Origin of the sequence: Acinetobacter sp. IK40 (assembly GCF_035615075.1) — a bacterium.
Lineage (GTDB): Bacteria > Pseudomonadota > Gammaproteobacteria > Pseudomonadales > Moraxellaceae > Acinetobacter > Acinetobacter courvalinii.
Genome location: NZ_JANBOE010000001.1, coordinates 461,372 through 519,042 on the forward strand (window position 1 = coordinate 461,372; position 57,671 = coordinate 519,042).

Here is a 57,671-nt window from a genome sequence, read left to right on the forward strand (position 1 = left end):
TTGGCATGTGAACTTTACGAGCGTGGTAATTATGAGCTGATTTCAGTAGACTCGGCTTTAGTTTATAAAGATATGGACATTGGTACGGCCAAGCCGACCAAACAAGAGCAGGAGCAGTATCCGCATCATTTAATCGATATTATTACGCCATTAGAAGTATATTCGGCAGCACAATTTGTGGAAGATGTTTGTCCATTGATTGATGATATGCATGCGCGCGGCAAAACCCCGATTCTGGTGGGTGGAACCATGCTGTACTTTAAGTCTTTGCTGGAAGGGCTGGCTGATAATCTACCGAATGCAGATCAAAGTATACGCGATGCAATCAGTTCTAAAGCAGAGCAGGAAGGCTGGCAGGCGGTTTATGATGAGCTGGTTGCGGTTGATCCTGTGGCGGGACAAAAGTTTAAAGTATCAGATAAACAGCGGATTATTCGGGCACTGGAAGTGTATCGAATTACCGGTCAACCCATAACAAAATTACAAGCTGAACAACCTAAAAATCAACCATATCGTTACACATTTCATAACTACGCATTGATGCCAGATCGGTTAGAATTACATCAACGCATTGAGCAAAGATTGCGCAAGATGTGGGATATGGGTTTTTTGAATGAAGTAGAGGGGTTGATTGAAAAATACGATTTAGATGAGGATTTACCATCGATGCGGTCTGTCGGTTATCGTCAAGCTTTAGAATTTTTATTAAAAAGTGACTTGGGTCTCGAAAATAAAGTAGAAATGGAGAACAAAGCGCTATTTGCTACAAGGCAATTAGCAAAACGTCAATACACTTGGTTACGTTCTTTGCAAGAAATACACGATTTTAAAACTTACGTGACGATAAAGCAGGCGAAAGAAGACTTGCGAAACTTCTTTGGATAAAGCAAAATTCGCAAGCTGTCTTTTTAATAATTTTTAGTTGAAAAATAAAGATAGTTTTTTTGCGCTGATTTAAAAATTTTTTGGAGTTAAAAATGTCTAAAGGTCAAACTTTACAAGATCCGTTCTTAAATTCTCTCCGTAAAGAACGTATTCCAGTTTCTATTTTCCTTGTAAACGGTATCAAATTGCAGGGACACATTGAGTCATTTGACCAATATGTCGTTTTATTGAAGAATACTGTAAGCCAAATGGTTTATAAACACGCGATTTCTACAGTTGTTCCTGCGCGTAACCCACGTCCAGCTGGTGCTCAAGGCGCTGCAGGTGGCTTCCCGGCTCAAGGCGCTACTGGTGGTTTCGGTGGTCAAGGTTCTACTGGCGGCTTCGGCGGTCAAGGTGGCTTCGGTGGTCAAGGTGGCTTCGGTGGCGGTCAAAGCGGCTTCGGTGGTCAAGGTGGCTTCGGTGGTCAAGGCGGCTTCGGCGGCGGTCATCAAGGTGGCTTCGATGGCGAAACTAAATTTGAAGATGGTCAAGAAGACGAAAATAATCGTTAATTGATCGATGATCTTTAAGAAAATGCCAGTCTTTTAATTGACTGGCATTTTTTTGTGTTTTAAAAAGCTAGAATAAATATTATGGAAATGATTGTTGCTGCGGCATGTTGTAGTGTTCTCGTCTCGATTGTATTGAAATACCTGAAAGCCAAGGGATTCGATGTTTTTCAAATGATTGCATGGAATTATTTAACTGCAAGCATTTTATGTTATTACTGGTTTAAAACCGATCTCACCCATATTTCTTTCAATCACACACCCTGGTGGCTGATTTTAGTGCTTGCTGTGCTATTGCCGAGTATTTTTTTATGTCTGGCAAAATCATTGCAGTTCGCAGGGATTCTTAAAACAGAAATTGCGCAACGACTTGCGGTGATTTTGTCATTACTCGCCGCTTATTTTATTTTTGGGGAACAGTTTAGTCAGATCAAATTGATTGGTGTGGTTCTGGGAATCATTGCAATCTTAGCCATTATTATTGGTCAGGCTACGGAGCAGGCCAGTAAAGGCATCAATTTAAAATCTGCGTTGTTTTTATTCAGTGTCTGGGCGGGTTATGCTGCAATTGATGTGCTGCTTAAATACAGCAGTAGTCTGGGGCTTCAATCGGCTGTTACGCTGAATCTTGCCTTTATTGGTGCTTTTATCCTTTCAATTGCATATATCGCGATTACACAGCCAAATTGGCAGCCTAAAAATATTTTCACGGGTTTAGTGCTCGGTGTACTGAATTTTGCCAATATCGCTTTATATGTCAAGGCACATATGCTGTTCAAGGAAACACCTGCCATTGTTTTTGCAGGTATGAATATTCTTGTGGTGGTATTAGGTGTATTGAGTGGTGTGATCTTCTTTAAAGAACGTTTACAGGCCTATACCTGGATTGGTTTGGTCAGTGGTATTGTTGCGGTACTTTGTCTGGCAAAAGCCATGATGTAAAAAGGGAGTAATCAATACTCCCTTTTTTGCATGCTTATAAACGCGTGAAAATCACGTTGTCAGGGAGACGTGATTTAGGCAGTTTGGCATTAAAATCACTGTCACTGCGATAACCCAACGCCACGATGACCGAGGCTTTTAAGCCTTTTTCGCTTAATCCAAATTCCTGATTGATGGTATCACGATCAAAGCCTTCCATTGGGGTGGCGTCGATGCCTTCCAGACCTGCAGCAAAAAGTAATTGCCCCAGTGCCAGATAGGTCTGATTTTCCATCCAGGCAGGCAGATTTTTCAGTTCATTACGATAAAACTCGACATAGCCTTCGCGTGTCGTGCGTTGACCTTGTTTGGCTGTTTCATCTTTAAAACGGCCACTGAGATCATCCTGTTGTAATAACTGTTCTAAATACTCAGCCGAGATATCGGTACGTGTACAAAAGATTAAAGTATGTGAAGAATGAAGCACTTTGGCAGCGTTATATACATAGTTGCCCGTCAAGCCTGATGCGATACGTTGTTTAGCTTCATCTGTCTCAGCAACTAGAAAATGCCACGGCTGGATATTTACGGAAGAAGGGCTGAAACGTAAAATTTCAAGAAGCTTTTCAAACTGCTGTTTTGGAATTTTTTTCTCTGCATCATAAGCTTTGGTTGCATAACGTGTTTTTGCTGTAGCTAAGGTATCCATCCGTCATTCACTCAATTAAAAGTTTCATTTATTTTACTTGATCTCACTGCCGCTGAAAGTAGCTAAATGTGATTTTGATATCGATTTAAGTCGTATATGCGCTTGATTAGAATGACTAAAACACTGATCCAGCGTAAGAAGATTAAAGCCTAATATCACGATAGGAGTGAAATCAATTTAAACATTAAAAAATAAAGAAATAAGAAATAGATAGTTTAGTAACCAAGCTAGTTAAATACTTAATAATGCCATTGTTTAAAATCTAATTGATAATTTTCTTGTGGATTGAGCTCTAAGATCCATGCTGTATCTTCACGCCAGTCGCCTAATACAATACGCTGCTTATTTTGCAGTTGATGGATTTCAGGACGATGAGTATGACCATGAATTAAATAATCAACCTGTTCAAGCACGGTTTCTACGGCTTGAGCATTCACATCCATGATGTCGTAACTTTTGAGCTGTTTGGTTGCACTACTTTTTTTGCGGAAACCGTTAGCAAGTTTTTGCCTGAAACTGAGCGGCGTTCGTTTTATGAGTCCTAATAACACTGGATTACGAATTACTTTGCGGAAACGCTGGTAAGCCACATCATCGGTACATAAGGCATCGCCATGTTCAAGTCGGAATTTAGTGTGATGAATTTCCTGGGTATAAACATCGGGCAGTAAAATAGCGTTGAATTGGTCCAAGAATTTTTGGCCTAAGGCAAAATCACGATTACCGACTTGGAAGTAAATCTGATTACCAGCAGCAGAAAAGGATTGTAGGGCAGTGACAATTTCATCCAACCATGGAGCAGTGTAATCATCGCCAATCCAGGCATTAAACCAGTCACCTAAAATATAGAGCTGGGTATTTTTATTCTTGTATTCGTCCAGTAAAGCCAAAAACCCTCGAACGAGTCGAGGGTGATCAGGTGACAAGTGTAAATCTGAGATAAACAGATAGGTCACATTTTTATCCTTTTTAATCTCCCTAAATCCCTCTTTAACAAAGAGGGACCTGCGTAGCGATGCTACTTAGGAGAGATTATTATTCAGAAATAATTTTAGCAGATTCAATCACAACGTTTTCTAAAGGAACGTCAGCGTGGTAACCACGGTTACCTGTACGAACGCCTTTAATTGCTTCAACAACGTCCATGCCTTCAACGACTTTACCGAATACAGCGTAACCCCAGCCTTGAGCTGTTTTACCCGTGTGGTTCAAGAACGAGTTGTTTTTAACATTAATGAAGAATTGAGCAGAAGCAGAGTGCGGAGCTTGAGTACGCGCCATTGCAATTGTGCCTTCATCGTTGCTTAAGCCGTTGTCAGCTTCGTTTTCGATTGAATCACGCGTTGCTTTCTCTTTGAAGTTTTCGTCCATGCCACCGCCCTGGATCATAAAACCATCAATCACACGGTGGAAAATTACGCCGTCATAGAAACCGTCACGTACATATTCTAAGAAATTTGCAACCGTTTTTGGTGCTTTTTCAGCGTTAAGCTCAAGAACAATACGACCTTTGTTGGTGTTTAATTCGACTTGAGGAAAACTCATTACATTAATCTCCTAAACATGGGCAAATTGACCATGGGTTTTTGGTTGAGAGAAGCATAAGCAAACTGTAAACTACAAGGCAAGTAAAAAACGTTAAAATCTTTCATAAATAGTAAAGATTGCGTTTTTATTTCCCATTTTTAACTGTAAGAAGTGATTTACACCCTATGAAGCCAAATGATGTTGTTTCAGAACTGCCAAAGACCCCGACGCCGAATACTCAAGCCTCTGTCGATGCTGCGCAGCAAGAACAACAGGCAGGCTTAGATTTTGTTCGTCAAGTCATTACTGATGATTTAAAAGAAGGTCGTACCCAAAAAGTAGTAACACGTTTCCCGCCTGAGCCAAATGGTTACTTGCATATTGGTCATGTGAAAGCGATTTGTTTGAACTTTGGGATTGCCGAAGAATTCGATGGCTTATGTAATTTGCGTTTTGACGATACCAACCCAGATGCTGAAGAACAAGAATATGTTGATGGTATTGCCAACGACGTAAAATGGTTAGGCTTTAACTGGGATGGCGAGCCACGTTATGCATCTGGTTATTTTGATCAATTATATGCATGGGCGGTTCAGTTAATTGAACAAGGTGATGCCTATGTGGATTTGCAAACTCCAGAGGAAATCAAGCTAAACCGCGGTAATTTCGTTGAGCCAGGTAAAAACTCACCTTACCGTGATGCAACAGTTGCTGAGAACCTGGCACGTTTTGAACAAATGCGTAATGGTGAAATCCAAGAGGGCGGTGCTGTACTCCGTGCCAAAATTGATATGGCCAGCCCGAATGTGCATATGCGTGATCCGATTCTTTATCGTGTATTGCATTCAGAGCATCACCAAACCGGTGATAAATGGAAAATGTATCCAATGTATGACTATGCTCATCCATTGTCAGATGCAATTGAGGGCATTACCCATTCACTCTGTACCCTAGAGTTCCAGGATCACCGTCCATTCTATGACTGGATTGTCGAGAAAGTTCATTCGCAAGCAGTGCCACGTCAGTACGAGTCTTCTCGTTTAAATGTTGACTATACCATTACCTCGAAACGTAAATTGCGTAAACTGGTTGAAGGCAACTATGTACACGGCTGGGATGACCCACGTATGCCAACCGTAGTCGGTATGCGTCGCCGTGGTTTCACCCCTGAAGGCTTGCGTGACTTCTGTAAGCGTGTTGGCGTTTCAAAAACCGATGGTATCGTCGATGTGGCGATGCTTGAGTTCTGTATCCGTCAGTCATTGGAAAATGCTGCAGCACGCGGTATGGCAGTATTGAACCCACTTAAAGTCACGCTTACCAATTTACCTGAAGAATTGGATCTCACTCATGCACGTCATCCGAACGTGGACATGGGCGAACGCATTATTCCGTTAACGCGTGAACTTTATATTGATCGTAAAGATTTTGAAGAAGTACCGCCTAAAGGCTTTAAACGTCTGATTCCTGAGGGTGAGGTGCGTTTACGCCATGCTTACGTGATCAAATGTGATGAAGTGATTAAAGATGCCAATGGTGAAGTGGTTGAGCTTAAATGTTCAATTGATCCGGAGACTTTAGGTAAAAATCCTGAAGGTCGTAAGGTGAAAGGTGTGGTTCATTGGGTTTCTGCGACCAAAGGTGTCCCAGCTGAAGTCCGCATTTATGATCGTTTGTTTAACGAAGCCGCACCAGATGCAGATGATGACTTTTTGGCTCATCTGAATCCAGAATCATTAAAAGTGGTTCAGGCCGTGATTGAACCTGCTTTGGCACAAGCAAAACCTGAAGATCGTTTTCAGTTTGAACGTGAAGGTTACTTTGTAGCGGATCAGCATGAACATCAAGCAGAAAAACCGGTGTTTAACCGTATCCTTGATCTGAAAGACAGTTTTAAAGCCGACAAGAAGTAAGAGTAAAAAGGGCCTAAATAGATTAGGCCCTTTTTTAATTGGACATGATTAAAGCGGATTGATTTGATAAAAATAAACCAATAGCACAAGGAATAAAACTGAAGCTAGGAATAAATACGTATTCAGCGTATGAAAACTTTTGATGAATTTTAATATAACCATTTTTCTCAATCACAAAAATATTACCAATTATTTGGCAATCACTGCATATTCATTGAACATTAGAATGAATTGAATTCTCTTTCAATATTTCAGCCTTCCAAGGGCTATATTTGTCCTAAAGCGTATTTATTTTCTGTCTAAAATGTATTTATTTCTTTATTTTCATTCAGGGGGTTATTTGGAGGTGGGAGAAAAAGAAGTGCTTTAAAAATTAAAGCACTTGAGATGAGATGCTGTTTTTTGAAACTTTGGAAATTAGGCATTTTCTAAGTTATTCAAAAAGTGTTGCACGACTTTTGCAGTCTGTTGTTCCAGTTGCATGGCATAGGTCAAATTATCTGCTCTGAGCTGAGTGATAGACAGGCCTGCATGACGTATTTCACAGGTATGGCCAATCAGCCATTTTTCAAAGTTCTCTCCGACAACTTCAAGATGGAACTGTAAGGCCAGAATATTATTTCCGACAGAAAAGGCTTGATTAGGATAGATTGCTGAACTTGCCAATAAGGTCGCATGTTCTGGTAAATCAAAAGTATCGCCATGCCAGTGCAATACTTCTACATGCTCAAGTGATGCTAATGGATTATTTTCAACCGCTTTGATCTCTAGCTGACTCCAGCCAATTTCCTTTTGCTGCCCTGCATAAACTTTTGCACCTAATGCATGTGCAATCAATTGTGCGCCTAAGCAAATGCCGATGGTGGGTTTATTGGCTTTCAAACGTTGTTTCAGTCCGACAATTTCATCGAGCAGAAAAGGATAGTCTACGGTTTCATATACCCCAATTGGTCCACCCAAGATTACAGTGAGGCCTTCATAATTCAGGGCCGGACTGAGATCATCAACACCTGCTTCAAAATAACGTACGCGGAAACCGAGTTGATAAAAGATATCTTCTAAAGACCCCAGATCTTCAAAGGCAAGATGTTGAATCACATTGACGGTTTTCATAAAGGTGGACTTTGTCATTATCGCGTACCAAGGATGGATAGAGGAAACTTAGGTATCTTAATGCATTTATACCGCAGATGGGCTCATCCTGTATCAAGTTACAGCAAGAAGGGCGGATTATTATTTAAAAAGCATGTCAAAATAGTAGCTTACGATTATAAGTCTCTTCCATTACAGGGACGACATGCTCATCTTTGAGATCAACGCCAGAACGTCCCAGCTGTCTGGAGTTATGCATCAAAGCCAGTAGGCGTTGTGTTGCAATAGGAATACTTAAACCCGCAGGGCGAATATTGGAAATACAGTTACGCTGTGAATCTAGACAGCCAATATGTGCTTCCCAAGTGTAATAAAGGCCCATACTGTCTGGAGAGCTAAGGCCGGGACGTTCCCCGATCAGCATAATGAGCATACGTGCTTGAAAAATTTCGGCAATTTCATCTCCTAAGGCGACGCGACTGCCAGTGGCTATGGCAATAGGGGCTAAAGACCAGCGTTGTTCAGAAAAAGGCTGAATAAGTGCCTGAATAAAAGGAAGAGCATTTTCTTCAATGGCACGCGCAGATAAACCATCACCAATTACAATACAGATATCATAAGACTGGCCATCTGACTTTACTTGCTGCAGTTGCTCAATAGAGTGGCTACAAAGCAAACGCCCCAAATCCGGTCGTTTTAAGTAGAGTTCTTTATGCTCAGCCTGACTTTTTACATGGATTGGATTTAATCCCAGTTGTTGTAGCTGCTCAGCCAGTAATTCGACATTTAAAGACTGGAAAACTGCATCTTTTGCTTGCGCATGGCTCAATTGAAAATCGAGCAATGCATGAGTCGGAATACTGCATCCTGCACGTCCAATCGCAATCCGGGCATCGGTAAACTGTTTTAGCGTTTCCCACTGATCTTGATGAGACTGGGCTGGATATTGGATATCTTTTGAAAGTTTCATTTTTGCTCTTCCTTAATGCATGAACAGTTTGGAAAATTGAGCAGGGACTTGCTCTGCCCAATGAATCTGGTGCTGCTGTTGCCTCAAGATTCCTTGTTGTTCTAACCAGTGAGAAAATTCAGGTGCAGGTTTGAGTCCAAGTAATTGCCTGAGATAAAGTGCATCATGGAAGGAAGTGGTTTGATAATTCAACATGACATCATCTGAACCAGGGATCCCCATAATAAAGTTAATGCCTGCTGTCCCGAATAGGGTTAAAAGTACATCCATATCATTTTGATCAGCATCGGCATGGTTGGTATAACAAATATCGCAGCCCATCGGAACGCCAAGTAATTTGCCACAAAAATGATCTTCTAAGCCTGCACGAATAATCTGTTTACCATCATAAAGATATTCAGGACCAATAAAGCCGACCACCGTATTCACCAGTAAAGGATTATATTTTCGCGCAACGGCGTAGGCTCGCGTCTCGATGGTCTGCTGATCAACGCCATGATGTGCATTGCTGGACAGGGCACTGCCTTGCCCGGTTTCAAAATACATCACATTGTGACCTACCGTACCGCGATTTAGCGCAAGTGTCGCCTCATAACCTTCTTGCAACATGGCAAGAGAGATACCAAAACCCTCATTGGCTTTTTGTGTACCTGCAATGGATTGAAACATTAGATCAATCGGGACATTTCTTTCAGCCAGTTGAATACCTGAACTGATATGGGTCAAAACACAAGACTGGGTGGGAATCTGATATTCCTGAATGACATGATCGATCAGTTTCAGTAATTCAGATAAATTATGCAGATTATCTGTTGCTGGATTAATCCCGATCACGGCATCACCGTTGCCATACATCAGACCATCTAAAATACTGGCAGAAATACCCAATACATCATCGGTTGGATGGTTGGGCTGCAAACGTGTGGATAGGTGACCTTTTAAACCGATGGTATTTCGGAATTGAGTAATCACCTCACATTTGCTTGCGACATAGATGAGATCCTGATTGCGCATGATTTTACTGACAGCGGCTACCATTTCGGGCGTTAAACCAGCAGCAAGCTGTTGCAGTTTTTCGGTCGTTGCATTTTCACTTAATAACCAGTTACGAAAATCGCCCACAGTAAAATGTGCAATCGGGGCAAACAGGTCTGCCCGATGTTCATCCATAATCAGCCGGGTAATCTCATCTGTTTCATAGTCCACAACTGTTTCGTGTAAAAAGTTTTTGAGTGGAACTTCTGCAAGTGTCATTTGTGCAGCAACGCGTTCTGTGGCGTCTTGGGCTGCCACACCCGCCAACTGATCACCAGAACGTAAAGGCGTGGCTTTAGCCATCAAGGTTTTCAAGTCGGCAAAATTGTATTGTTGTTGAGCCACGATTTGACGATAGCGCATGTGATTCTCCTTAATCTGCTGATTTATTCCTGTTCATTGCTTTTGAGATGAGCAAACTCTTCCTCTGGTGTACCTTGTATTAAATGATGGCGACTGTAGAACATGAAATAGCCAATAAATAGTACGTAGATTGTAGCCGCAATACACCAGACTTTTGGGTTGACCAGAAAGCCCGCAATCACAGCAATAGCAGCAAGAATTAAAGCAATACTAGAGGTAAAAATGCCACCAGGCGTTTTATAGGGGCGGTGCATAAGTGGACGGGATAGACGTAATTTAATATGCGAAAGCATCATCAGCACGTAGGAGATGGTTGCTCCAAATACAGCAATTAAAATCAGTAAATCACCTTCTTTGGTTAAAGACAGTAAGAAACCAATAATGCCTGGAATAATAATCGCTAAATAAGGGGCTTTATTCTGATTGGTGAGGGAAAGTGAGGTTGGCAAATATCCTGCACGGGATAAGGCAAAGATCTGTCTCGAATAAGCATAGATAATTGAGAAGAAGCTGGCAACCAGTCCTGCCAGTCCTACAAAGTTTACAAAATTGGCGAGCCATGTACCTTGTCCGTAGACTTTCACTAAAGCATCAACCAGTGGTGCACCAGAATGTTGCAAAGCGCTTGCACCAGCAGCACCTGCACCCAAGAATAAAATCAGCATGGCAAAGGCGGTTAAAATTAACATGGCTCCGATTAGCCCGCGAGGTAATGACTTGGCCGGATCTTTGGCTTCTTCGGCCGCAAGAGGAACACCTTCAACGGCCAAGAAAAACCAGATTGCATAGGGAACGGCAGCCCAGATTCCTAAATAACCATAAGGTAGAAACGAACTGGCACCGCGTTGTTGACCTGCCGGAATATCAAACAGGTTATGCATACTAAAATGAGGGAACATGGCAAAAATAAAAACAGCCAAAGCAATTGCAGCAACCAGTGTAATGGCAAAGATAATTTTGAGGGCTTCTCCAGCACCTTTAAGATGAATACCCATAAAAATGAGATAACAGGCCAGATAGACTTGCCAGCCACCAATACCAAATAATGACTCACAATAAGCGCCAATAAAGGTGGCGATTGCAGCAGGAGCAATTGCATATTCGATCAAAATGGCCGTGCCAGTTAAATAGCCCCCTAGAGGCCCAAAAGCCGTACGGGCAAAACTATAACCACCACCCGCAGTTGGCAGCATGGTTGCCATTTCTGACATGGAAAGGCATAAGCATAAATACATAAAGGCGACAATTGTGGTGGCGACAAACATACCGCCCCAACCACCTTGAGCGATACCGAAATTCCAGCCGGCAAAATCTCCAGAAATGACATAGGCCACGCCCAGACCAATGAGTAATAACCAGCCTACAGCGCCTTGTTTAAGCTGTCTTTGTGCAAAATAATCCTCAGAAGAGCTTGGGGATACTGACAATGTAGACGTGTGTTCTTGATTGTTCATACAAAACTCCATGTATTCGATTTATCAGCAAGATGCAAAAGCAATGCCGATATTGCACACCATGTGCAAATCTTGATTATGAATATCGATGTTTTAATCTGTTGTCATAGCAATAAAAGGGAAATCACGGTTGTAAACATGCTTTTTATCTAAAAAGCTGCCAATAACGCTGTGTGAAGTGAATTTTCATTTTAGAAGCCAGCGTAGATTTTTAAAAAGAAACTTACGCTGGCTTGTTACAGATGCCTTGAATATCGGACTTAGAAAAAGCCCATTGCTTTTGTGGAATAACTGACAAGCAAGTTTTTGGTTTGCTGATAATGATCAAGCATCATTTTGTGATTTTCACGGCCTACACCTGACTTTTTATAGCCGCCAAAAGCAGCATGGGCAGGATAGATGTGGTAGCAGTTGGTCCAGACACGACCAGCTTCAATTGCACGTCCAGCACGATAGGCGGTATGGGTAGAGCGTGACCAAACACCAGCACCTAAACCGTACATGGTGTCATTGGCAATCTGGATCGCTTCATCAAAGTCTTTAAAGGTTGTTACCGACAAGACGGGACCAAAAATCTCTTCCTGAAAGACTTGCATGTTGTTATGGCCTTTAAAAATCGTCGGTTCAATGTAGTAACCATTACCTACTGTTTTACGTTCATGACCACCTAGCAGTACCTCGGCACCTTCCTGTCGGCCTGTATCAATACAGCGTAAGATTTTTTGTTGTTGTTCCAGTGAAGCTTGTGCCCCCACCATCGTTTCTGTATCAAGCGGGTGTCCCAGCTTAATGCGTTTTACCCGTTCAATTGCTTTTTCCATAAACTGATCTGCAATACTTTCCTGAATCAAGGCACGGGATGGGCAGGTACACACTTCGCCCTGATTCAAGGCAAACATGGCGAAACCTTCCAGAGTTTTATCCAGAAAGTCATCGTCCTGATCCATGACATCAGCAAAGAACAGATTCGGTGATTTTCCGCCGAGCTCGAGCGTCACAGGAATGATGTTCTCTGTCGCATAACGCATGATCAGTTGCCCGACCTGAGTTGAACCTGTGAAAGCAATTTTGGCAATACGTGGACTGGTTGCAAGGGGTTGACCAACCTCAGCGCCATAGCCATTGACGATATTCAGGACTCCCGGCGGGAGTAAATCCTGAATTAACTCTGCCACCAATAAAATCCCAACCGGTGTTTGCTCAGCAGGTTTGATTACGACACAGTTGCCTGCTGCTAAAGCAGGTGCCAGTTTCCAGGCCGCCATGAGGATCGGGAAGTTCCACGGGATGATCTGACCCACTACACCCAGCGGTTCATGAAAATGATAGGCAATGGTGTCTTCATCTATTTCAGAAATACCGCCTTCTTGTGCACGAATACAACCCGCAAAGTAACGGAAATGATCAATGGCTAACGGAATATCCGCTGCAAGTGTTTCGCGGACTGGTTTGCCATTGTCCCAGGTTTCAGCAACAGCCAACATTTCCAGATGAGCTTCCATCCGGTCTGCAATTTTTAGCAGTAAATTAGAACGCGTGGTTGGAGAAGATTTATTCCATTCCTTTTTGGCTTGATGGGCGGCATCAAGCGCCAGTTCAATATCTTCTGCACTTGAACGAGGGATACGTGTAAAACTTTTGCCATCGACAGGGGAAATATTGTCAAAGTACACTCCTTTGACCGGTGCTATCCATTTTCCACCAATAAAGTTTTCATATTGGGCTTTAAATTGTATTTTAGAATCAGGTTGATTAGGATCGATATAGCGCATAAACATATTCCTTTATGTGTAAGTTCATTTGAATAAAGTACCGAGTACGTTATTGAACAAAGATTAAATTGCCCAAGGTTGGGAAAAGGTTGGAACTGCCTGTAAATGGACAAGGAAATTACAAATGTTCACAAAGAAAGAGCTGCTTCAGCAAAGGATGCTGGTCGAGCAATGTCGTACCCAAAGTGTTTTAAATCCAAAACATGCGGAGAAACTTGGACAGAGCATTGCGAGTTCATGGGAACGTTCCACGCAAGCCAATATTCCGAAAGAGCGCGATGCTGCGCCTTTACAAGATCAAAGTACTGAAAGTAAAAGTTCGTTGATGCAGGCATTGGAGTATTGCAAAGAAGACTTGAAGCATATTGCAGAACAATCTTCGATGGTGTTGGCGGTTGGAGATGTGGGGAGCACTATTATCTGGACAGCAACTAGTCCGCAAATGCGTAATGCAGCAGAACGGGTGCATTTTGTTGCAGGAGGACAGTGGCAGGAAGAGCTGGTTGGAACCAATGCGCTGGCTTTGTCACTAAAAACCCGGCAATCCAGTTGCGTGTTTTCTAATGAACATTACATGGCTTCGGTACATGACTGGGTTTGTTATGCGGCTCCTGTAGTTGATCCTCACTCCAAACGGATTTTAGGGGTGGTAGATTTATCAACGACCTGGAAAAATCATAATAGTCTGGGTGTGCTGGCTGTTGAGCGGTGTGCTTCAATTATTCAAATGGCAATACATGAGTTACAGCAACAATCGCTATATTTAAGAACCTTTTCGGCTCCTCAGGCTTCATTCAATGGTAAAAATCTGCTGCTGACCCCGCGACAGATTGAAATCATGACGATATTAACGTTATGTCCGCAGGGGATGAGCCTCGATCACCTGCATCAAGCACTGTATGGGGAACGCAAAGTCAGTATCGGAACTTTAAAGGCAGAGATGTCCCATTTGAGAGAGCGATTAGGAAATGCCTTGGGCTCACGACCTTATCAACTGAAAGTTCCAGTCGAAGCGGATTTTCTGCAACTGGAACAAGCACTGGATGCGGGCTATTTAAATAGCGCTTTACAATGTTATACCGGTATCTTTCTGGCGAAAACCGAGAGTCCATTTTTGTGTACATGGCGTGACTGCATCGAATCGCGGTTAAGTCATGCGATTTTTCAGGCACAGGAAAGTGATATTTTATTCAAGCATCTGGCATACAATCCTGAAGCGATTGACGTTGTGGAAAGATTGATGGAATTATTACCTATAGATCATCCTGCAAAGCAGATGCTCAGACGCTATCGTGACTGCTGAGCATCGTAAGGTCATGGTGATTACTTAAGTTTTTCTGCCAGCCAGTCAAACAGTGCTTGATAGACTTTTTCCCGTACCGGTGGAGCTGAAAGCACAAGGTCATGTAAACCATTGTGAATCGCTAGAGTTTGTATATCACCTTTCATTTTCTTGGCATTCTGTGTCATATCTTTGACATCCAGAATGACATCACTTTGCTGTGCATCAATACCCCATTTTCTCGGATTGTTGGATTGATGTGAGTGCATGATCAAGGTGGGTACACTTAAGGTTACGCCTTGATGAATTTCTTTTTGTGCTTCATGAATCGCGGTCACAAAACTTAAATTCACAAAGGGCATGGTTTTCGGTTTCCAGTCTAAATTGAAATCCCATTCCCCATAGAAATCTTGATGTAAGCTTGGGGTGTACCATGGATTGAGACCACTTGGGAACTTCGCCTTTGGTAGTCGTTTACCAACTTCACTGAGCAAGGGAATGCCGAGTTTTTTCTCGATGGTACTTTTGTAGAAATCATAAAAAGGGCTATTGGCCCAGACTGCTTTAATCAGACGATGATCCGGATAATGTGCCGCATAAAGTGTCGCAATCAGGCCGCCAGTCGAATGCCCAGCCAATACCACCTGTTGATGATTTTCCTGACCAATGATTTCTAAGGCTTTGCTGATTTCGGCATCGTATTCGCGTAAATCAAGTACATAATAGAATTTCTGATGGGGCAGTCTGGAACGACCGTATTTTCTCAGATCCAGCGCATAAAAATCATAACCATGCTGGTTAAACTGTTCTGCCATTTCTTTCTGGAAGAAATAATCGGCAAATCCATGAATATATAAAACTGCTTTTTTTGTGGTTTGAGCAGCTTTCTTGCGTACCAGCGTGGCTACAACTTTCCCATCATAATCATCAGCGAAATTTAAGGTCAGTTGCTGATAATCTTCACCTAGTATATCTGGCTGATAAGTATAAAGATTTGAAGTCGTCATTTTTATAGATCAAGTCTGAATTCATTAATAAATACCTTAAATGAAAACCTCTGGATGTCAACGTAAATATACGATCTCAGCAGTTGAGTCACGGATCGTCATTTCATGTTAGAGCGCAGATTGGGACTGGATTAGATTTTTATTTTTGCCAAAAAATCGTTAAGCTATGTGCTGTTGTTTTTGACTGAAGAAATTATGAAACAAGAGACTGCACTGAAGTTACTTAAAGCTGGGGAAAATGTTTTTTTGACGGGTTCAGCTGGTGCAGGAAAAACCTATACGCTTAATCAGTACATTCATTATTTAAAAGCACGTAAAGTTCCGGTTGCGATTACCGCATCGACCGGTATTGCGGCAACGCATATGAACGGGATGACGATTCATACCTGGGCGGGTATCGGAATTAAAGACAGCTTGAGTGATGATGACCTCAAGCGTATGAAAGAGCGTAAATATTTAAAAGAGCATTTGGAAAATGCCCAGGTCCTGATTATTGACGAGATTTCCATGTTGCATGCCAAGCAGCTAAATCTGGTCAATCAGGTCTTAAAATACTTTAAAGAAAGTGATGAAGCCTTTGGTGGCATTCAGGTGATTGTGGCTGGGGATTTCTTCCAGTTACCACCTGTGGGCAGAAAAGATGAAAACAATCGTGATAAATTCTGTTTTATGTCTGATGCCTGGGTCGAAGCCAAATTCCGGGTCTGTTATTTAACTGAACAACATCGTCAGGATGACGAGATTCTTAACCAGATTTTGAATGCGATTCGGGCGCAAAGTATTCAGGACAATCATATCTCGGCCTTACATCAGTCACGCCAGCATGACATTGGGGAAACCTTTACCCGGTTGTACACGCATAATATGGATGTGGATAATATTAACTATCAGCATCTCAATGAAATCGACAACGAAAGTCATCAGTTTAATGCAGTGCTGGACGGTAATGAAAAGTTAATTGAAACCCTGAAATCCTCAGTCCGTGCGCCAGAAGAATTGACCCTTAAAAAACATGCCAAAGTAATGTTTGTCAAAAATAACTTTGATATGGGTTATATCAATGGCAGCTTGGGCGAAGTCATTGGCTTTGAAGAAGATGATAAGCAAGGTATTTTGCCGAAAGTCAAATTGACCGATGGCACCACTTTTCTGGTTGAGCCAGAAACATGGTCAATTGAAAATGAAGCAGGTAAGGTGATTGCCAGTTATCAGCAGATTCCTTTACGTCTGGCTTGGGCGATTACCATTCATAAAAGCCAAGGCATGACACTGGAAGCGGCAGAAATCAATTTAAGCCATACCTTTGAGAAAGGTCAGGGCTATGTGGCTTTATCCCGTTTGAAGTCACTGACAGGTTTGAAACTGCTGGGCTTTAATGAGCAGGCACTGGAACTGGATAGTCTGGCCATTAAAGCCGATCGCCGTTTTCAGGAACTGTCTGCCGAAGCGGAAGCCAACTTTGAAAATATTGATCTCACCACCCAGCACAATGCCTTTATTCGTCATTGTGGCGGTACGCTGAACGCGACTGAAATCGCACGCAATGAGAAGAAAATTGCCAAAGGCGGCAAGCAGAATTACGCTGCTGCGACTTTGGATGAAACCCGTGCTTTATTTGAAGGCGGTTATGAAATTGAAGATATTGCGCATGAGCGTGGTTTAACGCCTGCCACCATTATCAATCATCTGGCGCGACTGCATAAGGAGCAGGGGCTGGATATTTCGGTGGCCAATCCTGGTGATGAAGTGGTTGAAGAAGTGCGCAAGATTTATAAACGCTTGCATAAGCGTAAGAATCCGGAACATTTTACCGACGATGGTGCAATCAAGTTGCGTCCCATCGTGGAAGCCACCAGCCCGCGTATGGCCTATGATCAGGTTCGTCTGGCTTTACTGTTTATTGAATAGGACAAATCAAACATGCCTCATCTCGTTGCCAACTATTCGGCCAATCTGACAGAACTGGATCAGCATACATTACTTAGTAGTGTCAATTCGGCATTGATTGCAACCCATCTGTTTAGTCCGAATGATGTAAAGTCGCGTATTTTTAAAGATGAGGCCTTTTTGATTGGAATGGGTGAAACGCAAGATGCCTATATCCATTTAAAGCTGTATTTGCTCAGCGGTAGAACTGCGGCACAAAAGCAGGATTTAGGCAGTATTTTATTGACGATACTGGAACAAAAAAACTATCTGCCGGTAGAGAATCAATTACCGTTACAGCTATGTGTCGAAGTAATTGATATGCCAAGCGAATATTATTTTAAGGCAAGCATTTAATTTTATCTGAATCAACTGCACTTGAGTGCAGAGGTGAAGTTGATTCATTTTTGAATAAAAAATATTCCTGATTTTTAGACTTATCCGTACAGTGAGCTATGTTTTTATTTTCTCAGATGATTTTGTTCATGGGCAGAAAAGCTGATAAGGGTGTAACATTAAAAATATAGACAAGTATGTATGCTGTTTATAAAATGCGCGAAATTTTATTAAATAATCTATAAAAAGATGCTGAAAAATATCTTTCAAGCTTTAGAGACTTTAGGGCTGAACGCGCAAAAACGTGCGATCCATGCTCAGTTCTCCAACTCATCTTTAAATGATCAAGTATTCTTACAATATGTGGAAGGCACTCATCAGCTCAATCAGGGTATTGAGCTTCAACTGCTCTGTCTCTCGACCAGTGCCGTCATTCCATTAAAAAGTTTTATTGGCAGTCAGGTTGCCATTGATATTGTCACTGATCGTGCTGAACTGACCCGTATCACCGGTATCGTGACCCAGGCTGATGTTGGTGCGAGCGATGGTTCGCTCACCCTGTATAAACTCGGCGTACAAGACCCGACAGCTTTATGGAAGCATCGACGTAATAGCCGTGTGTTTATGGCGAAATCAGTTCCAGATGTCATCCAGACCATCTTTAAGGAATGGCAGTCTAAAAGTCCACTATTTGCAGCCAGTTTGACCCTGGATGTCAGCGGACTTAGCAAAGACTATGATGTCCGTCCTTTTATTATGCAGAGCAATGAAAGCGATTATGACTTTCTGACCCGTTTGATGCGGAGTGAAGGGATCAACTGGCTGATTGATGAAGCCCAGTTAAAAGTTACCAGCTCAAGTGAGCAGATTCAGGCCCAAAAACTCAGACTGATTGATGATAATAGTCATTATAATGCTTTGGATCGCCGTCATATCCGTTTTCATCGCAGTAGTGCTACGGAAACACAGGACAGTATCACGGCATTCGTCGCCCAGCGTACATTACAACCTGGCGCGGTACATGTACAGCGTTGGCAGGCCGATGCTTTGGAACAGGAAGAAGGTGCGGGTAGTGTTCAGAGTAAGCATCAACATAGTGAGCAGCATGATAACCAGCAACTGGCGTTGGAACAGGCATGGCATTTTTCACCGGCGTGGATTCAGGACCTGAATGGTGAAGATGGCACCACCAAAGCAGTTAATGCCCAGATCGAAAAACTGAATCAGAATTTAGGACAATACTACGATGCTCAGGCCAAGCAGTTTGTTGCAAATTCGACAGTTCGGGATGCGCAGGTCGGTTACTGGTTTGGATTGAATGAACATCCTGAAATTGATCAGCATCAGGGCGCAGACAAAGAATTTTTAATTACCTCAAAACACTTCTATAACCAGAATAATTTACCCAAGGACCTGACGGATCAGGTTCATACCTTACTTCAGCACAGTCATTGGCAATTAAAAGGCTTGAGTGCAGCGCAGGCCGACGAACGTCAGGCGAATCAGCTGACGCTACAACGCCGTAATATGGCATTGGTGCCAGAATACAACCCCTTGCAGCATCGACCAGCAGCCCATCCACAACGCGCTCGCGTGGTGGGACCGAGTAGTAATGAGATCCATGTGGATGAATGGGGACGCATTAAAGTCCGCTTCCTGTTTACACGTACAGAGGACCATAGCCACGATGGTGGTGCAGGTGCCAATGACAACGATACTGATTCTGCCTGGATCGATGTCCTAACACCGTGGGCGGGTGAAGGTTATGGCGCACGTTTCTTGCCCCGTATCGGTGAGATTGTGGTGATCAACTTCTTTGATGGCAATATTGATCGTCCCTATGTGGTGGGGAGGATTCATGAAGCACAACGGAGTCCAACCAAGTTTGACAATGTCGGCAAGCTGCCGGATACCAAGAAATTGGCAGGGATTAAATCTAAAGAATACCAAGGCGAAGGCTTTAACCAGTTACGTTTTGATGACACCACAGGTCAAATCAGCGCGCAACTACAAAGCAGTCATGCTGCCAGCCAACTGAATCTCGGTAAACTGAGCCACCCAAAGGACAAGGCTGAGAGTGAAGACCGGGGTGAAGGTTTTGAGCTGCGTACCGATCAATGGGGGGCTGTGCGTGCAGGTCAAGGTTTGTTGCTGAGTACGCAGAAACAGGATCAGGCCCAAGGCGAGCATCTGGATGCGCAGCCAGCCAAACAGCAGCTTGAAGGTAATCAAAGTAATGTCAAAGCATTAAGCGAAGTTGCCAAGAACCAACAGACCGACGAAATTGAATCGGTTGAACAATTGAAAGCATTTGCTGAACAGATTGAAGCAAAAATTGCCAGATTTAATAAAGCTTTACTGTTATTGAGCTCACCAGCGGGGATTGGCCTGAGTACCAATGAAGATATTCATGTTTCTGCGGATGGACAGATTAATCAGCTGGCGGGCGATAGCATTAACCTGAGTACGCAAAAGAATCTGATTACGCATGCGCAAAATCGAATTAGTCTGTTTGCGGCACAGAACGGGATCAAGCAGGTGGCTGCCCAAGGTAAATTTGAAGCGCATGCCCAATCGGATGGTATGGATTTACTGGCCAAGCAAGGCATCCAGATTATCTCGACCGAAGATCGTATAGAAATCACCAGTCCAAAAGAAATTGTAATTACAGCGGGTGGTTCTCAAATCAAGCTCAATGGCTCAGGGATTTTTCCGACCACAAGTGGCAAGTTTGAGGTGAAGGCGGGGCAGCATTTGTTTATGGGTGGGGCACAAGTGAGTGCACAATTACCAGCTTTGCCTAAATTTGATAATAAAAATTGGATTGCTTTAGAACATCTAGATGTAGATCGCCAACCATTTGCAAATTTGGGTTATAAAATCTTTTTTGAAAATAATCAGGTTATTGAAGGAAGGTTAGATGAGCATGGTAAAGCTCATCATGACAATGTTCCAGAGAAAGCAATTAGAGTTGAGTATGAGCAACCTAAAATGGAAGAAGATAAGCCTTGGGATCAGTTTGATACAGTCATGGCAGAATTAGACAAGATTGATAAGAATAAGGGGCAATTTTAATGCCAGATTTTTTACCATCTAAGAAAGAGCTAACCAATGCTCTAGCGTGGTTCACAGCCCCAGTAAATGATGCAATCAAGAAAGGGAAAGAAACTGCAGCGGATATCGCAGAGTGGCTTTGGGTTGTATTACAAGGAGACTTTGCAGAGGATCAAACAACTGCACAAATTGTCACTGGTACAGTGATTTCAATGATCCCTTTTGTAGATCAGATTTGTGATGTTCGGGATATTTGTGCGAATGCGACAAAGATTAAAGAAGACAGTAATAATCCGTGGGCATGGATTGGACTGATTCTAACACTGATTGGCTTATTTCCAGTATTGGGTTCATTATTTAAAGGGGTTTTCAAAGTTATTTTGGCTCCTATTAGACGCTTTATGCTTAAGCCTGCAACCAAAGGTTTAAAGTTTACGGGTGGAAATATATATAAGTTTGCTGAACCTGCGATTGAAAGTGGAATTACAGAGTTAAATAAATTTCTTGCACGCCCTGCGGTAAAAAAGGCCATTAAAAACGCAAAGATTACCAATATTTATAAAGCAACAGCGAGCAAAATTCGAGAAGTTAAAGGCATGTTGACCAAGCAGGCTTTGTTGGGCGTGTTTGATAAACTTGTAGGATATTTAAGAGATACGGTTAAATTTATTGATAAATACGCAAGTAAGGCGATTGGTGCAAAAGCACGACAAATGTTGCAAACCGTGATTGATGTCCGTAACTTGGCGAATCAAAAACTTGGTGAATTTTTAAAACCTGTGCAAGACTTTTTGGAAAGATTGGCGGTTAGAATCGAGAAAGAGAGTGATCAGGCTTTTAAAGCGACGACTAATGTTAAGAATATTCATAATTTTAAGAAAGTAGGAACAGATACCGAGTTAAAAAGTGTGTTAAACAATAAACCGAATTGGGTTGATGTTGCAGCGAAAGAAAAATATGCAGCTTTAAAAAAATCACCAAGAATTCTAGATGGCTATCCTGATATTTCTAATAGTTCTAATAGTTATCCTTTAAAAGGTAAATTTGATACATTTCATGATCTGGAACCTATAGACCTTCCTGAGGGCACGATTTTATATCGTGTCCTTGATCCGAGCAGTTATGATAATAGTATCTGTTGGATGCGAGAATCTGAATATAAGAAACTTAAGAGTAAAGCGGATTGGCGACGCTATTTTGCGGTATTTGCTTCATGGAATCATAATGGCGAAATGGTTAAATATAGAGTTCCTAAAGGTGGCTTAAAGGTATGGGAGGGGCCAGCGGCGAGCCAAACTTTTAAAAGTAGTGCTGGCAAAGTTGAGAAAGTAAATAGTAAAGGTGAGATATTTGTACTTGAAGGTGGTGGTATACAGATTGTTCTTGATCCTAAGGATTTAGTACATGCAAATATAAGTAAACGTGAAGCAACCCCTTGGGGCTATGACAGTGGTTTGATTGGTGAAGCTAAAACCAGCATGGTGGGTGTTCCCCGTTTAGAACAGAACTGGTATGGAGATAAAAAGTAATGTTGCAATTTGAAATTCGTCCGCAGGAAATTTACTTACTTGAACGCTATAGTTCGACTGAATATTTTAAAGAATTGGTAGATGCTTATAAAAATATGTTGGATGCAGCAGAAAATGCACTTGAGCTATTTATGCAGGATTTACCCTATGATTATCGAAACCGACATATTTCACAACAACCTGATGTAGTTTGGGGGGAGCGAGTATTACCTAACTTTAGATCAACTCTAGAAGCATTAAATTATGGCTATAAGCGTTTATTAGAGGGTGATTTATCCGCACTACAATTTGCAGGAAATGTGCAAAGTGATTTTAATGCTCAGACTACTGATTATTTGCCAGATTGGATGGATGAAAATAACTTTACATTATTTGATCAGTGGCAAAGCAAAGCAAGATTATTAGCATCTAATATTAAAGCAACAGTTTTTAGCAGTTGGCCTATAACCTTTCTAACAGAAAATTATGACACGGATTGTTTTGGTGAATTAAATTTACCACTTTCTTTTCCTATTTATCATTTAAGTGCTGATATTAAAGTAGAGACAGGAAAAACAGTACCACAGAATGGTATTTACATTCCTGAAATACCTGAGGCAAGTGCACAGCTGTTGCTTAAAGGGCACGATGCTATTGAAGCTCTGGTGGGATTAAGTCGTAGTGGTTTGCAATATGCTAGAGAAGAAAGTACAACGTGGTTACTGGTGAGACGGATTGCAGATGAAGGTGGTTCATCTGAGACAATTCAAGCTGAAAGCTTAAAAGGTTTTGCTGGTCAGACTTGTCAACGGACAGGTAATTGGTGGAGTCCTGCAAATCAATTGCAATCCCGTTATTTTGAACAGGGAGAGGTATTTCCTGAGGTTGAAAATAATAGTTGGGGAGAAACGATTTGGTATTTAGAAGTGACGAATAAGAAATAATTTATGTATTCAAGGTTAGATTCTCAAAATAAGGATAAAGTTTTGATGAAGTTGAAATCTTACCTGAGATCAAATTTGACTGGGGTGAAGTGTATTGGCCGTTTGATAGTGATGACTAACTTATGCTAAGAAGCTGTTCTAAATTGACTCGTTTTCAAAAGCAATCAGTTGCCCTCATCTATTATTTTACTTCACGGCCTTATTTGGAAATGTTACTGACCAAATTGGATGATTTGATTCAATATACTGGTGGAGTAATTGATCTCGCTGATCAACAATATCGGGATCGTGTTCTATTGCAAGAAGGTTGGGGAATGGGGGATACATCAGCCAATTGGAGCACCTATGCTTACCCATCTTTATTCGATTTCAGATTAGGTTTGATCAGGATTATAGAGCAGACTAAACAGGAAAAATATGGCCGGACACCTGCATATAATACAGCACGTATGTTAGGCGAGTTTCGACCCAACTGGATGTCAGAAGAAGAAGAAACTGATTTTAAAATGCGCTTTGATGAATTATATAGATTATGTAGTTATTACGATTCTTGTGTTAAGCCTCCAAGATCATGGACTTTATATAGTTTATTTGAAGTGATTAAAGAGCTTGGAATTTTTGATCATAAAGTCCCAAAGCTTAGAGTTCATACAAATATACGTATAAATAGTGAGGAATCTATTTGTAAGACAGGTGTATATATCCCTATAGGCGATCAATTTGGTACACCTCAATTTGCTTGGACTTACCGTGACGAAAATGGTTTTGAGGGTGGACAATTGGAAGAATGTGAAACATTAAATGCTTTAGGTAAGCAGTTATTTTCTAAGTTTAATGAATATACAGCATGGACGCCATCTGAAGAACTAAGAACATTCGCAATTGAAAATATTAAAAAGAAGAAAATAGATGACGATTTTGGTTATGTAAAGTTTGATTATGACACCCAATTAAGATTAGCCCCAGAGTTGATTGCAAGAAATGCATTTACTGGCTTTGACTGTAGTTGGTACTTTGTTGAATTGGTTGGTGGAGAGTTTGAAGATATTGGGGTTGAGGATGTAGATATTTTTGCTACAACTGATTTAAAAGTTATAGGTGGCGAGCTATGCCCAAGAACAGGTTATTGGATTTTATCTAGCCAAAAGGAGAAGCGGTTGTATTTTACTAAAGGAACTTTAATTCCGAAATATAATAAAGACTGGGGTGAGGAATATTGGATCTTTGATGGTGAAGAATAACTAATATGCTCTTCGGGGCATTTAAAATTTTGAGATTTATATAATTTAAATGATTGATTTAAATAAAATAGAGCTATTTCCAAAAGAAATTTATTTATTGGAACAATTTCTTTCGTATGATTATTACTATGAAACGGTAAAGTTATGGGAGGAGCTGATTCAATATGCTGAGGGATTATTAGACAAATATAGTGCTCATTTAGCACCCGATCATCGTGCCCAACATCCATCTCATCAAGCCGACTATGTGTGGGGAACCATCGTACTACCAAATTTTAAGAGTACATTACATCATTTGATAGATGGTCTTGAAGATTTACAACATGGTTTTTTACCAATATTAAGAAGAATGAGTAGTATAAAAAATGATTTGATTGCTCAAGGTAGGGATTATCCCTATGACTGGATGGATCAAGTAGAGAAAGGTGCAGTTGCTGAGTATAAGGTTAAACAAGATATTGTTTTTATAAAAGCAAATAATACCTTTATTGCAAGTGATTACTATGACTCGCAATGGGACTATAAAGATCTATTAAAAAATGATTTATATAAAAGAGATGTGGGTATAGAGTATCCTCCAATATTACCTAAATATTATTTAAATCCTAATATAAGTGTAAAAACTGATGAACCAATTATGGTGACAGGTTTTTATCGATCTACTGAACCATATTCAGCATGTAAGTTTCTGATACATGAAACAAAAATGTCAGCCAAGCATCCTGAAGACTGGAAATTAGCTCCAGCGGTTCAGTGTTTTAAAACGAATCCTGACCTTTTTATGACACCAGATACAATTGAAAATTCAGAAGAAGTAGAAACGACATGGATACTGGTGGAAAAGTAGTTGAGGATGGTGGCAGCAGTCCGGTATTTAATGAAGAAAGAATATCTCAAAAGGGTGGAGAAAAAGTAAAGAAAGCAGGTTATTGGTCTTCTCCTGCAAAACCAGATACGAGACTCTATTTTACTCAAGGTGAGATATTACCATCGCATTCTAAAACAGATCGGGAAAGCCTTAGAGTATGGGATACTGAAAAATAATCTGTGCCTATAAAAAAAAACGCACTCTTCAGTGCGTTTTATCTCGTCCATATGTTGCATCAAATAACCTCAATATCAACATATTGCTGAATTAAATTATCATCAAGCATATGAACATAGTCCAAAAATGTGATATTAAAACTACCGACAGTCTGCGCATGCTCAAAGGCCAGTTTCCCAGCGATAGCAAAATGAATATGTGCAGCCAGTGCCGCAATCGTAGCTGGAGCAACTGCATGGTAGGCTGCGGTTAAAGCACCTAAGGCACAGCCAGTAGCAGTAATTTTAGGCTGTAAATGACAACCACCATTGACCTGAATAACTGCATTGAGCTGCTTGGATATGATGAAATCAGACTCACCAGAGATCGCCACACACTGGGTATGTTGCAATAAGCTTTTTGCCTGTACATATACATCCTGACTGTTTAAGGTACTGTCTACACCTTTAGACTGAATCTGGTTGCCTGCTAATGTACTGATTTCAGAAGCATTGCCACGAATAATACTGGGGTGGAATTGCAGAAGCTGATCAACGGTTTCGCTACGCCATTTCAAAACTGCGCCATAACCTACCGGATCAAGTACCCAAGGCACCTGATGCTGCTGTGCTGTTTTCGCCGAAATTAACATGGCTTGGGTTTGCTCAGTGGTGGGTGTACCGACGTTTAGACTGAGTGCTGCACTGATTCTGGTGAAATCTTCAGCTTCAAAAGGATTATCAATCATGGCAGGCGAAGCACCTGCAGCCAGCAAAATGTTGGCAACATAATTATTGGCAACGCTGTTGGTCATACATTGTACTAAAGGAGCCTGTTGTTGTAACGCACGCCAGGCTTCAATGACTTGATCAATCAGTTGTTGTTTTTGTGACATGACATATCCTTTATAGCAACTTTAAACAGGGCGTTAATGGGTGAAATAGTGATCTTGATGCTTACATTTACGGCAGATCAATGAGACATAATCCTGTGCATCATAATCTACGATCAGATCATTGGAACCACAATACATGCAACGCTTAACCGAATAAAAATTTAATCGGGGCTCGATTTTTCGCCAAGATTTCCAGACTGGCTGGATAAAAACACTTTCGTCATAACCCAGAAATTTAAACAATAATATTTCACTCATTTTACTGAATGGAATGGTGTAAGGGCGTGGCAAGGTGGTGGTTTCCCAACGTTCAGTCAAAGCACGTTCACGATATTGTTCCAGCGTCTTTTTCAGCAAATTGGTATTGATAAACTTGTCATTTCTCGGCTGTAAGGCTTTTTGTTTGTGTAGATATTCCAGCGCTGTCTGGATCAGATAGAAAATCTGCCCGACTGCAAGTCCTTCCATCAAGCGATAACAGAATGCCTGAAAAGGGCGGTTCCCCGCAATTTGAATACCCCAGGTGCGGCAAGAGAACTGCATGAATTGTACAATCTCTTGGTAGAGTACCAAGTACAGCACATCTTTGACTTCATCTGTGCTTTTGAAGGGAATACCCAGGCTCAGGTTTTCATAAAACCATTGCCGTAATTGTTGAGCAATGCTGAACAGGCTTGGGTCCGCGTAGCCATCCAGCCGGATATTCAGATAAAAATGTTCGGTTTCGATATGACTATCTTGCGATTTCAATATCCCAGATTTCAGCAGTTCCTGGACAAGCTGGTGCTGAAACAGATAATTGGGAGTAAAGTCTTGATATTTAATGTTTTGCCAATGAATCAGTTCATCATGCTGTACGTCTTCACGCGCGTAACCATCGAGCACACTCAGCAAAAATAGTTTATGTAAGAAACTGAGTTGATTAAGACCATAGACCACTTCATCTTTGACTTTATGTTTACGTTGTTCTTGTAAAATGGTTTGTTGGGTCTGTTTCTTACGGCTAGCAGTACATTGGGCACAATGACAATTGAGTTTACTATCGCTTTTAAACACCCGATGCTGGCAATGACTACATTCATGAAACTGAAATTCTTGTGCGTATTGTTCAGCTTCGATCCAGTTCATCGAGGCTTGGCACAAAGGGCAATGGCTACTTTCATCTAACTGTTTTTGTAGAATCTGTAAATCCATTGATGTTAAACCTATGACCATTTAAAAGGGAATTATACATACTCTGTAGGCAGAGTGATGCAAAGTTTATAGACAGTTAAACTCTGTTATTCACATTAGGATGACGTTGCTGGATAGTGTCGTAATGACTGAATTCAACCAGCTATATAAAGCCAAAGTTAAATGCTTTATACCTTTGTGGCGTTCTAAACGATGGGGGTGAAATTTTACACGCTGTGCCAATCTGGCATCACTAATTCAAGAATGTGTGAATTGATTAAAATTTTCTTTTATTTTAATAAATTAAATAGTCATGTGTTGTGTTGACTGTGTGTAAACGATGGCATAAAAATGAAGTTATAGATGGATCTATTTTGCATTACGGAGATTATTATGCAAAAAAATGCACTCATGAAAGGACTCATGGGAAGTTGCTTGGCGGTATTCGCCAGCATGAGCTTTGCCGCAACACCAGAAGGCTTCTGGAAAAGTATTGATGACCGTACGGGTGAGCAACTTTCAATCGTTGAAATCAAGAAAAAAGCAGATAATACCTATACCGGCACAATTGTATACCGTTATCCGGTGCCTGGCGGTACGGTCTTGACCCATTGTGTGAAATGTCCTGAACCATTCAAAAACAAACCTATTTTAGGGCTGCAAATTGCATGGGGATTGAAAGAAGATCCGAAAAACCCGAATCAATATATCGATGGACGGGTATTAGAACCGAAAAGCGGTAATATTTATAAAGGCAAAGCCCAACTCAGTGCTGATGGTAAGCGTTTACGTATGCGTGGGTATATGGGCGTTTCTGCATTGGGACGGACACAAGTCTGGTTGCGTACCGATAGTGCAAATCCATAACCGAGCCTGATTTTTAAGAAAGCCTAAACGACTGCTTTGGGTTTTTTTATTTGCCTAAAGAGTACTCATTCTCTTATGAAATTAATGCATAAAATCCGTTATTTCTTATACAAATGAACTCTGGCGTACAGTGTAACTTTATGAAAATTGTGATAATTTTCGTGCTTTAAACCTATCTCTTTGGATAGGTTGTTTTTTAGACGGGGTGAATATGCTAAATCGTATGCTCATGAAAGGAATCATGGGACTCACATTTGCTTGCGCGAGCGCAGCATCATTTTCAGCTTCAATTGAAGGTTATTGGAAAAGTATCGAAGAACGAACCGGTGAGCAACTTTCTATTGTCGAAATCCGTAAAGGCAATGACGGTCGTTATCATGGAAAGATTATTTATCGTTATCCAAATTCGCATGGAATTGCATTAACAAACTGTACCAAATGTGCGGCACCGAATACCAATAAACCGATTCTAGGATTGGAAATTTTGTCGGGTTTTAGAGAAGATCCAAATAAACCAGATTCTTATATAGATGGGCGTGTATTAGAGCCAACATCGGGTCGTGTCTATAAAGGTAAAGGTGTGGTCACGGGTGAAGGAAAGCGTCTACGTATGCGGGGTTATATGGGCGTTTCCGCACTGGGACGTACTGTGGTCTGGCTACGTACCGATAGCGCCACGCCTTAAATGTAATAAAAAAACCTCGAATCGATTTCGAGGTTTTTTATGGTTAAAGTGAATGGCTAAACAGGGCATGGTAAGTTTTCGTCCTCCTGTCCAATTTTTTTAGCGGCAATCAATGCCTGTACTTTTTTACTTGGCAGCTTTTCTTTGCCAAGCGCATCATAGGTATTCACAATATTGGTGACTTCTAGTGTGGTCAGCTCGATTCCTTCTGCAGTTAAAAAAACGGAAATGACATGATGATCCACACCTGCTTTTGCGAGATCATGGATCGCCTTGATATTCTCTAAACGATAAAGATGTGCTTTTAATTCCATCGTCATAACCCTCTCTTATTTTATTGACCTAGATTGGCATAATTGGTTAAGCAATAACCGTGCACAAAATGTAAAACTCAGGAAAAAAATGTAAGTTGCGCGATAGAACGCAATCGGTTCTGTAGTTTTTATTTAAGAATGGAAAACGATGTTGTAATTTTGTCTAAATGATCGGGCAATTTACAGATCAAATTTGAAAACCTGAATAGTAAACCCAATAAAATGATTAAAACTGATACAGAGCCGTAAAGACAGGTTTTATAAGTTGGCGTATGATCTGATAGAGTTTCACCGATGCTTATGACAAACGTGATTTGTCACAAGCATTTAGGCGAAATAAGGCCTGATTTGTGCAACCGAATGACTTTAATCAAGAAGTCTTGCCAACAAGACCATCTAAACGACATGATGAAAGATAAGGAATACTGATGAATATTGCGGCACAACCTCCCGTACAAGCAGACCAAACCATTTATTTAAAAGATTATCAAAAGCCAGCTTTTTTAGTTGAATCGATCAACCTGGATATTCAGGTTTTTGATGAGCATACCCTTGTAGACTCGACATTGGTGATGAAGCGCCAGACTGCAGGTGATTTAGTCCTGCTGGGGCGTGATCTGGAATTAAAATCGATCCAGTTAAATGGTCAGGTGCTCAATGCGGATCAGTATCGTCTGGACAGTGAACAATTGGTGATCACCGATGCACCAGATGAGGTCATTATTCAAACTCAGGTAGTGATTCACCCTGAGTCAAATACCCAGCTTGAAGGTTTATACAAGGCGGGTGACTTGTTCGTGACCCAGAACGAACCTGAAGGTTTCCGTAAAATTACCTTCTATCCCGATCGTCCAGATGTGCTAGCTGAATTCACCACCCGGGTAGAAGCCGATAAGAAATATCCAGTATTGCTCGCAAACGGGAACTTATTGGAAACAGGTGATGCAGGTAATGGCCGTCATTTTGCCATCTGGCAAGATCCGACCAAAAAGCCAAGCTATTTATTCGCCTGTGTGATTGGTGATCTGGCGGTGCTGAAAGATCATTACACCACGTCTGAAGGCCGTGATGTGGCATTGGAAATCTATGCAATTGAAAAAGATATTCCTAAATGTCACATTGCCATGGAAGCTTTAAAGCATTCAATGCGTTGGGATGAAGAACATTATGGTCGCCCTTACGATCTTGATAATTACATGATTGTTGCGGTGAGTCAGTTCAACATGGGCGCAATGGAAAATAAAGGTTTAAACATCTTTAATACCTCATGCGTGCTGGCCGATGAAGAATACACCACAGATGCTGCGATTATGCGTGTTCAATCGGTGATTGCCCATGAATATTTTCATAACTGGACCGGTAACCGGATTACCTGTCGTGACTGGTTCCAACTGTGCCTAAAAGAAGGCTTAACTGTTTTCCGTGATCAATCTTTCTCCGAAGATTTACAATCTGCTGCGGTACAACGGATTGATGATGTGGCAGTATTAAAATCGCATCAGTTCCCTGAAGATGCAGGTCCATTGTCACATCCGCCACGTCCGGATCATTTTGTCGAGATTAATAACTTCTATACGGCGACGGTGTATGAGAAAGGTGCGGAAATCAACCGCATGATGGCGACCTTACTGGGTAAGGAAAAATATCGTCAGGGTACCGATGAATACTTCCGCCGTCATGACGGACAAGCGGTTACGGTTGAAGATTGGGTTGCTGCATTGAGCGCAGGTTCAGGTGTTGATCTTTCTAACTTCCTGACCTGGTACAACCAGCCAGGTACACCAAAGCTAGAGGCCAAAGGTGAGTATGATGCGGCTGCACAAACTTATCGCCTCAGCTTAAAACAAAGTCTAAAAGCACATCCTAAATATCCGGACTTGAAGGCAGTGCCAATTCCTGTGGCTCTGGCGTTATTCAATGCCCATAGCGGTGAGCAATATACCTTGCACAGTGCTGATCTGTTTGTGAATGATGTCAAAGATGGCGTGTATTTATTTGATCAGAATGAAGCCACTATTGAATTTACAGGCGTGACTGAACAACCTGTTGTATCGTTATTGCGTAATTTCTCTGCACCTGTGAATCTCGTCTTTGATTATTCCGATGATGATCTGGCTTTCCTGATCCAGCATGAAACCAATGGCTTTAACCAGTGGCAAGCCACCCAAACCTTGTTGGAACGGATTTTATTAGACGACCATAAAGCAGATATTTATATTCAGGCCATTCAGAACACCTTGCCTGAGCTGGTCAATAAAGATCCTCTATTGGCATCACGTTTATTTGATGTGCCAAGCGAAAATTATTTAGGTAGCCGTATTGATCAGGACTACGAACCTGAGCTGGTGCTGGAAAAGCGCGAAGCCGTGTTGAATCGTTTAGCACGTGAGTTGGGTTCATTCTGGAAAGACACGTATCTGGCACTAGATCCTGAATTGCAAAAAGAGTTTTCTCTGGCAATGGGGGTGCGTGCGCTGAAAAATATCATGTTAAATATGCTGGCGCGTCAGGGTGATGATGCGGTATTTGAGCTGGCCTATGCGCAATACCAGAACACGGGCAACATGTCTGAGCGTTTAGGCGCATTACGTGTTTTGGTCTGGAATGATGCACCGCAGGCGCAAGCTGCATTAGCGGATTTTTATAACCGTTTTAAAGATGAAGCCTTGTCTCTGGATCAATGGTTTACCATTCAGGCCTCTAATCCAAATGCGACAGCGGAAACCATTGAATATCTCACCAAGCATGTGGACTATGATCTCGGTACACCCAACCGTATCCGTTCGGTTAGCGGCGGTCTGGCAGCCAATCCAGTGAATACCTGGAGCTTTGGTGTTGATCATTTCATCAGCTTGGCAGCTTATCTGGATGAGAAAAATCCAATCTTGGGTTCACGTTTACTACAGGTGCTTTCTCGCTGGTACACCTTGGCCGAACCACAACGCACTCAAGTCCAGCAAGCGCTTCAGGCCTTGCAACCGAAAGTAAAATCTAAAAATGTAGCTGAGACATTAAATAGCTTGTTAAGTATTTAATTCAAGTTTCAATTCCATTGCAAAAAGGATGTCGTCAGGCATCCTTTTTTATTTGACAATAATAATTGTCATAAATAGTATGAAAACGATTCGAATGCAATGGATGACTGCAATGGAAATAAAAACAATCACATTACCGACACGTCAAATTGAAGTAGAAGTGTATGCACCTGCACAGACTGCTGAAAATGCACCTGCAATTTTATTGCTACACGAGTTATTTGGCATACTCGATGTCTATCGGGAAGATGCCCAAGACTTAGCCGATCGCGGTTATCTGGTCTATGTGCCAAATCTGTTTAGTGGCGGTGCAGTGAAATACTGTATTCGCGCCATGGTAAGCAAAGCAGGGCGAAGTAATGCAGCTGATAGCGAGGTCAATCAGGAAATCCATGTATTGCTGGATGCGCTTAAAGCAGACCCAAGATCTAATGGTCGTTTAGGGATGTTGGGACAATGCCTGACTGGGGGATACGTGATTCAGATGGCAAAACGTGACGATATGCTGGCGCCTGTGGTTTATCACCATTCTTTAGGGATTGAAGGGGCTGGCATTCCAAAAAAAGAATCTCTGGAGGAGGTGCGTATTTTACAGGGACATTGGTCAAGCATCGATCCATTTTGTCCGGCCAGCAAACGCAATAAACTGATCCAGCAACTGGGAGATCGGGTAGAAGCCTATACTTATAACATGCCACATGGTTTCCGGAGTGTCAGTCGTGGTCTACCTGAAGCCAAACTGGTGTGGCAGCGAACCGTTGACTTTTTTGATCGGGAATTAAAACAAAACATAATATAAATCATTGGAACAACAGGTTATTATTGCTAAATATTAACTTTTACAAATAAAAAGTGAGGGGAAAATGTCTGAGAAATACGAGTATGCCGGCTTCTGGGTTCGTGTTGGTGCAGCAATTATCGATTCAATTATCGTACTGGTGGCCTTGATTCCATTAACCATGATTTTTGGTGGTGGTGAAACCACGGTCGCTTCTGATGGATTTTCATCGTTCCAGTTTATGTCTACTTCAGACTGGATCTGGCAAATCATTAGCGCCATATTTTATATTTTCTGCTGGATCAAGTTTGCTGGCACACCGGGTAAGCGTTTACTGCGTTTGAAAGTGCTGGATGAAAAAACTGGAGAAAATATTAGCGTTGGGCAAGGGGTAATTCGTTATATTGGTTATATTCCTGCAACGCTGGTGTTTTTTATTGGCTTGATCTGGGTGGCTTTCGATACCAAGAAACAAGGCTGGCACGACAAAATGGCGAAAACAGTGGTGGTGAGAGAGCTTTAATTTAGCCTGAAATTTTATCATGTAATAAAAAATTCATGGGATAGGGCTTGTGAATCAGTTCGCATGTCCTATAATGCCTTTGAATTTATTCACGGAGATCCTAAATGGGTAGTTGTTCGAGGTTCGGGTTGATCAAACGATTAAACCAAAGCGAATACTGAGCAAGAGCGCCTGTTAGGTCGGCTGTCTTGCAATGAGATAGCTTTGAGATAAATTTTAACCCTTCTGTATAATTTTGCTGTATTCACAAAATTTATTCTATTGACTGCAACCTGTTTAGTTTCTCACCTAAAATGGGGGAGAAGCCTATGTTCTTTCATGCGTCCATTCAATGGCTTGCTGTTATTCATGTATTTGTTTTTTCTGGTTTATTGCTGACACAAAAAACTAAGGCGGGTCCACTGATCAATACCGATGATGTCTCGATTACAACGGCACAGCATTGTCAATTGGAAAGTACCTATACGCGTAATAAAGATGGCAGTTGGGGTTATCAAGTTGTGCCTGCTTGTAATCTTAATGAAAATTTAGAAATATCCTTAGGTTATCATTCCAGCAAGGATATTGATCAGATTCATGGTTTTTCAGCTCAGGCCAAAACCATATTAAAACCGATGGAAAATGATTGGGCTGTTGGCTCTAGTTTGTTGCTCTCACGAGATGATGTTTCACATCATGGTGGCCAGCTGGACTGGTTTTTCAATGTACCTGTAAGTTTTGAATTTTTAGACCAACGTTTAGCTTTAGATACCAATCTTGGTTATCAACATGCCGATGAGCATCTGGTTCGTTGGGGTGTGGCTTCAACCTATAATGTAACGGATCGGCTGGGGTTAATCCTTGAAACCTATAATCAGGACCGTCAGGCACCATTCTTTCAGACCGCAGTGCAGTACAGTATTATTCCCAATGTATTAAGTCTGGAAGCATCCTTTGGTGATCGCTTGCGTGCAGAGAAACAGCACTGGTTCGGTTTGGGGCTGAGTTTTACGCCGTCATCATAATTGCAGCTTTTCATAATATCCTTCATTCAAAATCATGAATAATAAAGAGGTGGAATATGCAATTAAAATTTCTGCAACATACCGATTTTTCTAATATTCTGGATACTCTAATCAGTCTTTCTGTCGCATTTATTTTAGGTGCGCTGATTGGGTTTGAACGTCAATACCGGCAGCGTACTGCAGGGCTGCGTACCAATGTACTGGTAGCAGTCGGTGCTGCCATTTTTGTGGATATTGCGATTAATCTGACGGGCGCCGATGGGGCGGTTCGGGTGATTGCCTATGTGGTTTCAGGGATTGGCTTCTTGGGTGCAGGTGTGATTATGCGTCAGGAAGGCAATATTCATGGTCTCAATACTGCGGCAACATTATGGTGTTCAGCAGCAGTCGGGGCGTCTGCGGGTGCAGATCTGGTGATTGAAGCGATATTGGCGACCTTATTTATTCTAGCGGCAAATACCTTGCTAAGACCGATTGTGCATGCGATTGACCGCCGTCCGCTGGATGATGATACTGAGGTCATGCATGTGATATATATTATTTGTGATCGTAGTCACAGTAAAGCGGTCATGGATGAGCTGAATCTGACCTTGATGCATCATCATTATCCTGCCAAAGATATTGAGGTCACGCCCTTTGGTGAAAAAGAGGTCGAGATTGAAGTGACACTGATTGCCACCTCGATTGAAGCAGAAGAAGCGCAACATATCATTAACCACCTAAATGCCATGCCGCAGGTTCGTCAGGCCTTTTGGGACAAAAATACTATCAATTAAGTTCAGGAAAATCTTCCCCTAAAGCATTGAATTGGGATGCATTGTCCTATAAATGATATATATGGCCTGTATTGTTTCATTTAAAATGAAACACACATGATAACAATGAGAACAGTATGAGTTCAGAAGCACATTCTATCAGTTTGATTGCACCAGTGGTTTTGCTGGCTGCCGCTGTCGTTGCCGTCCCGATATTTAAGCGGATCGGGTTAGGTTCGGTACTGGGATATCTAATTGCCGGATTAATTATTGGGCCATTCGGGTTCGCATTTTTCCATGATTCAGCCTCGATTCTGCATATTGCGGAACTAGGGATCGTGATGTACCTATTTGTGATCGGGCTTGAAATGCAGCCTTCTCATCTGTGGAGCTTAAGACGGGAAATTTTTGGTCTGGGCACTTTACAGATCGTGGCATGTGGTCTGGCATTAACCGGGGTTGGACTGCTGTTTGGCTTTAGCTGGCAGGTGGCTTTCATCGGTGCTGCTGGATTTGTACTGACTTCAACTGCCATTGTGATGCAACTGTTGGGAGATCGGGGCGATATTACCCAGCCTCATGGGCAAAAGATTGTCGCTATTTTATTATTTGAAGACTTGTTGATTGTTCCTTTACTGGCCATTGTCGCCTTTATGGCACCAAATCATGTGGTGGAAAGTACTTCTACACGTCTTGAAAGTATCGGTATCGGTTTAATTGCCATTGCCGGACTGATAGCTGCGGGTTACTGGTTATTAAATCCTTTATTCAGGTTGCTTGCTGCTGCAAAAGCCCGTGAAGTCATGACAGCCGCTGCGCTTCTGGTGGTTTTAGGTGCAGCCTTGTTGATGCAGGTCAGCGGACTGTCTATGGCGATGGGTGCTTTCCTGGCAGGGGTATTATTATCGGAATCTACTTTTAGACATCAGATTGAAGCCGATATTGAGCCTTTCCGTGGATTATTGCTGGGCCTGTTTTTCCTCGGCGTTGGCATGTCGCTTGATTTATCGGTGGTGGCACAAAACTGGCAACTGATCATCAGTGGTGTTCTCGCCATGATGTTTGCCAAGGCGCTGATGATTTATATCGTGGCGCGTGTAAGCAAAAGCCCGCATACCGAAGCTTTAGACCGCGCGTTGCTGATGGCCCAAGGCGGTGAGTTTGCTTTTGTGCTGTTTGCAGCTGCAGTCAGTGCCCAGGTGATTGATAATACCATCAAGTCCAATCTGACTGCGATTGTGGTGCTTTCTATGGTGCTGACCCCGATCGTGGGAATTCTGTTTAAACGTTTCACTGAAAGCAAAGACCAGATTAATCTGGACAATGTCACGGTTGCCGAAGGCTTGAGTGGCAGTATTTTAATGATTGGCTTTGGTCGTTTTGGTCAGGTCACCAGTCAGTTATTGCTGGCACGTGGTGTCGATGTCACCATTATTGATAATGATATCGACATGATACAAAACGCAGAGAAATTCGGTTTTAAAATTTATTATGGTGATGGTTGCCGTCTGGATATTCTGCATGCCTCTGGTGCAGCCACAGCACAAGCCATTGTTGTCTGCGTGGATAGTAAGGAAACCACCAACCGAATTGTGGAACTGGTCACACATGAATTTCCATTGGCAAAGTTACTGGTTCGTTCTTATGACCGTGAACATTCACTTTATCTCGTGAAACAAAAAGTGGATTATATGATTCGCGAAACCTTCGAGTCTGCAATCAAGTTTGGTGGCGTGATCTTGCAAGAGTTAGGGGTAGAGCAAGATGAAGTGCAACGGATTACCGATGAAATTCGTGACCGTGACGAAGAGCGTTTCGAAACTGAAATTGCGGCTGATGATGTATATGCAGGGGTCGGGTTACAATATACCCATGCGCATCCACGTCCGACTGCTCCGTTGATTCGTCCTAAGCAGGCGGCCAGAATTTTAAATGACCAAGAGGCACAAAAGGATTTAGAGGAAAAGTAGTCATCAAGACAATCTTGGTTGAGCCCTCATCTTGATGAGGGCTTTTTATTTTTAGAGACAAATTAAATGAAATATCTCGAATAATGACCAGCGCTATGGGACTTCGATTTGAATATGTTTTGTCTTGGAAGCCGAATAGAGATCAGACTGTATCGGTTAAGACAGGGTTGAGGTTGCCAGTCTTAAACCAAAACCAAAGAACAGAATCCCGACCAGACAAATACCTGCAGCTGCAATTTTATAATTATGTTTAAAGAAATTTGCCAGTTTAATGCCTGAAAAAATTAATGCCGTCAGATAACTGAAACTGACCAGTTGCAGAATGATCGCCAGAATTAAAAAGCTCAAAGCCGGATAGGCATAACTTGGCTCAACAAACTGAACAAAGAAGGACAGGAAAAACAAGATTGCTTTCGGGTTAAGCAGGCTAATGCTTAACGCGGTACGGTAGGGATGAACCTGGTCTAAATTGGGTAAAGCCGCCAGTTCAGCATGATGCGGCGGCTTGTTCCATGTCTGGTAAGCGCCTTGTAGCAATTTAAAACCCAAATAGGCCAGATAAGCCGCTCCAGTGATTTTTAAAATCACAAACAGGATCGGGAAGGCTTTTAATAAGGAAGCTGCGCCCAGAACGGTACAGAGAATTAAAATAAAATCACCGGTAAATACACCACAGGCTGCCGCATAGCCAGTACGGATGCCATAACGCGAGGCGACCGACATCACATATAATGAGTTGGGACCCGGTAATAACACAATTAAGATTGTCCCAATTATATAAGTGGTTAAATCTGTTATACCGAACACGATGAAAACTCATTAAAAAACCGATTTTCGCTAATATAGCAAAAATCGGTTTTTATGGGTGAAAATTCGACTAATTATGGCTTGATTTCAGCATCAATTCCAAAAGATTGACGCAGCAATAAACTCAGTTGATCTCGGGCCTTGATAAAGCCGTCGATACCGCCTTGCAGTAACTGGAATGCCATCAAATCCTGCTCAAGTTCAGCCTTAAAGCTTTCTTTGGTTTGCGCTGGACGATCAATTTTTTCAGCTTGCTGGGCTGACTCAACGCTCAATTGGGCTTCAACCTTTTGCTGGTCTTGTTCAAGTTGAGCCAACAGGTTTGGTGCAATCGTCAGTAAATCGCAACCTGCCAGACCCAATACCTGAGCGGTACTGCGGAAGCTTGCACCCATGACTTGGGTCTGAATACCTTGCTGTTTGTAATAATTGTAGATTTTCTTGACTGAAAGTACGCCTGGATCTTTGGCAATTGGATATTGCTCAACACCTTCCGCTTTTTTATACCAGTCAAGAATACGGCCCACGAAAGGTGAGATCAGGGTAACGTTTGCATCTGCACAGGCTTGTGCCTGATGTAAACCAAACAGCAGGGTGAGGTTACACGGGATACCTTCTGCTTCGAGTACTTTAGCCGCCTGAATACCTTCCCAGGTTGAGGCAATCTTGATCAGGATACGCGATTGCTCGATACCATAACCTTGATACAGCTTAGACAATTCGCGTGCTTTGGCAATGGTGGCGTCAGTATCATAAGACAAAGAAGCATCCACTTCGGTTGAAACCCGGCCTTCAATCAGTTTTAAAATTTCCACACCGAATTTTACGGTCAAGATATCAATGGTACGCTCGATTAACTCGTCGCTTTGATAACCTTCCTGTTTTGCTTGGGTATAGGCATCTTCAATCAGTGCACGGCTTTCCGGCAATTCCGCGGCAGCCGTGATCAGTGAAGGGTTGGTTGTTGCGTCGAGTGGACGAAATTTCTCAATTGCTTCCAAGTCACTACTATCGGCAACAACAGTGGTTAAATCTTTTAATTGGTATAAGGCATTCTGAGTCATTGATATAGCGTTCTTACTTAAACATATTATTGGTAATTTCTTTTATAACATAATCCAGCCCAAAGCAAAGCATCGCTTTTGTTGGCAGAGTTATTTCTTAAGGTTATCTTTTATTACCGGTGTGTTGACGTTGTTTCCGGATATGATCAATCAGGAATCTTGCCGCTGCACCGAGTTCACTTTCCCGGCTCCAGACCAGATCGACATAGTATTCAAATTTAGGCGTGAAATCATACAGATCCAGAATTTTTAGTTTTTTACGCAATTCAGGATTTTCATTAAACATCTCTAAAGGCAAAACCCCCCAACCCAGATTTCGCACAATCATCATACATGCCGAATGATGATTGTCGGTACGCCAATAATCTTTGGAATAAAGTAATTCAGGTCGAATGGTGTTATCACGACTGGCGACGACAATTTGCCGGGTCTGCACCATTTGCTCAAAGGAAACCTTGTCCAGTTCTGCCAAGGGATTAATTTTTGCAATGACCGGAACAAGCGCTTCTCTTTTTAGCTCAACAAACTGTTCGCGACTGTCCAGTTGCTCCCGTTCAAACATCAGGGCGAGTTGAGCGCTTTGATCAAGCAACATTTGCAGAGCATCCTCTTGTGGCGCTGAAACCACATTCAGTGACAGGCTCGGAAAATGTTGATCGAGCAGGGTAATGTAATCTGTCCAGTTAGTATGTAGCAGCTCCGACACCACCACTATATTTAAGGTCGATTCCAGCCCTGTACTTAGCGCATGAGCATGTTGTTTCCATTGATTCATTTCGATCAATAATTGCTGGGTTTTTTCATATAAAACCCATGCTTCTGCGGTCGGTGTCGGTTCGCGGCCGATCCGTTCAAATAGTTTCAGATCGAGATCGATTTCCAGATTGGCAATCGACATACTGACCGCTGAAGGAACTTTACCTAATTTACGGGCAGCGGCAGAAAAGGAACCTGTCTCGATGACGGTCTGAAACATGAGAAGTTGTTCTTGATTAATATTCATTTGTCAAAAAAACTGAAAGAATCTGATTGGATTAATCAATATTATAAAAATAAAATAGCCACTATCCAAACAAGAGAGTGTTACAAAAATGTTGATTTCCAAAAGAAGACTCGTTCATGCGATCAGCTATGAAGTGATTTTATTGGTCATCATCGCGATTGCGTTAAGTTTTATTTTCAGTATGCCACTCGAAGTAACAGGTATTCTAGGTACGATTATGGCGGTGATTTCAGTATTCTGGAATATGATTTTTAACCATTACTTCGAAAAAGTAGAGCAGAAGTATCAATGGGAAAGAACAATCCCTGTCCGTATTCTGCATGCGATCGGATTTGAAGGCGGCTTGATGCTTGCAACCATTCCAATCATTGCCTATTTGATGAAAATGACGATCATTGAAGCCATCATTCTGGACTTCGGTTTAACCATGTGTATTCTGGTATATACCTTCATCTTCCAGTGGTGCTATGACATGATTGAAGGACGTTTCTTTCCGAATGCCAAACTGGCATCTTAATTAATAATAAAGATTAAAAATAAAGCTCTTTTCATCATTTGATGAAAGGTGCTTTTTTATTATTTTTAATTTATCTAATGATATGATAAAGAATAGCCTAAGCAGGTTGAATGCTTTTAAAGCGATCAAAATTACGATTTCACATGAATATAAAAATCTTTAAACCGAAGAGATGATCTGATCTTGTTTTAGATGGAAAAGTAGGGACTTTATGACTTTTAAAGCGCTTTTTGTTGAAATTTATTATGGTGATTATTCAAAAGAAATTATCTTAAAAAAAATCAATGAATACATAGAAAACAATGAAATTATGGAGATCGAATTTTTTGAACTACTTGATAGCGCAGTTAATCAGGCGTCTTTACTACTTCATTTGATACAAGCAACAGATACCAGCTTTTCAGCTGACTCCGTTGAAGCTGAAATTCTAACGGCTCGTTATTTCCTAAAGCTTTTAGAGCATTACCAAAATGGTCAGATAAGTCCTTTTGATTTATGTCGAATTTTTAATAATATCGAAATCGGTTTTATGGGAGCAGCAAGAAATCTTCCTGTAAACATCGCATATTATCCAACATGGATGGGTAACTTATATAATGCCTGTGACTGGTGTGATGAAACATGGACACTTGAAGATAATCCTCATCTTCTTATCGAAGTAGAAAAGCAAATTCAGAACATTAAAGATTGGTTATCAAATCCGACTTTTAGGTAACACCGCTACTTTCTTGAAAATCGATGTGATCTTTTATAAAGATAATTTTGCATTCAGGATGAGCCAAAAAATTCCTATTCACAAAAAACATCATGCTAAAATAGGGAACTTATCTTTTTAGATTGCATGATTTTCTCTATGTTCCAACAAGAAATCTCTCAATTAAACCTACAACAATTTAAAGCGGGCGAGAAACGCTGGATCGGTTCCTTGCTGGGATCATCGGCTGCATTATTATTCAAAGAAATCGCGACCCAAAGCTCCAATCTCTATGTGATTGTGGCTCGAAATAATCAGCATCTGGCCCAGCTGGAAAGTGAACTCGAGTTTTATGGAATTAAGCCGACGATATTTCCGGATTGGGAAATTTTGCCGTATGACCGTTTATCTCCGCATCAGGATATTGTATCTGAGCGTTTGGCGATTTTGTCGCATATGCCGCAAAAGGGCATTTTATTGATTTCTGCCAGTACTTTGGCACAGCGTGTAGCGCCATATTCATGGGTGGTGGGTGAACATTTTGATATTAAGGTTGGGCAAAAGCTCGATTTAGAAGTACAAAAAAAGCAGTTGGTGCAAGCGGGTTATCGTCTGGTGGATACGGTATATGATCACGGCGAATTCGCTGTTCGCGGTAGTATCATGGATATTTTTGCTTCTGGGCAAGATCAGCCGATTCGGATTGACTTGTTTGATGATGAAATTGAAAGCTTAAAATTCTTTGATCCAGAAACACAACGTACTACAGAATCATTAAAAAACTTCACGGTGTTACCTGCGAAAGAATTTCCTTTAAAAGAAGGGCGTTCTATTTTCAGAGACCGTTATGCAGAAAGTTTCCCAACGGCAAATCCAAAGAAAAATCCAATTTATCAGGATGTGCTTGAAGGTATTTCGACCCCTGGATTAGAGTTTTACCTGCCATTATTCTTTGATAAAAAGGTGATGGAAGCGCAAAGTATGTTCACGACATACTTACCAAAGCATTGCGTTGTCATTACAAATAATGAAATTGAAGATGAGTTAATCACTTTCTGGAAAGAAGTGATGCGTCGCTATGAAGATCGTCGCCATAATATTGACCAACCGATTTTGCCACCTGAAGAACTGTTCTTGATGCCGAATCATGTATTGCAGGCACTCAATCAGTTTCCGAGAATTGTGGCATCGGCGGATAGCTTTGAAGCAAAAGCAGGTGTATTAAATCTGGCTGCTGAGCAACCGCCAAAATTGCCAGTTGATCCGAAAAAGCCACAACCTTTCGACGCCGTTAAACAATATATCGATCAGGCTAAACATCCTGTGCTATTGGTGGCAGAAAGTGCGGGTCGTCGTGAAACCTTAAAAGATGCGCTACGTTCTGTGTTGGGCGAAATTCAGAATGTAGAGAGTTTTGCCCAGTTTCAGAAAGATAAATTATCGGTCGCCATTACCAGTGCTCCTTTAGATCGTGGTTTGTTGCTTACAGATCAGTTATCGGTGATTTCAGAAAATCAGCTATATGAACATCGGGTGGTGCAGCGCCGTCGTAAGCGTCAGCAGGAAGTTTCAGAAGAATTTTTAATTCGTAGTTTAACCGAGCTAAGCATTGGTGCGCCTGTGGTGCATATCGATCATGGGGTCGGACGTTATGCGGGCTTGGTGACGCTGGAAATTGATGAGCAGGATCATGAATTTTTACAGCTAGATTATGCCGATGGCGCAAAAGTCTACGTTCCTGTCACCAATTTACATCTGATCAGCCGTTATAGTGGCGGAGACCCGGATCTAGCCCCGTTGTATAAGCTGGGTACAGATACCTGGAGCAAAGCGAAACGTAAGGCTTTGGAGCAGATTCATGATGTGGCGGCTGAACTGCTGCACATTCAGGCACGTCGTCAGTCCAAACCCGGTTTTGCCTTTGAGCTGGACCATACCGGCTATATGCAATTTGCCAGCGGCTTTGCTTATGAGGAAACGCTCGATCAGGCCAATGCTATTGAAGCGACTATTCATGATATGCAGCTGGCCAAACCGATGGATCGTCTGGTCTGTGGTGATGTTGGTTTTGGTAAGACCGAAGTAGCGATGCGTGCAGCATTTGTGGCGGTACAGAACAATAAACAGGTGGCGGTATTGGTGCCAACCACCTTGCTGGCACAACAGCATTATGAGTCATTTAAAGACCGTTTTGCCGATACGGCAGTGCGTATCGAGGTACTTTCTCGATTTGGTAGTAACAAAGCTCATTTAAAAATCATTGAAGATTTGGCTGACGGTAAGGTTGATATCGTGGTCGGGACGCATAAAATCCTGCAAGAAAATGTGCAATTTAAGAATCTTGGTCTGATGATTGTAGATGAAGAGCATCGTTTTGGTGTGCGTGACAAAGAACGGATCAAGGCACTACGTGCCGATGTGGATATGCTAACGCTGACAGCGACACCGATTCCGCGTACCTTGAATATGGCTTTCTCTGGCATGCGTGATCTCTCGATTATTGCCACGCCGCCCGCACGTCGTTTAGCGGTGAAAACCTTTGTTCAGGAACATACCGATGATTCGGTGAAAGAGGCAATTCTGCGTGAATTGTTACGCGGTGGGCAGGTGTACTTCCTGCACAATGAAGTGGATACCATCGAACGGACTGCGGAAAATATTCGTCATCTGGTGCCTGAAGCACGTGTTGCGGTGGCGCATGGGCAAATGCGTGAACGTGAACTTGAGCAGGTAATGCAGCAGTTCTACCACAAGGAATATAACGTATTGGTGTGCTCGACCATTATCGAGACTGGTATTGATGTGCCAAATGCCAATACCATTATTATCGAACGCGCAGATAAGCTCGGCCTTGCACAATTACACCAGTTGCGTGGTCGTGTCGGGCGTTCACATCATCAGGCCTATGCCTATTTGCTGGTGCCATCCATCAAGCATCTGAAAGGGGATGCAGAGAAACGTCTGGATGCTATTCAGCGTGCTTCAACGCTTGGTGCGGGCTTTATGCTGGCAACAGAAGATCTGGAAATTCGAGGAGCGGGTGAACTGCTCGGTGAGCAGCAAAGCGGTTCGATGCAGGCCATCGGTTATAGCCTGTATATGGAAATGCTGGAAAAAGCGACCAAAGCAATCCAGAAAGGTAAAACACCAAACTTCGATGCTCCGCTGTCATTAACGGCTGAAATTAATTTGCATATGCCAGCGTTAATTCCTGATGACTATCTTGGGGACGTACATCAACGCCTGTTGTTCTATAAGCGCATTAGTAATACCGATAGTCAGGAGAAGCTCGATAACATCCGTATGGAGCTGATTGATCGTTTTGGGATTCCGCCACAACCGGTAAAACAGTTATTTAGCGTACACCAGTTGCGTTTAAAGGCAGAGCAACTGGGCATTACCAAAATTGATATTAACAGCAATGGCGGTTATATCGAGTTTTCTCCAGACACACCTGTGCAGGCGATCAGTATCATTCAACTCATGCAAAAGCAGCCAACGTATTACCGGATGGAAGGCGGGCAACGCTTGAAAGTCATGGTGCAACTGCCGGAATATGACAAGCGAATCCAGTTCATTATTGATTTGCTCAACAAGCTGGTGAGCGAGTTGAATTAGTATGTTGAAAAATGATCGTTGAGTGTTAAATGAGCAAGTTTGGTTGTTTGCAAGATCGCGACATGTTTTTGGTCAGATGTTGCTGCAATAAATGAGGAAAATCATTGTTATTTGTAATCAAACGGGTGACTAAGAATATTCACATCAAAACTGATGTGATAGTATTGATCATCATTATTCTGCATCATTTATAAAGATATGTTTAGTTTGCATCCACAACTTGCTCAAGATACATTTTTTGTAGGCGACTTTCCGCTTTCAACATGTCGTTTAATGAATGATATGCAATTTCCTTGGCTGATCCTTGTACCGCGTGTACCAGGTGTTACAGAATTATATGAACTCAGCCAGGCAGACCAAGAACAATTTCTACGTGAATCAAGTTGGTTATCAAGCCAGCTTTCACGTGTGTTCCGTGCAGACAAGATGAATGTTGCGGCATTAGGGAATGTTGTTCCTCAGCTTCATTTTCATCATGTGGTGCGTTATCAAAACGATGTGGCATGGCCGAAACCAGTCTGGGGCACACCAGCAGTACCTTATAGTAACGATGTACTCGCGCACATGCGTCAAACACTGATGCTTGCGTTACGTGGTCAGGGTGATATGCCATTTGACTGGCGTATGGACTGATCCAGAAAATAGAATAAAAACAGTATTCTATAATAAGAAAGGAGGACAGAGTGCCACTAGATAGGTTAATTGATAAAGAACCTAGACAGTTCGCTTATTTCCATCGTTTGATGGGATACTCGATTCTGTCACTGATTCTGGTAATTTATACATTTACCTCTACCAGTGCTAGCTACCAACTCTATCTCCTTCCATTATTATTGGCCTATTTTCTGTTTTGCCCGCGTTTGGAAAAATGGCTGCAATATAAATTTGATAAAAAAATAGAAAAAAACGTTCTATTTGCCAATGAAGCCATCCTTATTGCGCTGGTTCTTGCTGCATTACATCTAAGTCTGGTTCCCACATTTACCATCTTGTTTGCATTGCTCTATGTAGGGCTGAACAATAAGATTTCCTTGCCCGTCTCATGTCTGATCGGTTTGATTGGGGTAATGACTTTTTATTTTAGTACCTATGTCATTTTTGGGACTGAAGAGTATTTTGAACCAACCAATCCTGAATTGACTGTCGTGAGTCTGCTTGGCTTGATGATGTTTATCGTGATCGGTAACTATTACCAGCATCGCCGCCTGAATATTCTCGGACAGCAACGCCAGCATTACCATAATCAGATGACTCGTTATATTGCTTTTGCCAATCAGCTCAGTCGCTATGCACCACTGCAATTGTGGCAGTCGATCATGCGTGGCGAGGCGGAAGCAAAAATTGAATATAAGCGTAAAAAACTCACGATCTTTTTCTCTGATATTCAAGGTTTTACTGAACTTTCAGAAACCCTGATCCCGGACGATTTAGCCTTCTTGCTGAACGACTATCTGAGTCATATGACCGAGATTGCCAAGCAGTATGAAGCGACTGTCGATAAGTTTATGGGCGATGCGATTCTTATTTTCTTTGGTGATCCAAACTCGCAAGGTGTTGAGCAAGATGCAAAATCTTGTGTAGAAATGGCAATTGCGATGCGTCAACAAATGAAATTGTTACGTGAACGCTGGAAGAAAATGGGCTATCCGGCCTTGCACATCCGCATGGGGATCAGTACCGGTTATTGCCACGTTGGCAACTATGGTGCTTCACATCGCATGGCCTATACCATTGTCGGGCGTGATGTGAATTTGGCTGCACGTTTGCAGTCTGCTGCTGAGGTCGATGAAATCCTCATTGCCGATGACACCCATCAACTGATTAAAAACGAGTTTTTATGTGTGCCAAAAGTGCCGATCTATTTGAAAGGCATTCAAGGCCCGGTGAAAACCTGGCAGGTGATGGAAAAATTCACTGGCAAAAAATCTGATACGCAGCAATGGTTTGATTTTGATTATAAAGGCTTCCATTTAGTGCTCAATCTGGAAGAAGTGCAAAACTATGAATATCCGGAACTGGTCGAGATTCTGGAAAGCATGGTGCAGCGTATCAAAACCCAGCAAAAAATTACCAATGCGCAGGGTATTCCTAAACTCACTTTAGATGATGAAGTGAGATAGACAATTCAATACTCAATGTTGAGTATGGCTATTCTGATGTTCATGCATCGCATATAAATGATCAAATTCTAAAGCCAGCGCTGCCAGCGTCGTGGATTTTAGCTGTCGTGTTAAAATATGCTGTGCATCCTGAATGGCCTGATCTAAAGCGGCATTTACCACACGCTCAACCAAGCATTCTGGATGTTCTCTTTCATTACCGATTGCAAAAATAGTAGGTTCACCCACAGCCTGATAAATATCCCACAAGGTAATTTTTTCTAAATCTCCAGTTAGCTGCCAGCCACCGCCAGCGCCTTTTTCTGAATGGACAAATCCTGCTTTTTTTAAACCTGACATCGTCCGTCTGACCACCACAGGGTTGGTTGATAGCATTTGCGCAATTTCATCAGAGGTAAAAGTCTTCTGTTGTCTGGCCATGTGTAAAAGCACATGCAGCATTCGGGAGAGTTTACTGTCAGTACGCATCTGATCAATCCAAACGAAATAAGTGAATGATTTAAATGTAACATCAAAAGTTGCAAATTAAAATAAAAAGCATTAATGTAACTTTAAAAGTTACATATAGATGGTGAATCCTATGCAATATGATGTTGCGATTATTGGTGGAAGTTATGCGGGTTTGGCTGCGGCATTGCCATTGGCGAGAGCGCGCAGAAAAGTGTTGATTATTGATGCTGGAAAGCGCAGAAATCGCTTTGCCGAGTATTCCCATGGTTTTCTGACTCAGGATGGAACGCGGGCAAGTGAAATTGCGCAAATTGCGAAGCAGCAAGTTTTGGCTTATAAGACTGTGGATTGGCAGAATGGCAGTGTAGAGCGCGTAGAAAAAATTGAAGAGGGTTTTGCGGTATGTGTTGATGCAACACATTCAATTACAGCCAAGCGTCTAATTATTGCTGCTGGTATTACAGATCAATTGCCTGATATTGCAGGTTTGGCGGAACGCTGGGGCAAGTCAGTCTTCCAATGTCCTTATTGTCATGGTTATGAGCTGAATCAAGGCAAAATTGGTATTATTGCCAGCTCAGAACATGCTGCTCATTTAGCGATGATGCTCCCGGACTGGGGTGAAACGACACTTTTCTTGAATGATTATCCTGTCGATGCTGAATTACTTGAGCAATTAAATGCTCGTGGCGTTGTCATCGAGCAGCGATTGATTCAGGAAATTATAGGGCAGAGTGATGTTTTGCTTGCTGATGGCACTGTGATTCAACTGGCTGGTATTTTTGCAACGACTAAATACGTCATTGCTCAAGACTGGATTTTTAAGCTGGGTTGTGAAATTGAACAGAGTGCGATGGGAGAAGCGATTAAAACCAATGCCATGAAGGAAACTTCGGTTGCAGGAATTTTTGCTTGTGGTGATGTGGCGCGCTTGGGTGGTTCGGTATCACTTGCTGTTGGTGATGGTACTGTGGCAGGCGTCGCTGCGCATCGTTCTTTAATTTTTGTTTAGTCATAAAAAAAGCTAGAGATTTACTCTAGCTTTTCTATAGCTTGAATCATGACTTGATCTTAATGATTTTCTGAAGCATGGTTGATGGTGTATTTAGGAATCTCGATTTCTAAATCTTCATCCACAATTTCAACCTGACAAGACAGGCGTGAGTCAGGCTCTAAGCCCCAGGCACGATCCAGTAAGTCTGCTTCAACATCATTCATTTCTTCAAGGCTGTCAAAGCCTTTACGCACCACCACATGGCAAGTGGTGCATGCTGCAGACATATCACAAGCATGTTCAATTTTAATGCCATTTTTTAATAAACTCTGGCATAAATTGGCGTTTTGTTCGACTTCAAATTCTGCACCTTCAGGGCAAATTTGTGCATGAGGAAGAACTTTAATACGTGGCATATTGATCACCTATACCTTTAGTTTGAGTTTGACCAATCTTCAAGTTTCGTACCTTTTAAGGCATGGTCAATATGTCGGTTCATGCGAAGCGCAGCAAAGGCATCGCTGTGAATTTTAAGTTGCTGAACAGCATGTTCAATCGCTGCAAGCTCATCGGTTTTAAGACGGGCTTTTAACGCTTCAGCGGCAAGAATCAAGTCGCGCGCCTGTTGCTGAGAAAGTAGATCTGTATCTGCTTTCAAGGCTTGCTCTAAGGCTTCTAGCTCACGTTGTGCTTCAACTTTGGTTTCTTGCAAGTGGCGAAGCTGTTTATCTTCCTCCGCATGCTGGAAACCTTCTACCAGTAAACGTTCGGTATCTGAAGCGGATAAGCCATACGACGGTTTGATATCGATTTTCGCTTGCACACCAGAGGTGGTTTCTTTCGCAGAGACAGTCAGTAAGCCATCGGCATCGACCTGGAATGTCACTTCAATACGTGCTTGACCCGCAGTCATTGGTGGAATGCCATGTAAGACAAAACGACCTAAAGAACGGCAATGCTCAACCAGATCGCGTTCACCTTGAACCACATGGATCAACATCGCTGTTTGGCCATCTTGATAAGTGGTAAATTCTTGACGGCGTGCAACCGGAATGGCGGTATTACGTGAAACCAGACGCTCAACCAAGCCCCCCATGGTCTCTAAACCAAGAGAGAGTGGGGTCACATCAAGCAATAATGAACCATCTTGGCTATTGCCGATGAGCTGGTTGGCGGTAATTGATGCGCCAATTGCAACCACTTCATCCGGGTTAATGGTACATAGCGGTTCACGTTCAAACAGCTCACGTACAGCTTTTTGTACGGCATAAGAACGTGTTGAACCGCCCACAAGAACCACATGCTCAATATCATCGAGTTCAAGTTTGGCATCACGTAATACGCGTTTGCAGACACTCATGGTTTTGTCGAGTGCGACTTGAATAATCGATTCAAAAGTAGTGCGGTCGAGTGTTAAGCGATCATCCAGTAATTTTAATTCGGCAGATTCATGATCTGTTAAATGTTCTTTGGCTTGACGTGCAGCAATAACGAATACCGCATATTCTTCATCGCTTAATGTTTCGATATTGAGCTGTTTTTTAGCCCATTTTACGATTAAACGATCAAGGTCATCTCCACCCAGTGCAGTATGTCCACCTGTAGCAAGGACTTCAAATACACCTTGGGAGAAACGCAGGATTGAAACGTCAAACGTACCACCGCCAAGGTCGTAAATCACATAGTTACGGTCTGTACTGAGATTGGTCTCTTGATCAAGACCATATGCCACCGCAGCGGCTGTTGGCTCATTCAATAAGCGTAAAACATTGAGTCCGGCAAGCTGGGCTGCATCACGTGTTGCCTGACGTTGTGCTTCATCGAAATAAGCAGGAACGGTAATCACTGCACCATTGACAGGATTATTCAGGCTGGCTTCAGCGCGATCTTTTAATTGTTTTAAGATCTCGGCAGAAATTTCGACCGGGGTTTTACGTCCGGCAGCCGTTTCAAATGCTGGCATTTCATTTTCTGCGCCAACAAGGGTATAGGGATGCTGGAATTTAATATCAGCCTGTGAACGACCCATAAAGCGTTTCACTGAAACAACTGTATTTTTGGGGTCGGTCATCATAAACGGTTTGGCTTCATAACCAAACGTTGTCAAATCTTTCGCGTAATGAACAATAGAGGGAAGTAGAACCCGATCTTTGTCATCATGTAGAACTTTCGGTTTTCCCGATAGCACTGTCGCCACTAAAGAGTGGGTTGTCCCTAAGTCGATCCCGATCGCAATACGATGTTCGTGTGGTGCGGTAGATTGACCTGGTTCAGCAATTTGCAAAAGCGCCATGCGTACGGTATCCCTTGAAAATAATCGGTAACAGCGGATTAAAAATCATCGTCTAGATCGAAGCTATCTTCTTCGTCCAGCATACGATCTTCAGCTTTATCAATATCATTCATGACACGTTGGAAAAAGCGTAGCTTACGAACAGTATCACGTGCCTCAGCCCAGTCTTCATCCGCATAATCGATTTTGAATTCGCGGACTAAACTATCAATCCATTGCTGAATTTCAACTTTTAAAGTACGGAGCTGCTCGGTTGAGGTCGCTTCATCCAGTTGCTCGCGCATTTCGAGTGCAGATTGCAAAAACTCAAAATCGTTGATGGATTGATCAAGATGATGATCTTGTTTTTTCAGGGCGAGCAGATAGGCCGCACGACTATCAACCAGTGACAATACTTTATAAGCCTGATTAATTTCGCTTGACTTGATCAGCGCCTGATCTTTGTCGCTGGCTTTATCCGGGTGATATTGCTGTTGCAAACTTAAAAACTGTTTTTTTAAAGCTGCTAAATCTATATCGAGTGCTTCTGGTAATTGGAACAACTCAAAATGATTCATGGGAGATGAATTCCGCTATTGATAAATACGTTAAAACAGTGCGGAACACACTGTTTTGACGAAAAGAAAGAGAGTAGTGGTTGGGGTTAAACAGTGAATGACTCACCGCAACCACATTCACCTTTTTGGTTTGGGTTGTTAAACTCAAAGCCTTCATTAAGACCATTCTTAACATAGTCCATCTCTAAACCATTGAGATAAACCAGGCTTTTCGGGTCTACAAAGACTTTAACGCCGAGTTGTTCAAATACTTGGTCGTGTGTGTCGATGTCATCGACAAACTCAAGTACATAAGCCAATCCAGAACAACCCGAAGTTTTCACACCAATACGAATGCCTTCACCCTTACCTCGGTTTTGCAGGTAATTGCTGATGTGAGTCGCAGCATTTTCAGTTAAATGGATCATGAAAACTCCAATGTTATTTCGGTCATCAATTAAGCTTTCGCTTTCTTACCGCGATAGTCTTCAATCGCAGCTTTGATTGCATCTTCAGCCAAGACAGAGCAGTGTACTTTTACTGGTGGAAGTGCAAGCTCAGTTGCGATATCAATGTTTTTGATCGCTTGAGCTTCATCAAGGGTTTTACCTTTTAACCATTCGGTTACCAGTGAACTTGATGCGATTGCAGAACCACAGCCATAAGTCTTGAAGCGAGCTTCTTCAATTACGCCATTGTCATCGACTTGAATTTGTAAACGCATTACGTCGCCACACGCAGGTGCACCGACCATACCTGTACCTACATTTTCAGCATTCTTGTCTAAAACACCAACATTACGAGGGTTTTCGTAATGATCAATTACCTTTTCGCTATAAGCCATGTCGCTTCTCCAAACCTCGGGGTCAGCCTAATATTAATATGAGGGTTAAAACATACTTTTCAATGAGATGCTCTATTGAGCACCTGATGAATTAGTGTTCAGCCCATTCAACTGTTGAAAGGTCGATACCTTCTTTGTACATATCCCAAAGCGGAGAAAGTTCACGTAATTTCTCAACAGCAGCTTTGGTAATGGTTAACACGTAGTCAATATCTGCTTCAGTGGTGTATTTACCGAAACTGAAACGGATTGAGCTATGTGCCAACTCGTCAGATAAACCTAAAGCACGTAATACATATGACGGCTCTAAAGTTGCAGAGGTACATGCAGAACCACTTGAAACAGCTGCATCTTTCAATGCCATCATCAGTGACTCACCTTCAACGAAGTTGAAGCTGACATTTAGATAGTTAGCAACGTTTTGTGTTGGGTGACCATTCAAGAACACTTGTTCAAGGTCTTGTAAGCCATTCCAAAGCTTGTCGCGTAACTTGCGAATACGCTCTTGTTCTGCTTGCATGGTTTTGCCTGCAATTTCAAAAGCTTCGCCCATACCAACAATCTGATGTGTCGCTAAAGTACCAGAACGCATGCCACGTTCATGGCCACCACCGTGCATTTGCGCTTTTAAGCGAACACGTGGGCTACGGCGAACGTAAAGGGCACCGATACCTTTCGGGCCATAGACTTTATGACCAGAGAAGCTCATCAAATCAATTTTCATGGTTGAAAGATCAATTTCAACTTTACCAGCGGCTTGAGCTGCATCAACGTGGAAGAATGTTTTGTTCGCACGTGTTAATTCACCAATTGCAGCCACATCAGTCACGGTACCGATTTCGTTGTTTACCATCATCAGTGAAACAAGAATCGTATCTGGACGTAAAGCCGCCTGAACCATTTCTGGGGTAATTAAACCGGTACGCGGTTCTGGCTCTAAATAGGTAATTTCAAAACCTTGTTCTTCAAGCTCACGGCAAGGATCCAACACTGCTTTATGTTCGATTTTACTTGTAATGATGTGTTTGCCTTTTGAACCGTAGAACTGAGCAATCCCTTTTAATGCCAGGTTGTCAGATTCGGTTGCGCCAGAAGTCCAAACGATTTCGCGTGGATCTGCTTTAATAAGATTGGCAACTTGCTCGCGCGCATATTCAGCTTTTTCTTCGGCTTGCCAACCATAGGCATGTGAACGTGACGCAGGGTTACCAAAAGTACCCTCGAACGTTAAACATTCCATCATGCGTTCTGCAACTTCTGGCAGTACGGGCGTGGTTGCTGCGTAATCAAGATAAATTGGACGTTTCATGTCAAATACCTGTAACCGATAGAAGGGCTGAATCTAAACTTGGTGAATTCTGGCGTAATGCAACGGTTTGAACGTTGTCACGCGCAATCAAATCAGCAAGGGTGATTTTTGCAAGATAATCGGCAATATGGTGGGAGAGTTCTTGCCATAAGTCATGAGTCAAACACATTGCACCATTCTGGCAGTTACCCTTATGGTCACAACGCGTTGCATCAACAGTTTCATTTACAGCTTCGATGATTTCTAGCACAGTAATTTCACTTGCATGGCGCGCCAGGTGATAACCACCATTTGCACCGCGTACACTTGAAACTAACCCGTGACGTTTGAGTTTCGCGAATAACTGTTCTAAATAAGCGACTGAGATGGATTGGCGTGCTGCTATTTCCGCAAGCGTGATCGTTTGTTCAGTTGGCTGCAAAGCTAAATCAAGTAGAGCAGTCACTGCGTAACGACCGCGAGTTGTAAGACGCATGATTCGGTACACATGGTTAGACTAGATGTTTAAATTTTATGAATTCCGACTAAAATAGTCAAGTTTTAAATTGCCATTCTGAGCGTGAAAAGTGAAATATATTGGAATTATTGTATCCACGTATTATAAACAAAAAAGGCGATGAAAATAAAGCTTAAAACAGCAAAGCTAATATTGATCAGGCGTTGACGTTTTTGCAGACGATGAATGCGGTTTTGGTACTGCTTGACTTCAACCAGCAAGGTGTTGATTTCCGAACGCTGCTGATCGATTTTATCCAGTAGCGGAGCGATGCGTTGTTGTGAAGCAACGACTTCAGCCTCATCACTAAACCATTGTTTCCAGTTTGCCAGAATACTGGAAAGGGTAAGATGCGGGAGGACATCCAGAAATTCTTCAGCATGCGTGGCATCACCGAGAATACGCATATTGGCAATGCTACGCTGATTGTTAAACACGAAAATCTTGATCAGGTCGATCAATGTGCTATTAATCTCCAGATCAATATTGCGATCTAGTGCCTTCATATCAAACAACAGACCTTTTTCGGTAAACTGGATATAAAAGTCGAAGAACGGAATGTAGCTATTAATCCGGATTGTGATTTTTTGATCGATTAACTTTTTGGCGTGCAGACGCAATCCTGCATCATGGGTCAGGATAAAAGAGAAAAAAGTCTCTAAAACAATGATGACAATATTGAGCAACAAATGCGGATGTTTATGTCTTTGTTGCGTATCATTCATAGGTCTGGTTTTCCTGGTTAATCAATCAATAAAAACAGAATGTCCGTAAACCTGAGTATCCTTACTCAATTGTTAAAAAATAATTTACAGGACTTTCTTGCTTTGTAGAACAGTTTTTTAAAACGATCAAGTCCTAACTTTGATATTATAAAAACATTTTTATGGTTAAATACGACATACTGTTTGTAAAGTGCTTAGGAGTAAGGGTCAATGGATAACTCAAATATAGAAAATCCTAATGAAGAAGCTGAGGTAAAAACTAAGCCAAAATCAAAGAGTTCTAAAAAATCTGCGTTAGATTTCAAAAAATATACACAACAGATTTGGCTTGCTGGTCTCGGTGCTTTTTCGCGTGCGGAAGAAGAAGGCAACAAGTTGTTTGACTCACTGGTCAAGGTAGGGGAAGAATTAGAATCAAAAACCGTCGATTTCGCCGATAATACGGTTGGCAAAGTCACCGAAAAGGCCAAAGAGTCGGTAACGGATACCAAAGACAAGGTTGAAAAGATTTTAGATACCAGTGTGAATCATTCACTTAACCGGATTGGACTGGTGACACCCAAGGATTTGCAGCATATCGAACAGTTGCTTGTACAGCTGCATATCAAGGTCGATGCCTTAATCGAAGAAAATAATCAATTGAAGGCCAAATTGAATAAAAAGTAAAAAAAATGCAGGTAACTCGTCTGTTTATGTCGTATTTCAGTATTTATTTTAATTAAAAGGCCTTTCTAGTATTGCGTTATCCCCCAAAGCATTGCTATAAAGGCGTCATGGCCTTTTAAACTATAGCCTTGGATCTTAACAAACGATATTAAGAGGATATTTTTTATCATGAATAAATCAGAATTAATTGATGCGATTGCTGAAAAAGGGGGCGTGTCAAAATCGGATGCTGGTAAGGCACTCGATGCGACAATTGCATCAATCACTGAAGCACTTAAAAAGGGTGATACGGTTACTTTAGTTGGGTTCGGTACTTTCAGCGTTAAAGAACGTGCTGCTCGTACTGGTCGTAATCCTAAAACGGGTGAAGAGTTACAAATCAAAGCAAGTAAAGTACCTAGCTTCAAAGCTGGTAAGGGTTTAAAAGATTCAGTTGCGTAATCTTTTTAAATCAATAAACGCACCATTTTGGGTGCGTTTTTTATTTATTGAATGAAAAAGTTAATTTGATCCTTATTCTGCATTCATTCACTTTTGTTTTTCAGTTAAAATTGCCCCGAAATAAAATATTGGAATTCTTATGGAATCGTTTCGTACTCTCATTAAGGGTTGGCTTGGCAAAGTCCTGTTAGTTTTGTTTTTGACTCCTTTAGCACTTGTCGGTATAGAAGGGTATTTTAGTGGTAGCAATAAAGCAGACGTTGCAAAATCAGTAAACGGTCAAGATATTTCTAATAAAGAATTAGAAAGTGCAACCAAAAACTATAAAGACCAGTATTTATCACTGGTGAAAGGTGATGAATCACTTTTGAATTTGCCTGTGATTCAAGAGAAAGCACTGGACGCCTTGGTGGCCCGTTCATTGTTACAACAGCAAGCTGAAAAGCTGGGAATGACACTCAGTGATGTGCAACTTGAGCAAATGTTGGCACAACAACCGAGTTTTCAGGAAAATGGCAAATTTTCTCAAACCTTATATGAAAACTACTTACGTTCTGTAGGGATGACCAATCAGGCCTTGATCAGCAGCTTACGCCAGGATCATGCGCTGAAAATGATTTCAACCTCGTTGATGGATTATGCTTTGGTCAGTAAATCCGATGTACAGCAATTAGCGAATTTACAGACTGAACAGCGTACTTTGCATTTGGCGAGTATTAAGCTGGATGACTATAAAAAAGGCGTAACGGCTTCAAATCAGGAGATCGCTGATTACTACAACAAGCATAAGAGTGAATTTAAGCAAGTCGCCAGTGTTGATGTCGATTATGTGGTATTAACCCCGGAATTGTTGCCTAAGGCAAATCTTGCGGTGACTGAAGCTGATTTACAACAAGCCTATAACGCTTTTATCGATGAGAAGAAAAAAGCAGTTAAACCTCAGGTTAAACATATTCTGATTACCACGGATGCGCGTGACGATGCGGCAGCGCAGAAGCTTGCCAATGACGTTTATGCAAAAATTCAGTCGGGTATGAGCTTTGCAGATGCGGCTGCACAGTTCTCGGATGATCCAACGTCCAAGACGCAGGGTGGTTTGGTTGAGGCTTATGCACCAGGGGCATTCTCGGCTGATTTTGATAATGCAGTGAATGCATTAAAAAGCGGTGAAATTTCAAAACCTGTTAAAACTCAATATGGTTATCACATCATTGAAGCTGAAACGCCAATGCTGAAATTGCCATCATTTGAAGCTGAAAAAGCACGTTTAACGGCTGAAGTCGAGAAAACTAAACTGGCGAATCAGTTCAGTGATAGCGTGAATAGCTTAAATGAAATGGTGGTCGGTAATGATTCTCTAGAGGCTGTGGCTGAGGAAGTGAAGGGCGCGCGTATTGAATCTGCAAATGGCGTGACTTTAGCCACTCAGAACCCTTATTTGAGTGATCTAGGCGTTAAAGCAAAATTATTCAATGATGATGTGAAGAATGGTGACCGTAACGCGTCTTCAAATATTCAACTGGCCAATGGCGATACCATCTGGATCAAAGTCCGTAACTATCATGCTGCCGGTGTTAAACC

At 41.9% G+C, this 57,671-nt stretch carries 52 protein-coding genes and 1 pseudogene (2 of these 53 running past the window's edge); 29 read left to right on the plus strand and 24 right to left on the minus strand.

Annotated elements, in window-relative coordinates; all coding sequences use genetic code 11:
• The 3 genes from miaA to MSG93_RS02295 all read left to right on the plus strand — a co-directional run.
• On the plus strand, positions 1-885 hold the 3' portion of the coding sequence (miaA, locus tag MSG93_RS02285) for a tRNA (adenosine(37)-N6)-dimethylallyltransferase MiaA (RefSeq protein WP_324620297.1). The gene continues 60 nt to the left of window position 1, outside the view; the window shows 885 of its 945 coding nt (coding positions 61-945); its start codon lies off the left edge, out of view; it ends in the stop codon at positions 883-885.
• Between the two features lie 92 nt (positions 886-977).
• On the plus strand, positions 978-1,439 hold the full coding sequence (hfq, locus tag MSG93_RS02290) for an RNA chaperone Hfq (RefSeq protein ID WP_309347898.1): 462 nt from the start codon (positions 978-980) through the stop codon (positions 1,437-1,439).
• Between the two features lie 81 nt (positions 1,440-1,520).
• Positions 1,521-2,378, plus strand: a complete 858-nt coding sequence (locus MSG93_RS02295; RefSeq protein ID WP_324620300.1) for an EamA family transporter — start codon at positions 1,521-1,523, stop codon at positions 2,376-2,378.
• Positions 2,379-2,412: 34 nt separating this feature from the next.
• On the opposite strand, the gene nfsB is transcribed toward MSG93_RS02295, so the two are convergent.
• The 3 genes from nfsB to MSG93_RS02310 form a co-directional block, all read right to left on the minus strand.
• Positions 2,413-3,066 carry an oxygen-insensitive NAD(P)H nitroreductase gene (gene nfsB / locus MSG93_RS02300; protein WP_324620302.1) on the minus strand — a complete coding sequence of 218 codons (654 nt, stop codon included), beginning with the start codon at positions 3,064-3,066 and terminating at the stop codon, positions 2,413-2,415.
• 239 nt (positions 3,067-3,305) lie between these two features.
• Positions 3,306-4,022, minus strand: a complete 717-nt coding sequence (locus MSG93_RS02305; RefSeq protein WP_324620304.1) for a UDP-2,3-diacylglucosamine diphosphatase — start codon at positions 4,020-4,022, stop codon at positions 3,306-3,308.
• A 79-nt stretch (positions 4,023-4,101) separates the two neighbouring features.
• Positions 4,102-4,611, minus strand: a complete 510-nt coding sequence (locus tag MSG93_RS02310; protein WP_005229682.1) for a peptidylprolyl isomerase — start codon at positions 4,609-4,611, stop codon at positions 4,102-4,104.
• A 167-nt stretch (positions 4,612-4,778) separates the two neighbouring features.
• On the opposite strand from MSG93_RS02310, the gene MSG93_RS02315 reads away from it, so the two are divergent.
• Positions 4,779-6,506, plus strand: a complete 1,728-nt coding sequence (locus tag MSG93_RS02315; protein WP_324620307.1) for a glutamine--tRNA ligase/YqeY domain fusion protein — start codon at positions 4,779-4,781, stop codon at positions 6,504-6,506.
• A gap of 417 nt (positions 6,507-6,923) precedes the next feature.
• Here MSG93_RS02315 and MSG93_RS02320 read toward each other — a convergent pair whose 3' ends face one another.
• The 5 genes from MSG93_RS02320 to MSG93_RS02340 all read right to left on the minus strand — a co-directional run bounded on the left by MSG93_RS02320 (position 6,924) and on the right by MSG93_RS02340 (position 13,192).
• Positions 6,924-7,637 (minus strand): glutamine amidotransferase, encoded by a 714-nt coding sequence (locus MSG93_RS02320; RefSeq protein WP_324620309.1) that lies wholly within the window; start codon positions 7,635-7,637, stop codon positions 6,924-6,926.
• Between the two features lie 118 nt (positions 7,638-7,755).
• Positions 7,756-8,568, minus strand: a complete 813-nt coding sequence (gene eutC / locus MSG93_RS02325; RefSeq protein ID WP_324620311.1) for an ethanolamine ammonia-lyase subunit EutC — start codon at positions 8,566-8,568, stop codon at positions 7,756-7,758.
• Positions 8,569-8,580: 12 nt separating this feature from the next.
• Complete coding sequence (locus MSG93_RS02330) at positions 8,581-9,966, minus strand: ethanolamine ammonia-lyase subunit EutB (protein WP_005229691.1); 1,386 nt, start codon at positions 9,964-9,966, stop codon at positions 8,581-8,583.
• 23 nt (positions 9,967-9,989) lie between these two features.
• The gene (eat, locus tag MSG93_RS02335; RefSeq protein WP_262754456.1) at positions 9,990-11,420 is read right to left on the minus strand and encodes an ethanolamine permease; all 1,431 of its coding nucleotides are present in this window, start codon (positions 11,418-11,420) and stop codon (positions 9,990-9,992) included.
• 260 nt (positions 11,421-11,680) lie between these two features.
• Entirely contained in the window at positions 11,681-13,192 is a 1,512-nt protein-coding gene (locus tag MSG93_RS02340; protein ID WP_324620315.1) for an aldehyde dehydrogenase family protein, read from the minus strand.
• Positions 13,193-13,316: 124 nt separating this feature from the next.
• On the opposite strand from MSG93_RS02340, the gene MSG93_RS02345 reads away from it, so the two are divergent.
• Complete coding sequence (locus MSG93_RS02345; protein ID WP_324620317.1) at positions 13,317-14,495, plus strand: transcriptional regulator; 1,179 nt, start codon at positions 13,317-13,319, stop codon at positions 14,493-14,495.
• A 20-nt stretch (positions 14,496-14,515) separates the two neighbouring features.
• Here MSG93_RS02345 and MSG93_RS02350 read toward each other — a convergent pair whose 3' ends face one another.
• The gene (locus tag MSG93_RS02350; protein ID WP_324620319.1) at positions 14,516-15,481 is read right to left on the minus strand and encodes an alpha/beta hydrolase; all 966 of its coding nucleotides are present in this window, start codon (positions 15,479-15,481) and stop codon (positions 14,516-14,518) included.
• 195 nt (positions 15,482-15,676) lie between these two features.
• Between MSG93_RS02350 and MSG93_RS02355 the strand changes: the two genes are divergently transcribed.
• The 7 genes and pseudogenes from MSG93_RS02355 (at position 15,677) to MSG93_RS02385 (ending at position 25,534) form a co-directional block, all read left to right on the plus strand.
• The gene (locus MSG93_RS02355) at positions 15,677-17,389 is read left to right on the plus strand and encodes an AAA family ATPase (RefSeq protein ID WP_005229701.1); all 1,713 of its coding nucleotides are present in this window, start codon (positions 15,677-15,679) and stop codon (positions 17,387-17,389) included.
• A 12-nt stretch (positions 17,390-17,401) separates the two neighbouring features.
• Positions 17,402-17,764 (plus strand): 5-carboxymethyl-2-hydroxymuconate Delta-isomerase, encoded by a 363-nt coding sequence (locus MSG93_RS02360; protein ID WP_032867311.1) that lies wholly within the window; start codon positions 17,402-17,404, stop codon positions 17,762-17,764.
• A 228-nt stretch (positions 17,765-17,992) separates the two neighbouring features.
• Positions 17,993-20,818: a type VI secretion system Vgr family protein gene (locus MSG93_RS02365; RefSeq protein ID WP_324620322.1), complete on the plus strand. Its 2,826-nt coding sequence runs from the start codon at positions 17,993-17,995 to the stop codon at positions 20,816-20,818.
• Entirely contained in the window at positions 20,818-22,326 is a 1,509-nt protein-coding gene (locus MSG93_RS02370; RefSeq protein WP_324620324.1) for a hypothetical protein, read from the plus strand. The genes MSG93_RS02365 and MSG93_RS02370 overlap by 1 nt, the downstream gene beginning before the upstream one ends.
• Positions 22,326-23,249 carry a hypothetical protein gene (locus tag MSG93_RS02375; RefSeq protein ID WP_324620326.1) on the plus strand — a complete coding sequence of 308 codons (924 nt, stop codon included), beginning with the start codon at positions 22,326-22,328 and terminating at the stop codon, positions 23,247-23,249. The genes MSG93_RS02370 and MSG93_RS02375 overlap by 1 nt, the downstream gene beginning before the upstream one ends.
• 122 nt (positions 23,250-23,371) lie before the next feature.
• Positions 23,372-24,490, plus strand: a complete 1,119-nt coding sequence (locus tag MSG93_RS02380) for a hypothetical protein (RefSeq protein WP_324620328.1) — start codon at positions 23,372-23,374, stop codon at positions 24,488-24,490.
• A gap of 49 nt (positions 24,491-24,539) precedes the next feature.
• Positions 24,540-25,534 (plus strand): annotated as a pseudogene (locus MSG93_RS02385) (hypothetical protein).
• A gap of 59 nt (positions 25,535-25,593) precedes the next feature.
• Here the strand turns inward: MSG93_RS02385 and thiM are convergent.
• Entirely contained in the window at positions 25,594-26,409 is an 816-nt protein-coding gene (thiM, locus tag MSG93_RS02390) for a hydroxyethylthiazole kinase (RefSeq protein WP_324620330.1), read from the minus strand.
• A gap of 33 nt (positions 26,410-26,442) precedes the next feature.
• A complete protein-coding gene (locus MSG93_RS02395) occupies positions 26,443-27,603 on the minus strand; it encodes a hypothetical protein (protein WP_324620332.1) in 1,161 nt (386 codons plus the stop codon).
• 372 nt (positions 27,604-27,975) lie between these two features.
• Between MSG93_RS02395 and MSG93_RS02400 the strand changes: the two genes are divergently transcribed.
• Both MSG93_RS02400 and MSG93_RS02405 read left to right on the plus strand, forming a co-directional pair.
• On the plus strand, positions 27,976-28,449 hold the full coding sequence (locus MSG93_RS02400) for a DUF2147 domain-containing protein (protein ID WP_324620334.1): 474 nt from the start codon (positions 27,976-27,978) through the stop codon (positions 28,447-28,449).
• Positions 28,450-28,660: 211 nt separating this feature from the next.
• Complete coding sequence (locus MSG93_RS02405; RefSeq protein WP_005284914.1) at positions 28,661-29,134, plus strand: DUF2147 domain-containing protein; 474 nt, start codon at positions 28,661-28,663, stop codon at positions 29,132-29,134.
• A gap of 56 nt (positions 29,135-29,190) precedes the next feature.
• Here MSG93_RS02405 and MSG93_RS02410 read toward each other — a convergent pair whose 3' ends face one another.
• Entirely contained in the window at positions 29,191-29,448 is a 258-nt protein-coding gene (locus MSG93_RS02410; RefSeq protein ID WP_004652954.1) for a hypothetical protein, read from the minus strand.
• A 428-nt stretch (positions 29,449-29,876) separates the two neighbouring features.
• Here MSG93_RS02410 and pepN point away from each other — a divergent pair, with 428 nt between their 5' ends.
• The 6 genes from pepN to MSG93_RS02440 all read left to right on the plus strand — a co-directional run bounded on the left by pepN (position 29,877) and on the right by MSG93_RS02440 (position 37,513).
• Positions 29,877-32,483, plus strand: a complete 2,607-nt coding sequence (gene pepN, locus MSG93_RS02415) for an aminopeptidase N (RefSeq protein ID WP_324620338.1) — start codon at positions 29,877-29,879, stop codon at positions 32,481-32,483.
• A 112-nt stretch (positions 32,484-32,595) separates the two neighbouring features.
• Complete coding sequence (locus MSG93_RS02420; RefSeq protein WP_324620340.1) at positions 32,596-33,282, plus strand: dienelactone hydrolase family protein; 687 nt, start codon at positions 32,596-32,598, stop codon at positions 33,280-33,282.
• A 64-nt stretch (positions 33,283-33,346) separates the two neighbouring features.
• A complete protein-coding gene (locus MSG93_RS02425) occupies positions 33,347-33,784 on the plus strand; it encodes an RDD family protein (protein ID WP_324620342.1) in 438 nt (145 codons plus the stop codon).
• A 308-nt stretch (positions 33,785-34,092) separates the two neighbouring features.
• Positions 34,093-34,788, plus strand: coding sequence for a hypothetical protein (locus tag MSG93_RS02430; RefSeq protein WP_324620344.1), 696 nt, complete (start codon positions 34,093-34,095; stop codon positions 34,786-34,788).
• A 56-nt stretch (positions 34,789-34,844) separates the two neighbouring features.
• Positions 34,845-35,564 (plus strand): MgtC/SapB family protein, encoded by a 720-nt coding sequence (locus MSG93_RS02435; RefSeq protein WP_005229734.1) that lies wholly within the window; start codon positions 34,845-34,847, stop codon positions 35,562-35,564.
• A 116-nt stretch (positions 35,565-35,680) separates the two neighbouring features.
• On the plus strand, positions 35,681-37,513 hold the full coding sequence (locus MSG93_RS02440; RefSeq protein ID WP_324620347.1) for a monovalent cation:proton antiporter-2 (CPA2) family protein: 1,833 nt from the start codon (positions 35,681-35,683) through the stop codon (positions 37,511-37,513).
• Positions 37,514-37,669: 156 nt separating this feature from the next.
• Here MSG93_RS02440 and leuE read toward each other — a convergent pair whose 3' ends face one another.
• The 3 genes from leuE to MSG93_RS02455 form a co-directional block, all read right to left on the minus strand.
• Positions 37,670-38,320 (minus strand): leucine efflux protein LeuE, encoded by a 651-nt coding sequence (leuE, locus tag MSG93_RS02445; protein ID WP_262764904.1) that lies wholly within the window; start codon positions 38,318-38,320, stop codon positions 37,670-37,672.
• Between the two features lie 74 nt (positions 38,321-38,394).
• The gene (gene tal / locus MSG93_RS02450) at positions 38,395-39,384 is read right to left on the minus strand and encodes a transaldolase (RefSeq protein WP_324620351.1); all 990 of its coding nucleotides are present in this window, start codon (positions 39,382-39,384) and stop codon (positions 38,395-38,397) included.
• Between the two features lie 103 nt (positions 39,385-39,487).
• Positions 39,488-40,387 (minus strand): LysR family transcriptional regulator, encoded by a 900-nt coding sequence (locus tag MSG93_RS02455; RefSeq protein WP_199950317.1) that lies wholly within the window; start codon positions 40,385-40,387, stop codon positions 39,488-39,490.
• Between the two features lie 88 nt (positions 40,388-40,475).
• Here MSG93_RS02455 and aceI point away from each other — a divergent pair, with 88 nt between their 5' ends.
• The 5 genes from aceI (at position 40,476) to MSG93_RS02480 (ending at position 47,336) form a co-directional block, all read left to right on the plus strand.
• Positions 40,476-40,904 (plus strand): chlorhexidine efflux PACE transporter AceI, encoded by a 429-nt coding sequence (gene aceI / locus MSG93_RS02460; RefSeq protein WP_005229744.1) that lies wholly within the window; start codon positions 40,476-40,478, stop codon positions 40,902-40,904.
• A gap of 211 nt (positions 40,905-41,115) precedes the next feature.
• Positions 41,116-41,619, plus strand: a complete 504-nt coding sequence (locus MSG93_RS02465) for a hypothetical protein (protein ID WP_324620355.1) — start codon at positions 41,116-41,118, stop codon at positions 41,617-41,619.
• Positions 41,620-41,757: 138 nt separating this feature from the next.
• A complete protein-coding gene (mfd, locus tag MSG93_RS02470; RefSeq protein WP_324620357.1) occupies positions 41,758-45,216 on the plus strand; it encodes a transcription-repair coupling factor in 3,459 nt (1,152 codons plus the stop codon).
• A gap of 198 nt (positions 45,217-45,414) precedes the next feature.
• Entirely contained in the window at positions 45,415-45,849 is a 435-nt protein-coding gene (locus MSG93_RS02475; protein ID WP_004771663.1) for an HIT domain-containing protein, read from the plus strand.
• Between the two features lie 50 nt (positions 45,850-45,899).
• Positions 45,900-47,336, plus strand: a complete 1,437-nt coding sequence (locus MSG93_RS02480) for an adenylate/guanylate cyclase domain-containing protein (RefSeq protein WP_324620361.1) — start codon at positions 45,900-45,902, stop codon at positions 47,334-47,336.
• A 12-nt stretch (positions 47,337-47,348) separates the two neighbouring features.
• Here MSG93_RS02480 and MSG93_RS02485 read toward each other — a convergent pair whose 3' ends face one another.
• The gene (locus tag MSG93_RS02485; RefSeq protein WP_009508552.1) at positions 47,349-47,804 is read right to left on the minus strand and encodes an Rrf2 family transcriptional regulator; all 456 of its coding nucleotides are present in this window, start codon (positions 47,802-47,804) and stop codon (positions 47,349-47,351) included.
• A 112-nt stretch (positions 47,805-47,916) separates the two neighbouring features.
• On the opposite strand from MSG93_RS02485, the gene MSG93_RS02490 reads away from it, so the two are divergent.
• Positions 47,917-48,798, plus strand: coding sequence for an NAD(P)/FAD-dependent oxidoreductase (locus tag MSG93_RS02490; protein ID WP_324620365.1), 882 nt, complete (start codon positions 47,917-47,919; stop codon positions 48,796-48,798).
• A 59-nt stretch (positions 48,799-48,857) separates the two neighbouring features.
• On the opposite strand, the gene fdx is transcribed toward MSG93_RS02490, so the two are convergent.
• The 8 genes from fdx to MSG93_RS02530 form a co-directional block, all read right to left on the minus strand.
• Positions 48,858-49,196 (minus strand): ISC system 2Fe-2S type ferredoxin, encoded by a 339-nt coding sequence (fdx, locus tag MSG93_RS02495; protein ID WP_005229757.1) that lies wholly within the window; start codon positions 49,194-49,196, stop codon positions 48,858-48,860.
• 17 nt (positions 49,197-49,213) lie between these two features.
• A complete protein-coding gene (gene hscA / locus MSG93_RS02500) occupies positions 49,214-51,073 on the minus strand; it encodes a Fe-S protein assembly chaperone HscA (protein WP_005284958.1) in 1,860 nt (619 codons plus the stop codon).
• Between the two features lie 38 nt (positions 51,074-51,111).
• Complete coding sequence (gene hscB / locus MSG93_RS02505; protein WP_005284962.1) at positions 51,112-51,630, minus strand: Fe-S protein assembly co-chaperone HscB; 519 nt, start codon at positions 51,628-51,630, stop codon at positions 51,112-51,114.
• A gap of 86 nt (positions 51,631-51,716) precedes the next feature.
• On the minus strand, positions 51,717-52,037 hold the full coding sequence (iscA, locus tag MSG93_RS02510) for an iron-sulfur cluster assembly protein IscA (RefSeq protein WP_004661460.1): 321 nt from the start codon (positions 52,035-52,037) through the stop codon (positions 51,717-51,719).
• A gap of 29 nt (positions 52,038-52,066) precedes the next feature.
• On the minus strand, positions 52,067-52,453 hold the full coding sequence (gene iscU / locus MSG93_RS02515) for a Fe-S cluster assembly scaffold IscU (protein WP_004639432.1): 387 nt from the start codon (positions 52,451-52,453) through the stop codon (positions 52,067-52,069).
• Positions 52,454-52,544: 91 nt separating this feature from the next.
• A complete protein-coding gene (locus tag MSG93_RS02520; protein WP_004771672.1) occupies positions 52,545-53,762 on the minus strand; it encodes an IscS subfamily cysteine desulfurase in 1,218 nt (405 codons plus the stop codon).
• A 1-nt stretch (position 53,763) separates the two neighbouring features.
• Positions 53,764-54,237, minus strand: coding sequence for an Rrf2 family transcriptional regulator (locus tag MSG93_RS02525; RefSeq protein WP_005284970.1), 474 nt, complete (start codon positions 54,235-54,237; stop codon positions 53,764-53,766).
• A gap of 107 nt (positions 54,238-54,344) precedes the next feature.
• Positions 54,345-54,983, minus strand: a complete 639-nt coding sequence (locus MSG93_RS02530; protein ID WP_324620380.1) for a hypothetical protein — start codon at positions 54,981-54,983, stop codon at positions 54,345-54,347.
• 210 nt (positions 54,984-55,193) lie between these two features.
• Between MSG93_RS02530 and MSG93_RS02535 the strand changes: the two genes are divergently transcribed.
• The 3 genes from MSG93_RS02535 to MSG93_RS02545 form a co-directional block, all read left to right on the plus strand.
• On the plus strand, positions 55,194-55,649 hold the full coding sequence (locus tag MSG93_RS02535; protein ID WP_004771675.1) for a phasin family protein: 456 nt from the start codon (positions 55,194-55,196) through the stop codon (positions 55,647-55,649).
• Positions 55,650-55,817: 168 nt separating this feature from the next.
• Positions 55,818-56,090, plus strand: a complete 273-nt coding sequence (locus tag MSG93_RS02540; RefSeq protein ID WP_004639426.1) for an HU family DNA-binding protein — start codon at positions 55,818-55,820, stop codon at positions 56,088-56,090.
• Between the two features lie 139 nt (positions 56,091-56,229).
• Positions 56,230-57,671 carry the 5' portion of a SurA N-terminal domain-containing protein gene (locus MSG93_RS02545; protein ID WP_324620388.1) on the plus strand. Its footprint extends 430 nt past the window's final position, so the window shows 1,442 of its 1,872 coding nt (coding positions 1-1,442); the start codon lies at positions 56,230-56,232; its stop codon lies beyond the right edge, outside the window.

Coding starts and splice junctions, on each gene's coding strand:
- hfq (WP_309347898.1), top strand. CDS start 978: ATGTCTAAAGGTCAAACTTTACAAGATCCGTTCTTAAATTCTCTCCGT.
- MSG93_RS02295 (WP_324620300.1), top strand. CDS start 1,521: ATGGAAATGATTGTTGCTGCGGCATGTTGTAGTGTTCTCGTCTCGATT.
- nfsB (WP_324620302.1), bottom strand. CDS start 3,066: ATGGATACCTTAGCTACAGCAAAAACACGTTATGCAACCAAAGCTTAT.
- MSG93_RS02310 (WP_005229682.1), bottom strand. CDS start 4,611: ATGAGTTTTCCTCAAGTCGAATTAAACACCAACAAAGGTCGTATTGTT.
- MSG93_RS02315 (WP_324620307.1), top strand. CDS start 4,779: ATGAAGCCAAATGATGTTGTTTCAGAACTGCCAAAGACCCCGACGCCG.
- MSG93_RS02320 (WP_324620309.1), bottom strand. CDS start 7,637: ATGACAAAGTCCACCTTTATGAAAACCGTCAATGTGATTCAACATCTT.
- eutC (WP_324620311.1), bottom strand. CDS start 8,568: ATGAAACTTTCAAAAGATATCCAATATCCAGCCCAGTCTCATCAAGAT.
- MSG93_RS02330 (WP_005229691.1), bottom strand. CDS start 9,966: ATGCGCTATCGTCAAATCGTGGCTCAACAACAATACAATTTTGCCGAC.
- eat (WP_262754456.1), bottom strand. CDS start 11,420: ATGAACAATCAAGAACACACGTCTACATTGTCAGTATCCCCAAGCTCT.
- MSG93_RS02340 (WP_324620315.1), bottom strand. CDS start 13,192: ATGCGCTATATCGATCCTAATCAACCTGATTCTAAAATACAATTTAAA.
- MSG93_RS02345 (WP_324620317.1), top strand. CDS start 13,317: ATGTTCACAAAGAAAGAGCTGCTTCAGCAAAGGATGCTGGTCGAGCAA.
- MSG93_RS02350 (WP_324620319.1), bottom strand. CDS start 15,481: ATGACGACTTCAAATCTTTATACTTATCAGCCAGATATACTAGGTGAA.
- MSG93_RS02355 (WP_005229701.1), top strand. CDS start 15,677: ATGAAACAAGAGACTGCACTGAAGTTACTTAAAGCTGGGGAAAATGTT.
- MSG93_RS02360 (WP_032867311.1), top strand. CDS start 17,402: ATGCCTCATCTCGTTGCCAACTATTCGGCCAATCTGACAGAACTGGAT.
- MSG93_RS02365 (WP_324620322.1), top strand. CDS start 17,993: ATGCTGAAAAATATCTTTCAAGCTTTAGAGACTTTAGGGCTGAACGCG.
- MSG93_RS02370 (WP_324620324.1), top strand. CDS start 20,818: ATGCCAGATTTTTTACCATCTAAGAAAGAGCTAACCAATGCTCTAGCG.
- MSG93_RS02375 (WP_324620326.1), top strand. CDS start 22,326: ATGTTGCAATTTGAAATTCGTCCGCAGGAAATTTACTTACTTGAACGC.
- MSG93_RS02380 (WP_324620328.1), top strand. CDS start 23,372: ATGCTAAGAAGCTGTTCTAAATTGACTCGTTTTCAAAAGCAATCAGTT.
- thiM (WP_324620330.1), bottom strand. CDS start 26,409: ATGTCACAAAAACAACAACTGATTGATCAAGTCATTGAAGCCTGGCGT.
- MSG93_RS02395 (WP_324620332.1), bottom strand. CDS start 27,603: ATGGATTTACAGATTCTACAAAAACAGTTAGATGAAAGTAGCCATTGC.
- MSG93_RS02400 (WP_324620334.1), top strand. CDS start 27,976: ATGCAAAAAAATGCACTCATGAAAGGACTCATGGGAAGTTGCTTGGCG.
- MSG93_RS02405 (WP_005284914.1), top strand. CDS start 28,661: ATGCTAAATCGTATGCTCATGAAAGGAATCATGGGACTCACATTTGCT.
- MSG93_RS02410 (WP_004652954.1), bottom strand. CDS start 29,448: ATGGAATTAAAAGCACATCTTTATCGTTTAGAGAATATCAAGGCGATC.
- pepN (WP_324620338.1), top strand. CDS start 29,877: ATGAATATTGCGGCACAACCTCCCGTACAAGCAGACCAAACCATTTAT.
- MSG93_RS02420 (WP_324620340.1), top strand. CDS start 32,596: ATGGAAATAAAAACAATCACATTACCGACACGTCAAATTGAAGTAGAA.
- MSG93_RS02425 (WP_324620342.1), top strand. CDS start 33,347: ATGTCTGAGAAATACGAGTATGCCGGCTTCTGGGTTCGTGTTGGTGCA.
- MSG93_RS02430 (WP_324620344.1), top strand. CDS start 34,093: ATGTTCTTTCATGCGTCCATTCAATGGCTTGCTGTTATTCATGTATTT.
- MSG93_RS02435 (WP_005229734.1), top strand. CDS start 34,845: ATGCAATTAAAATTTCTGCAACATACCGATTTTTCTAATATTCTGGAT.
- MSG93_RS02440 (WP_324620347.1), top strand. CDS start 35,681: ATGAGTTCAGAAGCACATTCTATCAGTTTGATTGCACCAGTGGTTTTG.
- tal (WP_324620351.1), bottom strand. CDS start 39,384: ATGACTCAGAATGCCTTATACCAATTAAAAGATTTAACCACTGTTGTT.
- MSG93_RS02455 (WP_199950317.1), bottom strand. CDS start 40,387: ATGAATATTAATCAAGAACAACTTCTCATGTTTCAGACCGTCATCGAG.
- aceI (WP_005229744.1), top strand. CDS start 40,476: ATGTTGATTTCCAAAAGAAGACTCGTTCATGCGATCAGCTATGAAGTG.
- MSG93_RS02465 (WP_324620355.1), top strand. CDS start 41,116: ATGACTTTTAAAGCGCTTTTTGTTGAAATTTATTATGGTGATTATTCA.
- mfd (WP_324620357.1), top strand. CDS start 41,758: ATGTTCCAACAAGAAATCTCTCAATTAAACCTACAACAATTTAAAGCG.
- MSG93_RS02475 (WP_004771663.1), top strand. CDS start 45,415: ATGTTTAGTTTGCATCCACAACTTGCTCAAGATACATTTTTTGTAGGC.
- MSG93_RS02485 (WP_009508552.1), bottom strand. CDS start 47,804: ATGCGTACTGACAGTAAACTCTCCCGAATGCTGCATGTGCTTTTACAC.
- MSG93_RS02490 (WP_324620365.1), top strand. CDS start 47,917: ATGCAATATGATGTTGCGATTATTGGTGGAAGTTATGCGGGTTTGGCT.
- fdx (WP_005229757.1), bottom strand. CDS start 49,196: ATGCCACGTATTAAAGTTCTTCCTCATGCACAAATTTGCCCTGAAGGT.
- hscA (WP_005284958.1), bottom strand. CDS start 51,073: ATGGCGCTTTTGCAAATTGCTGAACCAGGTCAATCTACCGCACCACAC.
- hscB (WP_005284962.1), bottom strand. CDS start 51,630: ATGAATCATTTTGAGTTGTTCCAATTACCAGAAGCACTCGATATAGAT.
- iscA (WP_004661460.1), bottom strand. CDS start 52,037: ATGATCCATTTAACTGAAAATGCTGCGACTCACATCAGCAATTACCTG.
- iscU (WP_004639432.1), bottom strand. CDS start 52,453: ATGGCTTATAGCGAAAAGGTAATTGATCATTACGAAAACCCTCGTAAT.
- MSG93_RS02520 (WP_004771672.1), bottom strand. CDS start 53,762: ATGAAACGTCCAATTTATCTTGATTACGCAGCAACCACGCCCGTACTG.
- MSG93_RS02525 (WP_005284970.1), bottom strand. CDS start 54,237: ATGCGTCTTACAACTCGCGGTCGTTACGCAGTGACTGCTCTACTTGAT.
- MSG93_RS02530 (WP_324620380.1), bottom strand. CDS start 54,983: ATGAATGATACGCAACAAAGACATAAACATCCGCATTTGTTGCTCAAT.
- MSG93_RS02535 (WP_004771675.1), top strand. CDS start 55,194: ATGGATAACTCAAATATAGAAAATCCTAATGAAGAAGCTGAGGTAAAA.
- MSG93_RS02540 (WP_004639426.1), top strand. CDS start 55,818: ATGAATAAATCAGAATTAATTGATGCGATTGCTGAAAAAGGGGGCGTG.